Source organism: Micropruina sp., from assembly GCF_047606665.1.
Classification (GTDB): domain Bacteria; phylum Actinomycetota; class Actinomycetes; order Propionibacteriales; family Propionibacteriaceae; genus Micropruina.
Genome location: NZ_JASGEF010000062.1, coordinates 1 through 55,609, shown reverse-complemented (window position 1 = coordinate 55,609; position 55,609 = coordinate 1). Strand labels below are relative to the sequence as shown.

Genomic DNA, 55,609 nt, shown 5'->3' with positions numbered 1-55,609 from the left:
GTGGCTCGGAAGGCCTCGTTGGCCGGCGTCAGCTGGAACACCATCCTGCTGCGCGGCTACGCCCTGATGCTGCGCGAGTATCCCGCACTGAACGGCAGCTGGGCCGGCGACGGCGTCCGCACCAATCCCCAGATCGGGGTGGCGCTGGCGATCGACACCCCGTCCGGCCTGCTCGCACCGGTGTTGCGCGACCCGCACACCATGGGCGTCCGGGCGCTGGACGCGGCGATCAAAGACCTCGCCGCGGCCGTGAAGGCGGGCAAGGTCGACCTGAATGCGATGGGCGGCGGCACCGGCACGGTGTCCAACCTCGGATCGTTCGGGATTCAGCGGTTCAACGCACTGCTCACCCCACCCCAGGCGACGGCGCTGTCCCTGGGTGCGGTCGAGGTGCGTCCGGTCTTCGACGCCGACGGGTCCATCCGGCCCCGGACGGTGTGCGAGGCCGGCCTGACCGTCGACCACCGGGTGGCCGACGGCGCGGACGCGGCCAGGGCGTTCGCCACTCTGCAGGCGATTCTGGACGATCCCTTCCTGCTGCTCGGCTGAGCGACGGGGAAGGGGACCGGCGCCGAGAACGGACTCGGTGCCGGGAATCACCACAACGCAAATTCTGAAAGGAGGGGATCACATGGAGGGCAACTGGTTCATGATCGCCATCACCTGGGCCGCGGAGAACTTCATCGGGCTGTTCAAAGCTGCGGCCGAGACGTTCACCGGTCTGGTCACCGGCATTCTGCCGCTGCTGATGGTGCTGTTGACGGCCATGTATGCGATCACCACATGGATCGGCGAAGAGCGGGTCACGCGTGCCGTGCAATGGGCCGGAAAATACCAGGTCACCCGCTACACGATCATGCCGATCATCGCCGTTCTGATGCTGACGAACCCGATGTGCTATTCGTTCGGGCGGTTCCTGCCGGAGCGATACAAGCCGGCGTTCTACGACTCGGCGGTGTCGTTCGTGCACCCGGTGACGGCGTTCTTCCCGCACGCCAATGCCGGTGAGATCTTCGTCTGGACGGGCGTCGCGGCCGGTGTGCAGGCGATCAACCAGGGCGCGTATGCCCGGCTGGCCGCCATGTACTTCCTGGTCGGCATCGTGGTCATCCTGATTCGCGGCATCACCACCCAGTGGATCACCCAGCTGCTGATCAAGCGCGGCGGCCACCAGGCTCGTTTCGAGGAGTTCGACGCGGCGTACGCGTCCGGTCACATCCAGGGAGGTCTGTCATGACCTACCAGTCGGTGAAGGTGGTCAAGGGACGCGGTGGCTGGGGTGCCGGCCTGACGCTGACCCCGACCGATACCAAGAAGGTCGTGCTGTCGGTGACCAGCGGCGGCATCCATCCGGTCGCCGCCAAGATCGCCGAGCTATCGGGCGGCGAAGCGGTGGACGGCTTCACCAACCACGTCCCGGACGACCAGGTGATGTGCGCGGTGATCAACTGCGGCGGCACGGCCCGGATAGGGGTCTACCCGCGCAAGCGGATCCCGACTGTGGACGTCTATCCCGGTGAGCCGGGCGGACCGCTGGCCCAGTTCATCACCGAGGACATCTTCGTCTCGGCGGTGACGCCGACCGAGGTGACCCTGGCCGACCAGGCGGCGGTCGCCGCGGCGTCAGCGACCGCGGCGGCTGCCGAAGCGGCGTCCGACCAGTCCGACGAGCAACGGGCCGCCTACGAGGCGACCAAGGCCGCGGCGAAGGCGGCGGCCAAATCGGGCGGCGGCTTCTCGGGTTTCGTGGTCACCTTCGGCGAGGCGATCGGCAAATTCATCAACACCCTGCTGGCCTCCGGGCGGCAGTCGTTGAAACTGGTGATCAACACGATCATCCCGTTCATGGCCTATGTGTCGCTGCTGATCGGCATCGTCCAGTACACGGGCATCTCGAGGGGGATCGCGAACGGCGTCCGTCCGCTGGCCGACAATCCGATCGGGCTGATCCTGCTCGGCGTGATCACCGCGATTCCGGTGCTGTCGCCGATTCTCGGACCGGGTGCCGCGATCGCGCAGGTGGTCGGCGTCCTGATGGGCCAGCAGATCGCCGCCGGATCGCTGCCGGTGCAATACGCGCTGCCCACCCTGTTCGCCATCAATGGCCAAGTCGGCGCCGACTTCGTTCCGGTCGGCCTGTCGTTGGCCGAGGCGGAACCCGAAACGGTGTCGGTCGGCGTGCCGGCGATGCTGTTCTCCCGGCTGATCACCTCGCCGATCGCGGTGGTGCTCGCCTACGTGGCGTCGTTCGCCATCTAGCAAAATGGCTGCTGGCGGAGTCAGCCACCCGCAGGCGTCGACACGCTCAACCAGTGGCCAACGTCAACGAAGACAAAAGGAAGAACCCATGACCAACCAACTGTGGTCGGCGACCGTCGACCGGATCGGCGAATTCACCGCCGAGATGTTCGAGGGCGGCTGCTACATCCTGTTCGGCGAGCCGCTGCCGGACGCCTTGGCCGAGGTGAGCATCGTGCACCGGACGCGGCAGGCGCCGAGCCGTCCGATCCAGGCCGGCGACACGCTCGAACTGGGCGGCGTCGCGCTGCGGCTCGACGAGGTCGGCGAACTGGCGAACCTCAACCTCACCGACCTCGGCCACATCGTGGTCTACGTGAACAGCCCCGATCAGGAACTGCTGCCCGGCGCGGTCAAGGCCAGCGGCTCGTCCCGGCCGCAGCCCGCGGCCGGTTCGCCGATCGTGATCCTGGGGGACTGAGCAATGGGCTGGGAGTTCGCCGCCCTGCTGGTCGGCGCGTTGCTGCTCTCGGTGCTGCTCGGCATCTGGCAGCAGGGACGCTACGCCCGCTCGGTCAACGCGATGGTCAGCGAGCATCGGGGGGACGGCCGGCTGCTGGTCACCGGCCGGGGCCTCGGCAAGCTCCGCGGCACCATCGTGATGCTGGTGGTGGACGACCCGGCCGATGAGGTGGTGGCGGCGCGGGTGCTGCGCGGATCGACGATCTTCGCGACGGCGAAACCCGCGTCGGCGCTGCTCGGGCCGCTCAGCACTCTTCCCGAGCGCGCCGACGACAAGCAGACCGGAAAGGCCATCGAGATGGCGTTGAACCAGCTCAAGGCGACCCGAGCCCGGGTCAGGGACAACAAGGTGAGCGTCCCGTCGAGGCCGGCGGGCAGTGTGAAGAGGAAGGTGCAACGATGAGCTACAGCCAACGGCTGCTCGAGCGCGAGCGGGCCACCGGCCGTCCGGTCCGGGTGGGGGTGGTCGGCGCCGGACAGATGGGGTCCGGCCTGGTCGCCCAGATCAACCGGGTACCCGGCCTGTTCATGTCGGCCGTCGCCGACATCGACGTCACCCGTGCCGAGCGGGCGCTCGCCGGAGCCGGCTGCGCGCAGGTCACCTCCACCGATGATCTGACCGCTGCTGCCGCCGCCATCGAGGCGGGTGGCTCGGTCGCGGTGAACAGCGGCTTGGCGCTCACCCGGCTGCCGGTGGACGTGATCGTCGAGGTCTCCGGCGTCCCGGACGTCGCGGCCGAGGTCGCCTACGCCAGCCTGCTGGCCGGCAAGGACACCCTGCTGATGACGGTCGAGGCGGACGTCACCGTCGGCCTGCTGTTGGCCGCGATGGCCAACGCCGGCGGCGCGATCTACAGCGTCTGCCGCGGCGACGAACCGGTCGAATGCCTCAAGCTGATCGAATACGCCCAGGACATCGGGCTCGAGGTGGTGGTGGTCGGCAAGGGCAAGAACAACCCGATGCGGCCCACCGACACCCCGGACGACGTGACCGAAGAGGCGCTGGCGAAGGGGATGAACCCCAAGATGCTGTGCTCGTTCACCGACGGCACCAAGACGCAGGTGGAGATGTGCGCGCTGTCCAACGCCACCGGCTACCCGCTCGACGTGCCCGGCATGCACGGGGTGCCCTGCTCGATCGACGAGTTGGCCACGATGCTGGTGCCGGCCGCCGACGGCGGCATCGTGACGCATGACGGCCCGGTGGTCGAATACGTCACCGGCAACGTGGCGCCCGGCGTCTTCGTGATCGCCAAGTCGACCAACGACGTGGTCACCCATGAGCTCGACTACCTCCATCTCGGCAGCGGGCCCTACTACTCGCTTTACCGGCCGTACCACCTGGCCTCGATCGAGGCGAACCTGTCGATCGGCGAGGCGGTCGTCGACCGCCGGCCCAGCTTCCAGCCCACCACCTGGACCTCCGAGGTGATCGCAGTCGCGAAGAGCGATCTGAAAGCCGGCCTGAGGATCGAGGGCATCGGCGGACACCACGTCTACGGGTTCGCGGTGCCCGCCGAGGACGCCCGCAGCCAGGGCGCGCTGCCGGTCGGCCTCGCCGCGGGGTGCGTGCTGACCCGCGACATCGCGGCCGGCGAGACCCTCGGCTACGCCGACGTCGTGCTGGACGAGTCCCGTCCGATCGTGGCGATGCGGCGGCTGCAGGACGCCATGCTCGCCAACGGCGCCCTCGGCGGCGGCCGGGTCGGGTAACGTCCGGCATCGAAGGGAGGCGGGATGGCAGCCACGCGGTCGGTCGAGACCCTGGTCAACGCCGCCCGCCTCTACTACGAGGAGGGCCTTTCCCAGGGTGAGGTGGCGCGCCGGATGGGACTGTCGAGTGCCACCGTGTCGCGGGTGCTGGCGGCGGCCCGCGAGCAGGGCATCGTCGAGGTGCGCATCCACGATCCGCGTTCCCCGGTCCGCCGGGTCGCCGAGGTCGAGCACCGGCTGGTAGAACGGTTCGGGCTGACCGAAGCACGGGTCGGGACGCCGAACGGCGGTTCCGCCGACGCGCTGCCCCTGGTCGGACGCCTCGCCGCCGACCTGTTCGGCGAACGGCTGCCCCAGATGCGCCAGGTCGGGCTGAGCTGGGGCAGCACTCTGGAGGCCTTCGTTGCCGAGGTGCCGGAACGGGTCGCGTCGGTGCAGGTGCTGCCGTTGGCCGGCGGCAATCCGGGCTTGGACATGGCCGGCGCCGGCGGCACCCTGGTGCAGGCGCTGGCCCGGCGTTGCGGCGTCCAGCCCAGCCGGTTCCTGGCCCCGGCGATCGTCGAATCGCCGCAGACCAAGGCGGCGATCGCCGCCGAGACGGCGATCCGGACGGCGCTGGAGCGGGCCGCGCAGGTCGACCACGCCTTCGTCGGGATCGGCACGTTCGGCGTCCGCTCGTCGGTGACCATCGTCGAGGACATGTTGCTCTCCGAGGCCGAGCTGGCCACCTTCCTAGCCCAGAAGCCGGCCGGCGACATCTCCGGCCGGTTCTTCGACGACGCCGGCGCCGAACTCGGCCCGCCCACCTCCGACCGGGTCATCGCGGTCTCCCTGGACGACCTGCGCCGGGTGCCCTGCGTGATCGGGTTGGCGGCCGGCGCCGAGAAGGCGCGGGGCGTGCTGGCCGCGCTGCACACCGGCGTCCTGGACGTCGTGGTGCTCGATCTGGCCCTGGCCCGGGCCGTCCTGGCGCGGGCCGGCGACGACGTCGCCGACCAGGGCTGACTGGGCCGTCCGGGGGCGTCCACAGACCTATACTGCCGCTTGTGCCTGAGCCCGTGCCCGCCGTCATCGTCGCCGCCGGACGCGGCGTCCGCTTCGGCGGCCCCGTCCCGAAACCCGTCACCACACTGGCCGGCAAGGCGGTAGTGGCGATGTCGGTGGAGGCCATGGCGGCCGGTGGCTGCAGCCACGCGATCGTGGTCATTCCGCGCAACGGCGAGCACCATTTCCAGCCGGCGCTGGCCGCGTCGCCGATCCCGGTGACCCTGGTCGAGGGCGACGAGACCCGGCAGGCGTCGGTGCGGCGCGGGATCGCCGCGATCCGCGACCGGGCCGACCTCGCCGACGCACGGGTGGTGCTGGTGCACGACGCCGTCCGGCCGCTGGTGCCGGCCACCGTGGTGGCCCGGGTGATCCGCAGCATCCGCGAGGGCGCGGTGGCGGTGGCGCCGGCGATTCCGGTGGCGGACTCGATCCGCGCCGAGGGGCCGGACGGCCGGCTGACCATCGTCGACCGCGACCCGCTGCGCGCCATCCAGACCCCGCAGGGCTTCGACCTGGACGTCCTGGAGGCCAGCCACGCCTACGCTGCCGAGCAGGGCATCGACTGCACCGACGACCTGTCGGTCTGCGAGGCCGCCGGCCACCAGGTGGCGATCGTGAAGGGCGCGATGACGTCGCTGAAGATCACCTCGGCGACCGACCTCGACCTGGCCCACGCCTTTCTCAAGCTGCGCGCCGGCATCGGTCGGCACTCCTTCCGGCGGGTGCTGCGGCACCGGCCGTTCGCCTGGTTCGTCACCACCGAGCAACCGGCCCACGAGGTGATCCGGAGCCCGCGATGACGCCGTTGCCGCGGGTCGGGGTCGGCAGCGACGTGCATGCCTTCGCCGACGGGGTGCCGCTGTGGGTGGCCGGGCTGCATTTCCCGGACGAGCCGCGCGGCCTGGCCGGGCATTCCGACGGCGACGTCGCCTGCCACGCGCTGTGCGACGCGCTGCTGTCGGCGGCCGGTCTGGGCGATCTGGGCAGCACCGTCGGGGTCGATCGTCCGGAATGGGCGGGGGCGTCCGGGGTGCGGCTGTTGACCGAGGTGGCCGGGCTGGTGCGTGGGGCCGGCTACCAGATCGGCAACGCCGCCGTCCAGGTGATCGGCAACCGTCCCCGGCTGCTGCCGCGCCGAGAGGAGGCCGAACGCGTCCTCAGCGAAGCCCTCGGGGCGCCGGTGTCGGTGGCCGGCAAGAGCACCGACGGACTCGGGCTGACCGGACGCGACGAGGGCGTGGCGGCGATCGCCACCGCCCTGATCGTGTCTCGCTGACCTCTCGATGACTGCCGATCCGGTCGCGCTCTGCGCCCAGGGCGAAGCCGCCTGGCATGCCGCCGCCTACGCCGGACTGGGTGCCCGGTGGGACGACGACGACGTCCTGGCCCGCGGCTACGCGGTGCCGCATGCCATGCTGCTCGGCGCGGTGACCCTGGCACCGGACGCCGAGGTGCCCGCCGACGTCCCTGGCATCGTCTGCGACAGCTTCGCCCGGTTGCGGCTGCCCGGCCGCGAGGCGGAGCCGGCCGGCTGGTGGATGATCCGCGAGCCGGGGCGTTCGGCCGAGACCGCCGCGGTGCCCGGCCTGGTGATCCACCGGGCCGTGACGGACGCCGACGTGGCCTGGTTCGAACAGCTGTCCTTCCTGGCCGCCGACGGCCACCCGCCGCAGCGTCCGGGCGAATTGCATCCGCCGGGCAGCCAGCGGTTGCCCGGCGTGACCCTGTTGTTCGCCGAACTGGACGGCGCCGGCGTCGGCACGGCGGCGTCGATTGCCACCGCGCGGGTCAACAACATCGGTGCGGTCGCGGTGCTGCCCGCCTTCCGGCGGCGCGGCATCGGGTCGGCGCTGACCGAGGCGGCTGTCGCGGTCGCGCCCGGCGTCCCGGCCACCCTGGCGGCCACTCCGGTCGGACGCGGCGTCTACCGCCGGCTGGGCTTCCGCGACGTGGGTCGGGCGGTGCACCACCACCCAACCGAACGCCGCTGAGGGTCAGCGCACCTGGGAATCGGGCGAGGTGTAGGTGTTGCACTGGGAGAGCGACGGGCCGCCGTTCAGGCCGACGTCGAACCAGCGCTTTCGGGTCATGCCCAGGCCATGGCCGCCGTCCACGTTCGGCTTCCCGCTGAGCACGTCGTCGCCCAGGTTGTAGGTGATGGTGCGCAACCGGTCCAGGTCGGCGGCGGTCAGGCCTTGGGACTGCGCGACAGCATGCGTCCACATCCCCGCGAAGCAGTCGGCCTGCATCTCCAGCCGGCGCGAGAACACGTTCGCCGCCGCCTTCGACCCCACCTTCTGCTCCCAGGCCGCGCCCGAGATCGAGATTCCGGTGCGGGCCTGGATGGTGTGGCCGAACTCGTGGCCGATGATCATCTCCATTAGGAACTTCGTGTTCTGCAGGTCCTTGGGAAAGATCGTCGGCAGCGGTTTGGCGTAGTAGATCCGCTGATCGCCGCCGCAATAGGAGGCGTTGACGCTGTCCAGCTTGCCGCAGGCGGTCTGGATAGGCTGGCTGTAGACGGTCGCCGGCGGGCGTGGCAGCACGAAGCCGGCCGCCTCGACCGGACCGTGCCACACCTTCAGCAGGCAGGCGGTGAGATCTTGCAGATGCGCGTTGAGCTCGGCCTCGGTGGCGTTCAACGCGTCGATCGGCTTCAGGTTGTTGCAGTCGGTCGGAATGGTCGTCGACTGCTGGTAGACGGCGTTGTTCTGCAGCCATTCGGTGGCCTCGCCGTAGGTTGTCGGCACCGGCGGCTCGGGCGGGTTCATGTCCGGTGGCGGTGGGGTGTAGGTCTCTGCCGGACGCGGCGAGGTGCCGTCGGAGCCGGTGACCAGGTTGGCCACCACGATGCCGGCCAGCAGCAGGCCGCACGCCATCGCCACCAGCAGCACCACCTTGCCGAGCGGGCTGCGTCCGCGTTGCGGGGCCGGCTGGAAGCCGCCCGGCTGCGGCGGGTAGCCGGGCTGGACGCCGGTCGGGCGCTGGAATCCGCCGGGCGGGGGATAACCGCGCTGTTGCGCGCCCGGCTGCTGGAAACCAGGGGGCAGGAAGCCGGATTGCTGGCGTCCGCCGGGCTGTTGATAACCGGGCGGGGCGAAGACGCCCGGCTGCTGGTAGCCGGGCTGCTGTGGCCAGGAGGGCTGCCCGAAACCCGGCTGGGGACGGTTCCAGCCCGGTTGGGAAGCCTGCGCGGGCCAGCCCTGCGGCTGCCCCCACTGCTGCGGGTAGGGCTGCTGGCGCGGAGGGAAGGGCTGCGTCACCCGAACACTGTAACCGTCGGGGTGGCGGCAGCCACCCCCAGGGAACTGGGGTTCCTCGGTCTGGCCAGGGTTGGCATGATCGTCGATGCGATAGCTTTCGGGACGCACACCCGCGCTCCCGTGTCGCCCGACTCCGAAGGACCCGAACGTGTCGAGATTGCCCATCAAACCGGCCTGGCTGCTAGCCGGCTTCCTCGTCCTCGTCGCCGTCCTGGTCGGATCGGCCGCACCCCGCGCCTACGCCGCCGACGCGGTGGCCAGCTATGCGGTGGAGGGCTCGCTCGCGCTGGACGGGACGCTGAACGTCCAGGCCACGATCTCCTTCGACGGCGCGGCACCGACCAGCCTGGTGCAGCGCTTCGCCACCACCCGGCAGGTGCTCGGCGACCGCGAGTACGTCTACCGGCTGAGCGACGTCAAGGCCACCGTCGACGGGCAGCCGATCGCCGCCACCTCGTCCGACACCGCTGGCTCCACCTTGGTCACCCTGCCCACCCAGGGCGTCACCGCACCGGTCGTGTTGAGCTATGTGGTGCACGGCGCTGCGATTGCCGAGCCGTCCGGCGAGACCACCGTCGCCTGGCGGCTGCTGCAGGGGCTCAGCCTTCCGGTGAAAGAGTTCACCGCGTCCGTTCAGGTGCCGAGCATGATCCAGTCGGTGCAATGCGAGGCGGGGCCGCCGTCCTCGCCCGGCGTGTGCACCTTCTGGGGCGGAGGCACCCACGACTACCCCGACCCCACCTTCAACGACGGTCCGCGTGGAGTCGGCGAGGTCGTCGAGGTGATCATGCGGTTCCCGGCCGGCGCGGTGACTCCGAACGAGCAGGTGCGCGAGCTGTGGAGCCTCGATCGGGCGTTCTCGACCGCGCCGCTGCAGCTCGGCTTGGCGCTGGCCCTGCTGGTCGTCGGCGGGCTCGGCTTCTGGGCCTTGCACCGCCGGATCGGCCGGGACGCCGCGGCCGCCGAGCCGAAGCTGGTCGCCGAGTTCCGTCCGGTCGGCGACGGCGAATCCGAGTTCCGGGTGCGGGACGGCATCCGTCCGGGCCAGGTCGGCACCCTGGTCGACGAGCGGGTCGACCCGGTCGACGTGACCGCGACCCTGCTCGACCTGGCGGTCCGCGGGCACCTGCGGATCGAGGAACTGCCCAAGTCGTCGAAGTACGCCGAAGGCGAGTGGACCTTCACCCGGCGGACGGGCGGCGACGAGTTGCGTCCCTACGAGCGCACCCTGCTCGACGCGGTGGCGCCGGCCGACGGGCAGCCGGTGGCGATCTCGGAGCTGCCGGCGGCGATCGGCGCGGTGATCCACACCGTGCAGGATCAGCTCTACGACGACGTGGTGGCGCTGGGCTGGTTCGCCCGGCGTCCCGACCAGACCCGGAACTCCTGGTTCCGGCTCGGCTTCGGACTATTCGTGGTGGCCATCCTGGCCACCATCGTGCTGGCCGCGTTCACCTCCTTCGGCCTGGTCGGCCTGGCGTTGATCGCGGTCTCCCTGCTGGCGGTCTTCCTCGGCCAGGAGATGCCGGCCCGGACGTCGGAGGGCGTCGCGCTGCTGAACGGACTCGGCCTGCTGCGGGCACAACTGCTGGGCAACCCCACCGACCAGATGCCGAAGGGACGCGAACTCGCCGAACTGTCCGAGGTGCTGCCCTACGCGGTGGTGCTCGGCGGCCACGAACGGTGGCTGAAGGCGCTGGTGGACGCCGACGATGAAGAGCATGCCGACTCGACAGACCTGGACTGGTACCACGCCCCGGACGACTGGCATCTCTGCGACCTGCCCGCCTCGCTGAGCCGCCTGGTCACCACCATTCAGGGCAAGCTGTTCGCCCGCTGAACCGGTGTGGTCAGGTCATCCGGGAAGCGGCCAGTCCATGGCGCGATCGGGCAGCTCGGTGGGCCAGCAGCGCCGGCTTGGCCGCTACGTGGTCGGCTTCATGTGGCGAACGAGCCGCAGGCGTGTCTGGCCGCAGCGTCCAGCAGCACCAGGGCCTCCGGTGCCGCGAGCCCACGCACCGGGTCGATCGCGGTTCGAGCACCGTGGTGACCGGATACCCGCTCGGATCACGGGTCACCTGGGCCGGCGGCAGTGGGCCGAGGTGCCGGGTGTGACCGGACCCGGTTGCGAGCGGTACCGGCCGTCGCTGGGCAGGGCGATGGTGACGCAGGTGTCGGTCCAGGCATCGAACGACGGACTCGGGAGGTCCCACGTCAAACGCCGCCGGCCAATCTGTGGATAACTCGGATCGTCTGTTACAGCTGCAGGTCGGGGTAGAGCGGGTTGGCGTCCAGCAGTTCAGCGGACGCCGCCTTGGTCGCCTCGGCGACCCCGTCTGCCAGGGTGTACTTGGCCTTGCCCGGCCTGCCGGCGGCGGTTGCCACGGCGGTGGTATTGCGCAGCACGTTCACGATCAGTTCGGCGACCCGGTCGAACTCGGAGGCCCCGAAGCCGCGCGAGGTCAACGCAGGCGTTCCGATCCGGACGCCGGTGGTGTACCAGGCGCCGTTCGGGTCGTTCGGCACCGAGTTGCGGTTGGTGACGATGCCGGCGTCCAGCAGGGCCGACTCGGCCTGGCGTCCGGTGATGCCGAACGAGCGGGTGTCGATCAGCACCAGGTGATTGTCGGTGCCGCCGGTCACCAGGGTGGCGCCGCGCGTCAGCAGCCCCTCAGCCAGCACCTTGGCATTGTCGGCGACCTGCTGCGCGTAGTCGCGGAAGGCGTCCGTGCGGGCCTCGGCGAACGCGATCGCCTTGGCCGCCATGATGTGCGACAGCGGTCCGCCGAGCACCATCGGGCAGCCCCGGTCGACGCTCGGTGCGTACTCCTCGGTGGCCAGCACGAAGCCACCGCGCGGGCCGCGCAACGACTTGTGCGTCGTCGAGGCCACCACATGCGCGTAGGGGACCGGGTTCTCTTCGCCGGTGAACACCTTGCCGGCCACCAGTCCGGCGAAATGCGCCATGTCGACGAAAAGGGTGGCGCCCACCTCGTCGGCGATCTCACGCATCGTCGCGAAATTCACCCGCCGGGGATATGCGGAATAGCCGGCCACCAGGATCAGCGGCTTGAATTCGCGGGCATCGGCGAGCAGTTTGTCGTAGTCGATCAGCTGGGTGTCCGGGTGCGTACCGTAGGAGCGCTGGTGGAACATCTTGCCCGAGATGTTCGGCCGGAAACCGTGGGTCAGGTGGCCGCCGACGTCCAGGCTCATTCCCATCACGCGCTGCTCGGCGAAGGACTTCCGCAGCGTCTCCCAGTCGTCCTCGGAAAGCTCGTTGACGTTCCTCGCGCCCAGCCGCTGCAGCGCCGGCGATTCCACCCGGTGCGCCAGGATCGACCAGTAGGCGACCAGGTTGGCGTCGATGCCCGAGTGCGGTTGCACGTAGGCGTATTCGGCGCCGAACAGCGCACGGGCGTGCTCGGCGGCCACCGACTCGACGGTGTCGACGTTGCGGCAGCCCGCGTAGAAGCGATGCCCGACGGTGCCCTCGGCGTACTTGTCCGAGAACCAGCTGCCCATCGTCATCAGCACCGGCAGCGAGGCGTAGTTCTCGCTGGCGATCAGCTTCAGTGAAGCCCGCTGGTCGGCCAGTTCGGCGCGGGTGGCGTCCGCGATGCGCGGCTCCACCGTTTCGATGACGGACAGGACGTTGCGGTAGACGTCGGACGCGGTGGCTCCGAGATCACTCACCGAGGGGCTCCTTCATGGCATGGGCTGAAAGGGTCACTCTAGGCCCTCGCTCGCCTGTGGCCGGACGCCGGTAGAGTCCCCGGAATGCAACTGGACGCCGTCGAGACCGTCACCGCGCTGGCCCGCGCCGCCGCTCCGCGCTGCGGTGGGACCGTGGTGATCGGCATCGACGGCCCCAGCGGGGCCGGCAAGACCACGCTCGCCGAGGCGGTCGGACGCCGGTTGCGCTGCCCGGCCGTGCACATCGACGACCTGATTCCCGGCTGGGACGGACTGGCGCAGGCCGCCGGACTGCTCGCCGACCAGGTGCTGCGTCCGCTGGCTGCCGGGCGAGCGGCCGGCTATCGTCGCTGGGACTGGGACGCCTCAGGCTGGGCTGAGTGGGTCGCCGTCCCGTCGGGGCCGCAGCTGATCGTGGAGGGCTGCGCCAGCACGGCGCACCCGGCCGCCGGCTTCGTCGCCGTCCGGGTCTGGGTGGAGGCCGACGAGGGGGTCCGGATGGTCCGCGGCATCGAACGGGACGGCGAGGCCTACCGGCCGAACTGGGAGCGCTGGGCGGCGCAGGAGCGAGCTTTGTTCGGCGCTGACCGCACCCGGGAGCGGGCCGACCTGGTCCTCCGCACCTAGCACTGCCCGGAATCCCGGCCCCCTTGTCGTCCCGGCCCCTTGTCGTCCCGGCGAATGCCGGGATCTCCGTGAGGCGGGCCGGCGACCTTTGGAGGAGAAGGGCATCACCGCGGGGTCGTCCGGCGACTCAGACGGCTGGGCCGGGGACGCCCGGCTTTTTGCCGGCCCGACCCCGCCACCAGGCGACGGCGACGATGCCGACCAGCATGGCCAGCGAGATGTACCAGAGCACGTTGCCGTAGTTGTTGATCAGCTCCACCGCGGGCTCGCCGATCGACCAGCCCAGGTACATGTACAGCGCCGTGCTGAGCAGCGAGGCGAGGAAGCTCACCCCGAGGAACTTCTTGATCCCGGTGCCAGCCGCGCCGAGGGCGGCGTAGACCACCGCCGCCGGAATGGGGATCGGCAGATAGGTGACGAAGATCGCCCAGGTCTCGTACTTCTGGGTGAATGCGATCGCCCGCTGGTTGCGTTTCTTGGCGCGCTCGGAGCGGCCCGACCACACCTCGATCAGGCCATGACCCCACAGCTTCCCGGCCCACCAGTAGATCCAGTCGAATTTCATCGCCATCAGGCTGCCGAGCACCGCCACCAGCGGCCACCACGGGTCGCCGACCGAGCCCAGCGCGCCGGTCATCACCAGCCCCGTCCGATAGCCCAGCGAGCCCAGCACGTGCGGCGCCAGGCCGAGCATCACTGGACGCAGCGGCAGCAGGATCAACCCATACAGCGAGGCCACGCCCATCCAGCTCAGGCAAGCGATATCGGAGCGGGCCGGCTTGTGCTTCCAGGGCAGCCCCGGCTCTTGCCACCACTCGCGCGGCTGCTCGCCGTCCGGGTCCGGGCTCGGCGGCGGCTGGTTGGGGTTGGTCACGCTCCGGGAGAATACCCGGCCCACCTGAGGGTGCATCGTCATGAGAAATTCTCCAAAACGTTTGAGTAGTGCTGAATTCCATGCGACGATGGCGCGAGCCGCACAGCCGCGGTGTTACTTCCACTACGGATCGTCGGGCACGTACCTGCCCGTGGAAAGGATTGTTGGCATGGCCACAGTTAGTTTCAGGGACGCGACGCGCGTCTACCCCGGTGCCGATCATCCCTCGGTTGACAAGCTCAACCTCGAGATCGGCGACGGCGAGTTCATGGTTCTGGTCGGCCCGTCGGGTTGTGGCAAGTCCACCTCGCTGCGCATGCTCGCCGGTCTGGAAGAGGTGAACTCGGGCGCCATCTGGATCGGCGATCGCAATGTCACCGATCTTCCGCCCAAAGACCGCGACATCGCGATGGTGTTCCAGAACTACGCGCTGTACCCGCACATGACCGTCGGCGACAACATGGGCTTCGCCCTGAAGATGGCTGGCGTCGCCAAGGCCGAGCGCGACGCGCGCGTGATGGAGGCAGCTCGCCTGCTGGGCCTGGAGAGCTTCCTCAACCGCAAGCCGAAGGCGCTCTCCGGCGGCCAGCGGCAGCGTGTCGCGATGGGTCGCGCGATCGTCCGTTCGCCGCAGGTGTTCCTGATGGACGAGCCGCTGTCCAACCTGGACGCCAAGCTGCGCGTCTCCACCCGCACCCAGATCGCCGCGCTGCAGACCCGGCTCGGCGTCACCACCGTCTACGTCACCCACGACCAGGTCGAGGCCATGACGATGGGCGACCGGGTGGCCGTGATGAAAGACGGCATCCTGCAGCAGTGCGACAGCCCGCTGACCCTCTACGACAAGCCGACAAACATCTTCGTGGCGGGCTTCATCGGCTCGCCCGCGATGAACCTGATCAGTGGCAAGGTCAACGATAACGGCGTCCAGGTCGGTGACTACACCGTCCCGGTGCCGCGCGAGACCCTGGCCAAGGCGAAGGGCGAGGACACCCTCACCATCGGCATCCGGCCCGAGGACTTCGACCTCGGCGACCACGGCATCGCCATCGAGGTGGCCGTGGTCGAAGAGTTGGGCGCCGACGCCTTCACCTACGGCATCCTGGCCGGTCTGAAGGACGACGAGAAGCTCACCGCGCAGCAGATCGTCGCCCGGTTGAGCGGCCGGACGCCTCCGCAGCGGGGCGCCACCGTCCGGTTCATCGCCGGTGAGGGCCACACCCTGCATGTGTTCAGCAACAAGACCGGCGAGCGGCTCTCCAACTAGTCCCCGACCTCTCTGCCGCGATGCCCCGGACGCAGGTCCGGGGCATCGTTGCGTCCACTCAGGTCGACCGATCCGGGCGGGTTGTGGGTGCCGGCTGGCAGAATGTCCGGCATGCCACGCATCCTGTCGGCGAAGCCAGACTCGCGGCTGATCCCGTTGCCCTGGGACACCCCTTTGGCCGATTGGCCGACCGACCATCTGGTCGCCCTGCCACGGGGCATCTCGCGCCATGTCGTCCGGTTCATCAAGGTCGGCAACAACGTGTACGCGGCCAAAGAGGTGATCGAGGCCGCCGCCGTCCACGAATACCGGATGCTGCAGGAACTCACCCGCGAGAACACCCCGTCGGTCGAGCCGCTCGCCGTGATCACCGGACGCCGCGACGCCGCCGGCGAGCCGCTGATGCCGGTGCTGATCACCCGGCACCTCGATTTCTCGCTGCCGTACCGGTCGCTGTTCTCACAAGGCGTCCGGCCCGAGACGGTGAGCCGGCTGCTCGACGCCATGGTTGTGCTGCTGGCCAGGCTGCACCTGATCGGCTTCCTCTGGCTCGACGTTTCGCTGTCGAACATCCTGTTCCGGCGCGATGCCGGTGAGTTCGCCGCCTACCTGGTGGACGCCGAGACCGCCGAATTGCACGACACCCTCAGCGACGGCCAGCGCGAGCACGACCTGCAGATCGCCACCGTCAACCTGTTCGGCGAGTTCAGCGATCTGGAGGCCGGCCAACTGCTCGACGAGTCGCTCGACCCGATCGAGCTGGTCGAGACGATCACCGCCCGGTATCGCGAGCTGTGGGCTGAGCTGACCGGGGTGGAGGAGTTCCCGGGCACCGAGCTCGACCGGATCGAGAGCCGGGTGCGCCGGCTCAACGCGCTCGGCTTCGACGTCGCCGAACTCGACATCATCACCTCGCCGGACGGCTCCCGTGTCACTATTCAGCCCAAGGTGGTGGATGCCGGTCACCACACTCGGCGACTGCTCCGGCTCACCGGTCTGGACGTCGAAGAGAACCAGGCCCGGCGACTGCTCAACGACCTGGACACCTTCCGGTTCCGCACCAACCAGCAGCATGTCGATGAGGCGCTGGTGGCGCACCAATGGCTGACCCAGTCGTTCGAGCCGGTCACCCAGGCCGTCCCGCCGCACCTACGCGGCAAGCGTGACGCCGCCCAGATCTTCCACGAGGTGCTCGACTACCGCTGGTATGCCTCGCAGCGCGAGCATCGCGACGTCCCGCTGCTGGACGCCGCCTGGGGCTACATCCGCGACGTCCTCGAAGGCCTGCCCGATGAGGCCATGGACAGCCGTCCGCTGGCCGAGGGGACGCGGCAGCTGGCGAATCCGTACGACCCCTCGCAGGGGTTCGTCGACGACGAGGGCGAGATGCCGGAGGATCCGTGGGAGGCCGCGGCTGAGGAGGATCCGGAGCCGACCGGTCTGCTCGACATCTTCGAACTCCGGCGGCGCCTCGCCCTGGACTGAGCGGATCGAGACTGGGCCGGCGGCAGACCCCGATAGAATCGGCCGGTGACTTTGCACCTGTACGACAGCGCGCGCCGCGAGATCGTCGAGTTCCAGCCGCTGGAGCCAGGGCAGGTGTCGATCTACCTGTGTGGGCCCACCGTGCAGTCCGCCCCGCATCTGGGACATATGCGCAGCAGGGTCAACTTCGACGTGCTGCGGCGCTGGCTGGAGTTCACCGGTCACCAGGTGCGGCTGGTGGTGAACGTCACCGACATCGATGACAAGATCCTGGTGAAGTCGGCCGAGGCGGGACGTCCCTGGTGGGCGCACGCCTACCTGTTCGAGTCGGCGTTCCGGGTGGCTTTCGAGGCGCTCGGCGTCCAGGCCCCGACCTACGAACCGCGGGCCACCGGGCACATCCCCGAGATGATCGAACTGATCGAGGCGCTGATCGAGCGCGGTCACGCCTATGCGGCGGCCGACGAGTCGGGCGACGTCTACTTCGACGTGCGGTCCTGGGCCGAGTACGGGGCGCTGACCGGGCAGCGGGTGGCCGATATGGCACCGGCCGAGGACGCCGATCCGCGCGGCAAGCGCGATCCGCGTGATTTCGCCTTGTGGAAGGGCTATAAGCCGGGGGAGCCGGTGACGGCGTCCTGGCCCAGCCCGTGGGGACGGGGGCGTCCCGGCTGGCACATCGAGTGCTCGGCTATGGCCGGCAAGTACCTGGGCGAGACCTTCGACATCCACGGCGGCGGGCTCGACCTGCGCTTCCCGCACCACGAGAACGAGCTGGCCCAGTCCCGGGCGGCCGGACGCGGGTTCGCCCGGTACTGGATGCACAACGCCTGGGTCACCATGGCCGGCGAGAAGATGTCCAAGTCGCTGGGCAATACCGCCGATGTCGCCGCGGCCGTGGCGAAGTACGGCGGCCGGGCCGTCCGGCTCTGGCTGGCCGGCCCGCACTACCGCTCGGCGATCGAGCTCAGCGACGCATCGCTGGCGGAGGCGGCCGCTCAGCTGGCCCGGATCGACAGCTTCCTGGAACGGGCCGCAGGCTTGAATGCCGGCTGGGTCGCCTACTCGCCGGCGGAGGCGATTCCGGCCGAGTTCTCCGCTGCGATGGACGACGACCTGGCCACCCCGACCGCGATGGCGGTGCTGTTCCGGGCCGTGAAGGACGGCAACGTGGCGTTGGACGCCGGCGATCACGAGACTGCGATTCGGGCACGCATCTCGGTGCTGCTGATGCTCGGCGTCTTCGGCCTCGACCCGGCGGCTCCCGAATGGGCGGACGCCTCCGCCGGCGACGACCTGAAACCCGTGGTGGACGGCCTGGTCGGTGCCCTGCTGGAGCAGCGCGCCCAGGCGCGGGCCCGGAAAGACTGGCCCGCCGCCGACGCGGTCCGCGACACCCTGAAGAACCTGGGCCTCAAGGTGGAGGACACCCCCGCCGGCCCGCGCTGGAGCTTGGAGAACTGATGCCCGGAAATTCGTCCCGCAAGGGTGCCGTCCGCAAGCGCGGCAAGGGCGTCGGCAGCGGCAACACCGCCGGCTCCGGTGGCCGCGTCCGGCGCGGCCTGGAAGGCAAAGGTCCTACCCCGAAGGCCGAGGATCGCCCGTACCACAAGGCCTATCGCAGGCGTGGCCCGAACGAGCCGGGCAAAACCCAGCCTGGCCAGGGGCACGCCGGTCAAGCCCGATCCGGCGGACGCCCGCGCACCGAGGTGAAGCGCTCCGGCGACGACTGGGTGATCGGCCGCAACCCAGTGCTGGAGGCGCTGCAGGCCGGGCTGCCGGTGCGACGCGCCTACGTCGCCGACGGCGTGGAGCGTGATGACCGGCTGCGGGAGATCCTGCGCTACGCCGCCGACCATGGCATCGCGCTGCTGCAGGCGACCCGTGCCGAACTCGACCGGCTCACCCACGGTGCCGCGCACCAGGGCGTCGCGCTGCAGCTGCCGCCATACGAATACCTGCATCCGGACGACCTGCTCGCCGAGGCCCTGGACGCTGCCGAGCCAGCCCTGGTGGTGGCCTGCGATTCGATCACCGACCCGCGCAACCTCGGCGCCATCATCCGGTCGGCGGCCGCCTTCGGCGCGGCCGGCGTGATCATCCCCGAACGGCGCTCTGCGCAAGTCACCGCCGCGGCCTGGAAGACGTCCGCCGGAGCTGCGGCCCGCGTCCCGGTGGCCCGCGCCACCAACCTGAACCGGACGCTGCGGCAGTACGCCGACGCCGGCTTCGTGGTCGCCGGACTCGCCGGCGAGGCCGACCTGGACGTCGCCGGCATCCCCGGCGTCGACGGCCCGGTGCTCCTGGTGGTCGGCTCCGAAGGCGACGGGCTGGCCCGGCTGGTGCGCGAGAACTGCGACGTGTTGGTCTCCATCCCGATCAACTCCGAGGTGGAATCGCTGAACGCGTCCGTGGCGGCCAGCATCGCGCTCTACGAAGTCACCCGCTGCCGCGGTTGACTTTCCGTGGTGAGCGGTCGCCGATCTCAGCATCGGTGACTGCTTTCGGGTTGTGTGACTGCTTTCGGGCTATTTCACGAAAGCAGTCACACAAGGTGAAACTCGTCACCGATCGCGCGATCGGTGACCTGTGATCGGTGACCGGCGTGGGCCGCGACCAGCGGAACTTTTAGCCGCAGATCGTCGACATCGGACCGTGCCAGGCCAGCGGCCGCGGGGCGCCGGTGCACATCGCGCTGGTCGCCTTGGTGCCGGACGGGGCCGCCGCCTGGTAGCCGTAGATCCGGGACGAGGCACCGAGCAGCTGCTCCAGGGCCGAGGGTGCCGTCCGCCTCGCCACCCGCGCGGTCGCGGCGTCCAGGCCCATCAGCTGCACCGCGTCGCGGAATGCCTCGTCTGGGCCCATCTGGGCATCGATCAGCTTCTTCGCGATCGCCGTCTTGCCGTCGTAGATGAAGGCGCCCAGGTCGTCCTTGATGGTGGACGCCGGAATGCCGCGGTGCGTGGAGACCCAGTCGACGAAGCCGTCGTACTCGTTGGCGAGGCCGTCCATCAGCACTTTGCGCTCCTGCGCGGTCATGTCCCGGAACGGGTCGCCGAAGTCCTTGCCGGTGCCCTGGGTGAGGTACTCCTCGGTGATGCCGCCGGTCGTGGTGACGCCCGATTCGAGAATCGTGCCTGAGGTGGAGACCACGTCCTTGTAGCGGGAGAACGGGCCCATGATGATGCCGATGCTGCCGACCAGCGAGCCGTAGTCGGCGATGATCTTGTCGGCGCCGGCCATCGCGTACATGCCGCCGGATGCCGACAGCCCGCGGACGTAGGCGACCACCTTCTTGCCGGTGCGGCTCTGGTACCGCTCCACGGCGTCCGCGATCGCTCGCGCGCCGTTGACGCTGCCGCCAGGGGTGTTCATCAGCAGCACCAGACCGGCCGCGTCGGCCGCTTTCAGCTCGTCCAGGGTGCGGGCCAACTCGTAGCCGTAGGTGGAGGAGGTCAGCGTCAGCCCGTCGCCGCTGTCGCCCTCGATGGCGCCTTCGACCGGGATGGCCAGGACGGTCTGGGCGGTGGTCGCGGTCGGCGATCCCCAGATGGTCTCCAGGCCGGAGATGCGCGGTCCGTTGGCGTTGCTGGCGACCGAGGCCAGGACGCTGCCGTAGATCAGCGCGGTGATCAGCGACCCGACGATGCCGAGGATCAGCAGCACCCCACCGGCACCCAGGCTGGCCCCGGCACCGAGGCCGAAGCCGCGCCGGAAGGAGCGCTCGCGGGGCGGCTGGGGGACGAAGACGGGTGCCGGCGCCATCATCGGCATCGGCTGGGCCTGCGGCAGTGCGGACGCGGGGCTGCCTTCGCCTGTCGGGCTCGGGTGCTGGTCGGGGGTGCTGGTCATGGCTGGGCTCCTGGTCGGGGTCGTGGAGTTCCGTTCTCTGTGGACCCTACGTGACGCGAGTCCGGCCGACAGGCCCCGGCGAGACGTCCGGCCCCGACATCGGCGGGTCAGTCACCCGGCCACCCTGCGACACACCGCAAGCCCGCCACCTGGACCGCGGAAATCGTCTGTCTGCTCGGACGAATGGTCAGCCGCGGCCGAGCACCGCGACCACGAAGCCCGCCTCGGGCGTGAACGGACGCAGATCCCAGGTCGCGAAGGTCTGCTCGCGGCCCAGGCCGGACGCCTCGACGTCCGCGAAGAAGTCGTCGAACAGGTAGCCGCGGCCCGCGCCGAAACCGACCACGGCACGGCCGCCGTCGGCGAGCCGGTCGGCGAAACCGGCCAGCACCGGACGTCTTGCCTCGGGGTGCAGAAAGCCGAGCACGTTCCCGGCGCACAGAATCGCGTCGAAACGTTGCAGAGCATCGCTCGGCAGCTGGTAGGAGGTGAGGTCGCCGACCACATAGGTCGGTCCGGGCTCGGCCCGCTCGGCCTCCGCGATCAGCGCCGGGTCGAGGTCGACGCCGACCACCCGGTGCCCGGCCCGATGCAGGTAGCCGCTGTGCCGGCCGGCGCCGCAGCCGGCGTCCAGAATGGTGGCGCCGCGTCCGACCATGGCGTCGATCAACCGGGCCTCGCCGACCAGATCCTGACCCTGGGCGGCGAGCATCGCGAACCGGTCGATGTAGCGCTGGGAATGACCGGGGTCGCGGGCGACGATCTCGGCCCACTGGCTGCGGGGAAACACGAGCCTCCGACAGGATTCGAACCCGCGACCATCCGCTTACAAGGCGGGAGCTCTGCCAACTGAGCTACGGAGGCATCGACCGGACGCCGACGGCCGGCCGGGCACCATTGTGCCGTACCCGTCGCCAGGGTTCTCCGTCATCCCGCCTCCGTCACCCACCTTCGTCATCCCGGCGGACGCCGGGATCTCCGGAGCGCGAGGGGGTCTCGGATCGAGTCCGGGATGACGGGTGTCGGGGCTCAGCGGATGCCGGACGACGTCCCGTACAGCTCGGCGGTGCCAGTGGCGAACACGTCGCGCTCCTCGGCCGACAGGAACGCCGCCCGGCCGCTCGGCAGGTCGAGCCGGGACTCGCCGTCGTGCAGCACGCAGTGCCCCTTGGTGACCAGCAGAATGCGGGCCGAGCCGCGTCCGGGCACCCGGACCGCCGCGGTGCTGTCGTCGATCGACATCCGCCAGGCCTCGAACTCGCTGCACGGCGTCTGGTACTTGAAGACGCCGCGGCGGGTGCGCCGGGGTTCCAGCACCTCGGGCAGCCACGGGTTGAAGTCGACCACCGCGACCAGCTCGGAGACGTCGATGTGCTTGGTGGTCAGCCCGCCGCGGATCACGTTGTCGGAGTTCGCCATGATCTCGACGCCGGTGCCGCGCAGGTGGGCGTGCATCATGCCGGGCGGGACGAACAGCCCCTGCCCCGGACGGAGCAGCAGCCGGTTCATCAGCAGCGCGGCGAGAATGCCCGGGTCGGCCGGGAAGACGGCGTCCAGTTCCAGGGCGGTCCGGGCGAACTCGCCGAGTTCGCCGTCGTCGTCGCGGTGGTGCATGGCTGCCGCCACGGTCTCGTTCACCAGATGGTGGCGGGCGTCGTCGAGGCTGAGCACGTCGAGGAAGACCTCGGCCATCGCCGCCGGGCCCTTGCGCTCGGTGAGCGGTCCGATCACCGACTCCAGCTGATCGGCCACCCCGAGACCGGCGAACAGTTCGGCGGTCTGATGCGGATCGCGGAAGCCGGCCAGGCTGTGGAAATCCTCCAGCGCGATCAGGATCTCGGGCTTGGGCCAGCTGTCCTTGTAGGTGCGTTCCGGCGAGTCCAGCGGGATGCCGGCACGGGATTCGCGGGCGAAGCCGTCGATGGCCTGGTCGCGAGAGGGATGCGCCTGAATCGACAGCGCGTGCCGCGCCGACAGCAGCTTCATCAGGTAGGGCAGCTGCTCGCCGAACGCCTCACGGCTGCGTTTGCCGAGCACCCGCGGGCCGGACGCAATGTGCTCGACCAGGGTGCCGCCCTCCAGCAGCGAGGGGGACGAGGTGTGCGCGCCAAGCCAGTATTCGGCGATCGGCGAGCCATCGGACGGGCGTCCGAGAATCGCTGGAATGGCGTCGTGGGTGCCCCATGCGTACCGCTGCACGGTGCCGCTGAGTGGCTGCATCTTTCGTCCTTCGGGATGGCCTGGCAGGGACGCCGTCGTGGCGGCCGGAGCAGCCTCACTTTAGCCGACCGCCTTCCGCGGCCCGTTGCGTCCGGGTAACCCGTGGGAGTGACAGGGTCACGGGCGACGAATGACACAGGTGTGATTTCGACCTAGAATCGGCTCATGTCCGAACTCGTCGCCCGGCCGGTGGGACCGCTCAGTGAGCGGTCGGCCGCCATTCTCGACTTCGAGAAGCGGTGGTGGTCGTTCCACGGCACCAAAGAGGCCGAGATCCGCGCACGGTTCGACCTCTCGGCCCCGCGCTACTACCAGCTGCTCAACGACCTGATCGATACCGAAGAGGCGTTGGCCCACGACCCGCTGCTGGTCAAGCGGCTGCGCCGGCAGCGTGCCACCCGCCAGCGGGAGCGCTCGGCGAAGCGGCTGGGGTACACCGTCAAGGTCTGAGTACCAACCCACCGCGTCTGAGTGCCGATCGCCGGTCTGCGCCTACCGCGGTCACAGGTGCGCGCCCGGCATTGCCGACTGCCGTCCTCTCCGTCCCGTCCGATCCCTGACGTCTGGTCGCGGCACGGCCGCCTGAGGTGGCCAGATCCACCCGGCTTCTTTGCACTCGGCACCCTCGAGTGCTAAACATGTGTTAGCACTCTCCCCGTGAGAGTGCCACCCAGGTCAGATCGGTGAGGCCCCTCCGGGCCGTCCGTCGCGGGCATCGACGCTGACCGACCACCCTGACTAACCGTGGGGCCGAGCGCCCCACCGATGCAGAAGGATTGCCTGCACCCATGGCAAAACTGATCGAATTCAACGTTGAGGCGCGCCGTGGCCTCGAGCGGGGCATGAACATCCTCGCCGACGCGGTGAAGGTGACGCTGGGCCCCAAGGGTCGCAACGTCGTCCTGGAGAAGAAGTGGGGCGCCCCCACGATCACCAATGACGGCGTCTCCATCGCCAAGGAGATCGAACTGGAGGACCCCTACGAGAAGATCGGCGCCGAGCTGGTCAAGGAGGTCGCCAAGAAGACCGACGACGTCGCCGGTGACGGCACCACCACCGCGACCGTGCTGGCTCAGGCCATGGTCCGCGAGGGTCTGCGCAACGTGACCGCCGGCGCCAACCCGATGAGCCTGAAGAAGGGCATCGAGAAGGCTGTCGCCGCCATCGTCGAGCAGCTGGCCGCGCAGGCCACCGACATCGAGACCAAGGAGCAGATCGCGGCCACCGCGTCCATCTCCGCCGCCGACACCTCCGTCGGCGAGATCATCGCCGAGGCGATGGACAAGGTCGGCAAAGAGGGCGTCATCACCGTCGAGGAGTCGAACACCTTCGGCCTCGACCTGGAGCTGACCGAGGGCATGCGGTTCGACAAGGGCTACATCTCGCCCTACTTCGTCACCGATCCCGAGCGCATGGAGGCCGTCCTGGACGACCCCTACGTGCTGATCGCGAACAGCAAGGTGTCCTCGCTGAAGGACCTGCTGCCGGTGCTGGAGAAGGTCATGCAGTCGGGCAAGCCGCTGCTGGTCATCGCCGAGGACGTCGACGGCGAGGCCCTGGCCGGCCTGATCGTCAACAAGATCCGCGGCACCTTCAAGTCGGTCGCCGTCAAGGCTCCCGGCTTCGGCGACCGCCGCAAGGCCATGCTGACCGACATCGCCATCCTGACCGGTGGCCAGGTGATCTCCGAAGAGGTCGGCCTGAAGCTGGACGCCGTCACCCTGGAGCTGCTGGGCCGGGCCCGGTCCGTGCTGGTCACCAAGGACGAGACCACCATCATCGAAGGCGCCGGCGACTCCGAGCAGATCGCCGGCCGGGTCAACCAGATCCGCAAGGAGATCGAGAACAGCGACTCCGACTACGACCGCGAGAAGCTGCAGGAGCGGCTGGCCAAGCTGGCCGGCGGCGTCGCCGTGATCAAGGTCGGCGCGGCCACCGAGGTCGAGCTGAAGGAGCGCAAGCACCGCATCGAGGACGCCGTCCGCAACGCCAAGGCGGCCGTCGAGGAGGGCATCGTCGCCGGTGGCGGCGTGGCCCTGCTGCAGGCCGCCAAGAAGGTCGAGCTGAGCGAGCTGTCTGGTGACGAGGCCGTCGGTGCGCAGATCGTGCTCGGCGCCTGCTCCGCTCCGCTGCGGCAGATCGCCGGCAACGCCGGCCTCGAGGGCGGCGTCGTGGTCGAGAAGGTCGCCGGCCTGCCGTCCGGCCAGGGCCTGAACGCGGCCACCGGCGAGTACGTCGACATGCTGGCCAACGGCATCATCGACCCGGCCAAGGTGACCCGTTCCGCGCTGCAGAACGCGGCGTCCATCGCGGCGCTGTTCCTGACCACCGAAGCGGTCATCGCCGACAAGCCGGAGAAGGCTCCGGCCATGCCGGCCGGCGGCGACGGCGGCATGGGTGGCATGGACTTCTGAGCCACCCGCCGCACTGGCAACCAAGGGGGTCGGACGCTTCGGCGTCCGGCCCCTTCGGCGTCCCCGGCCCGCCCGTCCGCCAACCCCCTCCCTAACTACTTCTGCCCTCCCACATGTGGCAGGGCAGAAGTAGTTAGGGAGGGGGTTGGCGGGTGAGGCCGCCCACTGGGGAATATCGGCGGGGTGGATCGGGCTGGAACAGGGGTGAGTGAAACGGGGAGTGCCGCGGCGACACGGGGCAGCGTCGGGTTCCGGTCCGATCGCGGACGGGTGCTGCTGGCCCTGATGCTGACCACCGGGTTGATCGCGATCGATTCGACGATCCTGGCCACGGCGGTGCCGTCGGTGGTGAAGGATCTGGGCGAATTCGAGCAGTTCCCGTGGCTGTTCTCGGTCTACCTGCTGGCGCAGGCGGTGTCGGTGCCGATCTACTCCAAGCTGGCCGACACGGTGGGACGCAAACCGATCATCCTGGTCGGCGTCGGACTGTTCCTGCTCGGCTCGGTGCTCGCCGTGCTGGCCTGGAATATGACCTCGCTGATCGTCTTCCGGGTGATCCAGGGCCTGGGTGCGGGCGCCAGCGCACCGATGGCGATGACCATCGTCGGCGACCTCTACAGTGTCGCCGAGCGGGCCGTCGTCCAGGGCTACATCGCCAGCGTCTGGGCGATCGCCTCGGTGGTCGGGCCGGCGCTCGGCGGCGTCTTCTCCCAGTTCGTCTCGTGGCGGTGGATCTTCGGCGTCAACATTCCGCTCTGCCTGGTCGCCGGCTGGGCGCTGATCCGCTTCTACCAGGAGCGGGTGGAGCCTCGCCGGCACCGCATCGACTACGCCGGGGCCGCCCTGCTCACGGTCGGGCTGACCGCGTTCATCCTGGCCCTGCTGGAGGGCGGCAACGTCTGGGCCTGGTTGTCGCTGCCCAGCCTGATCAGCTTCGGCATCGGGGTGGCCGCGCTGGTCGGCTTCGGATTCGTCGAGCGCCGGGCCGCCGAACCGGTGCTCGATCTGGCGATTCTGCGGCGTCCGCTGATCCTCACCACCACCGCCCTGTCGCTGGGCGTCGGTGCGCTGCTGATCGGCATCACCAGCTTCGTCCCGACCTACCTGGAGAACGCCCTCGGCGCCGTCCCGCTGATCTCCGGCGCCGCGGTCGCCGCGCTCACCCTGGGCTGGCCGCTGTCGGCGTCCATCGCCGGCCGGCTCTATCTGGCCCACGGGTACCGGACCACGGTGCTCCGCGGCTGCTCGATCGCCCTGGTCGGGACGATCGGCCTGGCGATCAGCGGCCCGTGGCCGAACCCGTGGACGGTGGGCGCGGTCTCGTTCGTCACCGGCTTCGGACTGGGCTGGATCGCGGCCCCGTCGCTGGTCGCCGCGCAGGCGTCCGTGGACTGGAGCGAACGCGGCGTGGTGACCGGCATCAACGTGTTCGCCCGGTCGGCCGGCAGCGCGGTCGGAGTGGCGATCTTCGGCGCCATCGCCACCAACGTGATCGCCGCCGGACGCAGTGAGCAGGACTACGCGACCATAGTCTCCGCCGGCACCTGGGTGTTCGTCGCGGTTGCGATCGCCGCGCTCGGGACTCTGCTGGCCGCCTTGACGATGCCGCGCGGCGGCGTCGACTCCACGGCATACTTGCCGGCAGCAGTGAGAGGGGCCGAGTGATGATCGCCGAACTGGTCGACGAGCGGGACGCCATGGTCGAGGATGACCAGCCGGTCTTCCGCGCCATCTTCACGAAGAACTACACCGTGGCCTCATATCGCCTGACCGGAGGGCACCTGCCGGACGCCTTGGCGTGGGTGGCGGCCAACGTCGCAGACCGCGCCCATGCGCTCTACATCGAGCGCCCGCTAGCGGAATCGGACGGCGTCGAACTGGTCCTGCTGGAGAAGACCGCCGGATTCACTTGGTGAAACCCGTCGCCGGCCTGCGTGTCCGGCGTACCCAGCCGGGCCGCCGCCGTCCATGATGGGGGCCATGAGCGGGCTGCTCGAAGTGATCGCGCTCCATGCGGCGGACGCCAAGCGCGCGGAAGCGGGCGGCGCCGACCGGATCGAGTTGTGCGGAACCCTGGACGAGGGCGGACTGTCGCCCGAGCCTGCCCTGGTCGAGAAGGTGCGGGCCGCCACCTCCATCCAGCTGCGGGTGATGGTGCGGCTGCGGCCCGGTTTCGGCACGGACGGCGCCGAGGCCGTCCGGCTGAAGGGCCTGATGGCCAGCTACGCGGACGCCGGCGCCGACGGCATGGTGCTCGGCTACCTCAACGGCATGGGCGAGGTGGACGCCCAGGTCGTCGGCGAGTTGGTCGCCGACGGAGACTGGCCGTGGACCTTCCACCGGGCCATCGACTGGTGCCTTTACCCCGACCGCGGCTGGGCGCTGCTGCACCGGCTGCCGCGGCTCGACCAGGTGCTCACCGCCGGTTCCTCACGTGGGCTCGAGCACGGCCTGGACGAGCTGCTGCAGCGAGCCAGTGCCAATCCGTGGCAGGCCGGGGTGATCATGGCCGGGGGCGGGCTGCATCCCGACCATGTGCCCTGGCTGGCCCGTGCCGGGGTGCGCGCCTTCCACATCGGCACGCCGGCGCGTCCGCAGGGCTCGCTCAAGGCCTACGTGGACGCCGATCTGGTGCATTCCTGGCGTCGGTTGATCGACACCGAGATCCGGCACGCCCTCGGCTGACCCGGAGAATCCGCTCAGTCGGTAGGCTCGACGTGGACGAAGGTGACGGTGCCGGGCAGCGCCCGGCCGACCTCCTCCTCGACTCGATCGGCCAGGTCGTGGCTGCGGCTCACCGTCCATTCCCCAGGCACCGTGAGGGTGGCCTGGACGAAGCGCTGCCGGCCCGACTCGCGGGTGCGCAGATCGGTCAGATGCACCCGCGGATCGTCGGTCAGCGGCACCAGCGCCTGCTGAATGATGGCGACCTCCTCGGGTGGCAGGGTGGCGTCCAGCAGCCCCACGACCGAACGCCGGATCAGCCCGACTCCGGTGAACACGATGTTCACGCCGACCGCTAGCGCGATCAGCGGATCGAGCCAGATCAGATGGGTCAGGCCGACCACGGCGATCCCGGCCAGGACGCCGACCGACGTCCAGACGTCGGTCATCAGGTGCTTGCCGTCCGCCTCCAGCGTGATCGAACGGTGCCGGCGTCCGGCCCGGATCAGGATCAGACCGGTGACCAGGTTGCCCACGGACGCCAGCGCGGCCAGCAGGGCGCCGATGCCGATGCTCTCCAGCGGCACCGGGTGGATGAACCGGTTCACGGCGCCCGTGATGATCGCCACCGCGGCCACCACGATCAGGGTTCCCTCGACCGCTGCCGACAGGTATTCGGCCTTGCCATGGCCGAAATCGTGGTTGTGGTCAGCGGGTTTCGCAGAGAGCCGCATGGCCCACAGCGCGACGCCGGCCGCCAGCAGGTTGACCGTCGATTCCAGGGCGTCCGACCACAGGCCGACCGAGTTGGTGAGCACGGCCGCGATCGCCTTCAGTACCACGGTCGCGACGGCGGTGGCCAGGGAGAGCCACAGGAACCGCTCCAGGAAGCGGTGGTCGGCCGGTTCGGCCGGAGCGGGTGTCGTCGACATCATCTTTCCGGGTCGGGCAGGCCCGCCCAGTCCGCCGGCGAGCCGGCCCAGGCTAGCGCGACCTGCCGGCCGAGTTCCCCCGCATCCACCGTGGACTCCTCGACCATTCCGTGGTCCACCGGCCAGCGTTCCGGCCGCCGGTCGAGGGCCACCAGCTCGCCGAGGGTGACCGGCCAGACCTGTTCGGGCAGCTCGGCCAGGGCGTCCACGGGCAGCCAGTCCCAGGCCGCGATGGTCACCTTCTCGTCGTCGGTGAAACCCGAGGTGTCGACCTCGAACGGCTCGTCCACCCGCAGCAGATAGAACAGCTCGGACTGGCCGAGCACCTGGTCGCTGTAGCCATGAATGACGAAACGCCGCATCAGCGGGCCGCGCAGGGCGTCCGGATCGACCCGCAGCCCGGTCTCCTCGGCCAGCTCGCGCACCGCGGTCTGCAAGGGTCCCTCACCCGGATCGACCCCGCCGCCGGGAGTGATCCACCAGTGCAGTCCGGGCACGCCCGGATCGCTGTCGCGCAGCAGCAGCACCCGCGAGCCGTCGGTGACGATCACCCGGACGGCGCGGCGGCTGCGCACCGGTCGCGCCTCGGGAGCGACGCTGACAAAGGTGCGGGAACGGAACGGTTGCGTCATCAGCCTGGTATCTCCACGGTCGCAATGGGTTCGAGCAGCTCGTCGAGCACCTCGAAGGTGACCGGTCCGCGGGCCACCTCGAAGGCGACCTGGCCGGTGTTCTCGTCGCCGGCCCGGACGATGCGCATCGCCAGCTGGCGGTCGAGCTGGGCGCCGACCGTCATCAGGTGCCCAGTGCCGCCGGGTTCGCGCACCGCGGTGAAGAACGGACCGGTGGTGACAGCGCCGGAGACGCCTTCGAACCGGACGTCGACGACCAGGTAGGCGAGGCCCTCGTCCGGTTCCAGGACGCCGTTGTCGACCCAGCTGGCCCCGGTCACGGTGACCTCGGCGTCCCCACCCTGGGCGCGGAAGCGGATCTGCTGCCCGATGGTGCCCCCGGTCACCGGGGCGCTGACGGTCGGCCCCGGGCTGTCCGGTGTGCGCACCACGCTCGGCGGCGGGCTGGCCGGCGCCGGCGCGGGAGGGACGCTCGGCTGCACCGAGGACGCCGACGGCGCGACCGGGGTGGGCGGCAGCACCAGCCAAGCGAGCAGGCCGAGCGCGACGGCGATCACCAGCGTCCCGACGACCAGCATGGCCCGGACGCTCCGGCGGCCCGGTCCGGTACGTCGAGACGGCGGAGGCGGCCCCGTAGGTGCAGGGGGTGCAACGGGCACAGCGGGCGAGGCCCACTGCGTGGGGTCGGGAGGAGGGGAGACTGGCGTGGGCGGCGGGTTGACCGACCACGGGCCGTCGGCCGGCCGGTCGAATTCGGGCTGTCCGGGGCCTGGCCGGCCCAGCCCCGAGGAAGAATCCATCGCGGCCCGCTCAGTACCGCCGCGTCGGCGGCTCGTTGGCGCGGACGCCGGCACCCACCTGGAGCGGGACGACGATCACCAGCGCCCAGCAGGCCATCTGTGCCCAGCCGGCCAGCACGTCCCAGGCGTAGCCGAGGTCGAAGTCGGAGCCGAACAGGCTGAACGCCACCGTGACCAGCAGGACGCCCCAAGCGATCAGGTAGCTGCGGCGCACCTGCGCCGTCCGGTAGCGCACCCGTGCGGCCAGCGCCCCCGACAGCGCGATCATCGCCACCGACAGCGGGCTGACCAGGGCACCGATCAGCAGCGAGATCAGGACGCCGGGCGTGGTGCTCTGCCACAGCTGGCCGATCGAGACGGTCCGGTTCGGCGGCTGCCAGCGGGCCTGCGGCGGCGGGGCGAACCAGTCCGGCGTCCCCGGCTGCGGGAAGGACGGCGCCGGCTGCTGCGGCGGCGGGAAGTTGGGCGTCGGCGGCGCCGTGGCCGCCGGGACCTCGGGTGTCACGGGATTGCCGAGCGGCTGGTCCGGCGTCCAGACCGGCGGGGTCGCCCCGCCGACGGTCCGCGCCGAGCCCCACCCGGACGCCGCGGTCACCGCCGAACTGATCGTGGTGAACTCGGTCCGCGGGTCACGCGGCGGCAGGCTGGTCGCGGGCACCAAGGTCTCCAACGGGGCGACGGACGCCTGCGGCGGCTGCCAGGCGGGCGGCACGAGCGGCGCGCCGGCGGCGGGGTTGGGCACCGCGGGCGGAGTCTCCAAGGGTGCCACCGCGGGTGTCTGGAAGGCGGCCGGACGGTCCAGTGGGGCGTATTCGGGCCCGTCCGTCCAGTTCGCCATGCGGCTCATGATAGTCATCGGACCCGGTTCGGGTGCCGGGCGGGGGACCCGTTCGATAGGCTGACGACGCGGTCCGAAACGCCGCCCTAGTGGCGTGTCCGCATTCGGTTGGAACAGGAGAAGGTCATGCCCACAGGCAGGGTTCGGTACTACGACGCGGAGAAGGGTTTCGGCTTCCTCTCCAAGGACACCGGCGGCGACGACGTGTACGTCCGCGCGTCGGCGTTACCGGCCGGCACGACCAGCCTGAAGCGCGGCCAGAAGGTCGAGTTCGGCATCGTCGACGGCAAGCGCGGCGAGCAGGCGCTCAGCGTGCACCTGCTCGAGGCGCCGCCGTCGCTGTCCAAGGCGTCGCGCAAGTCGCCGGACGCCATGGCGGTGATTGTCGAAGACCTGATCAAGATGCTGGACGGCATCGGCAACGGCTACCGCCGCGGCCGCCACCCCGATCCGAAGGTGGCCAGCAAGGTGGCCTCGGTGTTGCGCGCCGTCGCCGACGAGTTGGAACTCTGAGAATGGCGGCGTTCCTGACGCTTGACCGCGCCTGTGCCGAGGCGGTCGACCTGGCCAGGACGGCGGCGGTCAACCGCGCCGGGGCGATGGGTGTCGGTGCCCACTGCGGAATGTTCGTCGAGGACACCCGTGTGGTGACCCACCTGTTCGAGTGCCCGCATCCGGGCTACCCGGGGTGGAATTGGCAGGTCACCGTGGCGCGTGCCTCGCGTGCCAGGGCGGTCACCGTCAACGAGGTGACGCTGATGCCGGCGACGGACGCGCTGCTGGCCCCGGCCTGGGTGCCCTGGTCAGAGCGGGTCGGCGCCGGCGATCTGTCGCCGGGCGTGATCATGCCGACCCCGGACAACGATCCGCGGGTCGAGCCGGGCTTCACGTCCGCCGACATGCCGCCCGACATGGAGCCGGCCGACTGGGCCGCCACCCGCGCCGTTGTCGCCGAGCGGGGGCTGGGTCGTGAGCGCGTGCTGTCGCCGTTCGGACGCGACGAGGCCGCCGAGCGCTGGTTGGCCGGCGACGGTGGCCCCGACAACCCGATGACCGCGCAGGCGTCCGGGGTGTGCGAGACCTGCGCCTACTTCATCAGCCTGTCCGGGTCGCTGGGGCGGGTCTTCGGCGTCTGCGCCAACGAATACACGCCGAGCGACGGTCACGTGGTCAGCCGCGATCACGGCTGCGGCGCGCACTCCGACATCGCCGAGCCCGGCCGCAGCGAACAGCCGCCACCGCCGGCCTGGGACACCATGAGCATCGACACCAGCATCTTCTGACTCTGGGCGGACCGCCTGGTGGACGCTTCCGGGTCGGGACCCGTTATCGTGTGCCCCAGCGGCACCCTGAGACGAAGGAGCGCATATGTCCGGAACTGCCCGGCTCGAAATTGACGGCACTGTTTACGAACTCGACACCGTGGTCGGTTCCGAGGGCGAACGCGCCATCGACATCTCCAAGCTCCGGGCGACCACCGGGTACATCACTCTGGACGACGGCTACGGCAATACTGGGTCGTGTCGGTCGGCGATCACCTACATCGACGGCGACGCGGGCATCCTGCGCTACCGCGGCATCCCGATCGAGAACCTGGCCGGACGGTCGTCCTTCGTCGAGACCGCCTGGCTGGTGATCTTCGGCTCGCTGCCCACCGTCGAGGAGCGGGACCGGTTCTCGGCGCTGCTGGGCGAGTCGGCGATGATCGACGAGGTGATGCGCAAGCACTTCCACGCCTTCCCGCAGACCGCGCCCCCGATGGCGATCCTGTCGGCGATGATCAACACCCTCAGCGCCCACGACCACGGCGTGATCCAGATCGACGACGACTCCGACATGGAGCGGGCCGCCGCAGTGCTGATGTCCAAAGTCCGCACCATCGCCGCGGCCGCCTACAAGGCGTCCGTCGGCGAGCCGCTGGTGTACCCGCGCTACGACCTCAAATATGCCGAGAACTTTCTGCACATGATGTTCTCAGTGCCGTACCGGAACTATGAGCCGACCCCCGAGGTGGCGGCGGCGCTGAACCTGTTCCTGATGCTGCACGCCGACCACGAACAGAACTGCTCGACCTCGACGGTGCGCATGGTCGGGTCCTCGAAGGCCAATCTGTTCGCCAGTTGCGCCGCCGGCGTCTGCGCGCTGTGGGGTCCGCTGCATGGTGGCGCGAACGTGGCCGCGGTGCAGATGCTGCAGCAGATCTACGACTCGGGCATGCCGGTGTCGGAGTTCGTCACACGGGTGAAGAACCGGGACGCCGGCGTGAAGCTGATGGGCTTCGGGCACCGGGTCTACAAGAATTTCGACCCGCGCAGCCGGATTCTGAAGAAGTCCGTGGACGAGGTGCTGGCCCAGCAGGACAAGACCGACTCGCTGCTCGACATCGCCCGCGAGCTGGAGGCGGCGGCGCTGGAGGACGACTACTTCATCGAGCGCAAGCTGTACCCGAACGTGGACTTCTACTCGGGCATCCTGCTGCGCGCCATCGGCATTCCGTCGGAGATGTTCACGGTGATGTTCGCCATCGGCCGGATGCCGGGCTGGATCGCGAACTGGAAAGAACTCAACGACGATCCCAAGGGCCGGATCTACCGTCCGCGGCAGATCTACACCGGCCCGACCGACCAGGACTGGGCGCCGCGCGGCGAGCGCTGACCGTCGCTGGTAGAGACCCGTTCTCGCCGGTCGAGACCCGTCCGACTCAGTGCAGCCGGCGGTGGCGCAGGATCAGCAGCACGATCAGGGCGAGCACGCCGAGACCGGTGCCGACCAGGGCCGTCGACAGCCACCAGCCCTTGTCGGCGGCGACCAGCGCGGGCAGCTGCCACCAGCAGACCAGCGTCCCGATCGCGAACAGCGCCGTGCCGAGGCCGACGATCTGCACCCCGTGCGGATCCAGTGCTTTCACTGGAGCCTGCAGGGTCGGCAGCTGGTGATCGTGGTCGGGGGTCACGGTTCAACTGTAGGACGTCCCAACCAGGCTTCTGAGACGCGCAAACGCCGGCTCGGCAACGACCCTAGGTTTTCGCCATGGTCAACAGCTCCTCGACGCCGGTGCGGACGCCGTCCCGGCTGGACGCCTTCTTCGAGATCACCAAGCGGGGCTCCACACCCGGCCGTGAGGTCCGCGGCGGGCTGGTCACCTTCTTCACGATGGCCTACATCCTGGCGCTCAACCCGCTGATCATCGGCACGGCCGCCGACGTCAACGGCATGTTGCTGTGCGGGCTGCCCAAGCTGGACGCCGCCGGCGAGGTCATCGGCGCCAACATGGCCACCTCGATCGCGATGGTGGCAGCGGCGACCGCACTGGTGGCGGGCCTGATGACCATCCTGATGGGTGTCTACGGCCGGTTCCCGATCGGCCTGGCCACCGGGCTGGGGCTGAACGCGGTGCTGGCTTATGTGCTGGCGCCGCAGATGACCTGGGCGCAGGCGATGGGCCTGGTGGTCTGGGAGGGCGTGATCATCACCATCCTGGTGCTGACCGGCTTCCGGCAGGCGGTGTTCCGGGCGGTGCCGCGGTCGCTGCGCGCCGGCATCTCGGTCGGCATCGGCCTGTTCATCGCGTTCATCGGCCTGGTGGACGCCGGGGTGGTGCGCAAGGCGTCCGGGACGCCGGTCGAACTCGGCATCGGCGGCTCGCTGCAGGGCTGGCCGATCGCGATCTTCGTGATCACCCTGGGCATCCTGGTGCTGCTCTTCGTCCGCCGGGTCAAGGGCGCCATGCTGATCGCGATCCTGTCCGGCACGGTGCTGTCGGTGATCGTCGAGGCGGTGGCCCATGTCGGCGCGCATGACGCCACCGACAATCCGGCCGGCTGGATGCTGAACGTGCCCCAGTTCACCGCGTTCAGCGCCCCCGACCTGGGCCTGATCGGACGCGTCGACCTGTTCGGCGGTTTCACCGCGGCCGGCAGCGTGGGAGCCGGCGTGGGCCTGGTGCTGATCGTCTTCTCGCTGCTGCTGGCCGACTTCTTCGACACCATGGGCACCGTGGTCGCGGTCGGCGCCGAGGGCGACCTGCTGGACGAGAGCGGCAACCCGCCGCGGACACAGGAGATCCTGCTGGTCGACTCGATCGCCGCGATGGTCGGCGGTGTCGGGTCGGTGTCGTCGAACACCTCCTACATCGAGTCGGCGGCCGGTGTCGGCGAGGGTGCCCGGACCGGTCTGGCCTCGGTGGTGACCGGTGCCGCATTCCTGCTCAGCCTGTTCCTCGCCCCGTTGGTCAAGATGGTGCCGTCCGAGGCGGCGGCGCCAGCGTTGTTCTTCGTCGGTTTCCTGATGATGTCGCAGGTCGCCCATGTGGACTGGGACGACCCCGAAGAGGGCATTCCCGCGTTCCTCACCCTCGCGCTGATGCCGTTCACCTACTCGATCACCGCCGGCATCGGTGCCGGTTTCATCAGCTACCCGGTGATCAAGCTGGTGCGCGGCAAGGCGCGCGAGGTGCACCCGCTGATGTACTTGGTGGCGGCGCTGTTCGTGATCTACTTCGCGCAGGGCGCGATCATGGGCCTGCTGGGCTGAAACTCAGGCCCGGTACACCACGATCAGGTCGGGTATCGGGCGGTTCTTCGCCGGGGCTGCTTGCGCGTAATGGTGGAACTGGGCCAGCCAGGCCGCATACGGCTCGGCCACGGCATGATTGGGCGGCGAGAGCTGCGGTAGCACGTTGCGCCAGGCGGCCGCTGCGTCCAGCGCGACAGCGTGCGGGGTATAGCCGGTGGACAGCCCCGGGTAGGTCTGCAGCGGGACGCCGAGTTCCCGGTTGACGAGCTTGCCGAGCCCGAACCGGGGGTCGAGCCCACTACGGGCCAGGTCGAATTCCAGATCGTTGAATCTTGTCACGTCGAGTTCGATGCGATGCCGGCTCCAGGCTGTGGCGGCCAGATAGGCCTCCAGCAGCGTCCAGGCGACCGGCTGCCGGTCGGGTTGGATGAAGCGCCCGGCGAGCAGATTCGCGACATCGGATTCCAGCGGGGTGTCCGGCCCGACCACCACGGCGCCCGGCGGTCGCCGAAACAGCGGGCCGAGCTTGCTCAGCATGCCCGGAGGCTTCGGCAGGGTCCGCGGTGGGAACTCCTCGGCCACGATCCGGCGGAACTCGGCGGCCAGTTCGGGCGGGGCGCAGAACACGTCGCGAACCTCGTCCACGCCGATCGCGTAGAGCCGCAACTCGCCCATAGCCACAAGGTACCCGTCACCCCTGGCCGGCGACATAGATTTGGCCTGGTGAACCCCCGAACGCGGCGCGTGATCGTCTCTGGAGTGCTGATTGTCCTGGTGCTGCTGACCCTGCTCGGCGCCCTGTGGAGCTGACCGGCAATCAGCTGTGCGAACACCACTTGGGCCGGGCACTAGGCTGTGCGTCGGCGTCCGCGGAAGGAGTCAGATGTCGGGGCGAGTATGGGTCGGTCGGATGCTGGCTGCCGCGGCGACGCTGCTGGTGCTGGTAGCCGGGTGGAGTGCGGCCACCACCGGCCAGGCGGCAGTGCCGTTGCCGCAGGCGACCACCGCCACGCCGACCGCCAGAACCTCCCCGACCCCGGCCAGTCCGACACCGGACGCCTCGCCGACGCCGTCGTCCAGCCAGTCCGAGGTCGATGTCGATCCCGCTGACGAGCCGACCGACGACGGCAGCAATCCGACGCCGGTTCAGAACGGCACCTGGCTGGCGCTGGGCGGAGCCGCCGCGATCGCTCTGCTGGCCGGTCTGATCGTCGCGATCCGCAAGCGTTAGCGCGATTCCGGCGCCGGCCCGCGGGCCTCGGCGTTGAGGCCGATCGTCACCGCCAGGAAGCGCGGCAGGGCGTCCCGCAACACCTGCAGATTCGGGTCGGCTACCGGAATCAGCGGACGCCGCTGGCGCTCGTGCAGCGAACGCAGGGCAGCCAGCGCCGGATCAGCGAGCACGCTCCGGACGGCCTGTGCGTCGCCGCCGAGCAGCACGGCGTCCAGCGTGTCGACCTCCGGGAGCAGCAGCTCGGAGGCGTCCTGCGCGGCCCGGTCGAAGGCTTGGTCGGCCTGGTTTCCGCGCCGCCGGGCGTAGCGCTGTTGCGACCAGCCGCCCGCTTTCGTCCGGCCCTGGACGTAGTGGCGTCCGACCCGGTGCCGCACCAGCTTGGAGCCGTCGAAGATGCCGACCGCGTGCGAGTTGCGCCGCACCAGCAGCGCGCCGACCCGGCGGGGACGGCAGGCCTCGGCCACCAGCGCGGCAAGCGGGTCCTCGGCGGACGGCCTCCCCCACGGCGACTCCAGCCAGGCGCGGGCGCCGTCCGGGCTGACGAGTTCGACGGCGTCCGGGGTCACGGTGACCTGCGGTTCGGGGTGACGCTGGGCGAAACCGGCCAGCCAGCGTTCCAGCCGCTCGGGTGCGACGCGGACGTGGTGAACCTCGGTCATGAAGGCAGCGTAGTGTTCGGGTACCCTCATCAACCGATGGCGATATGCCCTAGTCTGGCAGCGGAAACGGAGGTGCCCGGTGAGCGATCTCATTGACACGACGGAGATGTACCTCCGCACCATCTACGAACTTGGCGAAGAGGGCGTCCCACCCCTGCGGGCGCGGATCGCCGAGCGTTTGAAGCAGAGCGGTCCGACGGTGTCGCAGACGGTCGCCCGGATGGAGCGCGACGGTCTGCTGACCGTCGACACCGACCGGCAGCTGCGGCTCAGCCCGGCCGGGCTGAAGCTGGCCACACGGGTGATGCGGCGGCACCGTTTGGCCGAGCGGCTGCTGGTGGACGTCATTGGCCTGGACTGGGTGCATACCCACGACGAGGCCTGCCGCTGGGAGCACGTCATCTCGACAGATGTGGAGCGCCGGCTGGTGCACCTGCTGCACGAACCCGTGGAATCGCCCTACGGCAACCCGATTCCGGCGCTGGCCGAATTGGGCGCGCCGCCGGCGCCGGAGGCGTTCCTGGATGGTGCCGTGCCGCTGTCGGAGGTGCTGGCCCATCGCGGGACGGCAGAGGTCACCGTCCGCCGGCTGAGCGAGTTCCTGCAGACCGATCAGCAGTTGCTGAGCATGTTCGCCGCTGCCGGCGTGTTTCCGCGGGCCGTGCTCACCGCGAGCATGGACGGCCACACCCTGACGCTGAAGGCCGAAGGCCGTGAGGCCGGCCGGTTCGAGGGCCAGGTCGCCGACCACCTGTTCGTGGCAGCGGAATAGCCCACCTGTGGCCGGTGTTGGAACCGGTGAACTCAGAGAGGAAACATCCATGGCTACGCGCGCCCTTGATCAGCAGACCTTCGCCGAGGCGATCCAAGAGAACGACACCGTGATCGTCGACTTCTGGGCCGAATGGTGCGGCCCGTGCAAGCGGTTCGCCCCGGTCTTCGACAAGGTCTCCGAGCAGCACCCCGATGTGGTGTTCGGCAAGATCGACACCGAAGAGCAGCGCGCGCTGGCCGGCGGTCTCGGCATCCAGTCGATCCCGACGTTGATGGCTTTCCGCGGCGGTTACCTGGTGTACCGCGAAGCGGGAGCGATGAGCGCCCCGCAGTTCGAGCAGCTCGTCGACGCCGTCAAAGGTCTCGATATCGAGAAGTTGAAGGAGCAAGCATCTTCCGCCACCGGTTCGGATGAGTCGTGACACGCGGGAACGATGTCACCCGCGCGGGTGACATCGTTCCTTGAGTCTGCCTATACTGGACGAGGTCCCTGTCCCATCCCCCCGGGCAGGGACCTTTCCATGCCCAGCGGCTCCGGTGCGATCCGAGTGGCGGCCCCAGCAAGATTCGAACTTGCGACACAAGGTTTAGGAAACCTCTGCTCTATCCCCTGAGCTATGGGGCCCGGCTGTGACGGGTGAGGCCAGCATACGGGTACCGCGCCGAGCGTGCGCTGTCGGGTCACAGTGGCGGTGGCCGGCCGTGCCGGGGGCTCCGAGTGCTGAGATGGTTGAAAAGTTGTCGATCCAGAAAAGATCACCAATCCGACGTGCATTTGGCTGACGTATCGTCTAAGCTCGTCTTAGAGAGCGACGCCAGCTCGTTGATGTCTCCTGGGGGTGGGTAGACGGCTTTGGCCCTTCGATAGGCGTCGCTCTCGTCTTGTCCGCTCACGGCTGGGCACCACATCGGGCAAGGCAAATTCCCTAGACTTTGCGCTCATGAGTGAAAGCGGACTTGCCGCGGCCGTTGCGAAGATGCGCGCCGCCGGTGCCAACGAACCTGCCGTCGAAGTGTTCTCCCACTACTACCGCCAGGCCAGCGCCGGCGTCTCCGGGGTGATCGCCGAAGACAGCATCCGCCCGCTGACCGACCCGCCCCAGCTCAGTGCCGTCGCGGTGGACGAGCAGACCGCGCGCGACGCGATCGCGCGCACCGTGATCATCAAGCTCAACGGGGGCCTCGGCACGTCGATGGGGTTGGACCGGGCGAAGACCCTGTTGCCCGTCCGCGAGGGGCTCACCTTCCTCGACCTGATCGTCCGGCAGATCATGGCGGCCCGCGCGACCTACGACGCTCCGCTGCCGCTGCTGTTCATGAATTCCTTCCGGACCAGGCAGGACACTCTGGCCCACCTCGAGCGGTACCCCGACTTGCCGGTCGCCGGGCTGCCGCTGGACTTTCTGCAGAACGCCGAGCCGAAGATCACCGTCGACACCCTGGAACCGGTGGAGTGGCCCGCCGACCCGACGCTGGAGTGGTGCCCGCCCGGCCACGGCGACGTCTACACCGCTCTGGTCGGCTCCGGCGTCCTGGACGCCCTGCTGGCCGCCGGCATGAAGTACGCCAGCATCGCCAACGGCGACAACCTGGGTGCCGGCCCGGACGCCCAACTGGCTGGCTGGTTCGCCAGCAGCGGCGCCCCCTACGCCGCGGAGATCTGCCCGCGGACGGTGAACGACCGCAAGGGCGGCCACCTGGCGATCCGAAAGGCCGACGGTCAACTCATCCTGCGTGACACCGCGCAGACCGCGGCCGACGAGATGGACTATTTCACCGACGAGCACCGGCATCCCTATTTCCACACCAACAATCTGTGGATCGACCTCGAACAGCTGCGGGACGCCCTACGCGGACGCGGTGCGGTGCTCGGCCTGCCGCTGATCTACAACGTGAAGAACGTCGATCCGTCGGATGCCTCGTCCCCGAAGGTGATCCAGTTGGAGACGGCGATGGGTGCCGCCATCGAGGTGTTCCAGGGCGCCACCGCGATCGCGGTGCCCCGATCGCGCTTCCAGCCGGTGAAGACCACCAACGAACTGCTGCTGCTGCGTTCGGACGTCTTCGACCTCGGCACCGACGGGCGGCTCACCCAGACCGTGGCCGAGCTGCCGCGGGTGACGCTGGACAGCCGGTACTACGCGCTGGTCGACGACTTCCAGGACCGGATGCGGGTCGCGCCCTCGCTGCGGAACGTCCGGTCACTGGTGGTGCAGGGCAACTGGACGTTCGACCGCCCGGTGGAGGCGACCGGAGAGACGGCGTATCCCGATCTGGGCCGGCCCGCGGTGGCGGGCGTCGACGAGCCACGGTGAACGACTCGGCATTGGCCGAGGCGATCGGGCTGGCGCTGACCGGTCGTCCCGATCTGGTGCTCGCGGTCGAGCCCGATCCGCTCGCGGCCCTGACTGAGCAGGGCTGGGGCCGGGACCGGATCATCGCGCATGCGCAGCAGACCCTGGCGGCCGGTGGCGTCTGGCCGCATCCGGTGCCGGACGAACTGCGGGTACGGGTGGGCAGCGCCCGGCTGTTCGCCGCGTTGCAGCGATTGCAGGTGGAGCTCGGACTGTTCGGGCGGACGGCCGCGCCGGCGCCGCCGCGGCGTCCCACAGCGGACGAACGACGGTTGCTGGACGAGGTGCCGCCGCATCACGGCAGCTGAAATGGGCGATTCCCCGCGCCGATGGCCGGCGGGGGGAACCTGGGGTGAAGGTCAGGCCTTCTTGAGCAGATCGCGGATCTCGGTGAGCAGTTCCTCGGTGGTCGGTGCGCCCGGCTCGGTCTCGGTGGGCTTCTCGGTCAGCTTCTTGAGCCGCTCGTAAGGCACCACGATGCCGAAGTAGACGACGAAGGCCATGATGAGGAACGCCGCCAAGGCGGTCAGGAACGGGCCGACGGACTGCATGCCGAACGGCTGCCACTGGTCGAAATTGGGGGCACCGCCGAATTTGGCCAACAACTCGACGACGATCTTGGTGAAGGCGGTGGTCACGGTGGCGAAGGCGCCGCCGATCACGAAGGCAACCGCGATGTCGATCAGGTTGCCCCGCATCAGGAAGTCTTTGAAACCCTTAACCATTGGGTCATCCCTTTCTGTCACGGCTGCCCCTCGTGCGGGGCTGGTGAGCCGCGTCTATCGCGAATCTAGCGCGCTGCGCCGCCGTGCCGATGTCAAGGGGATGACAGTCGCCAGGCGAGCAGGCGAGGTTGGTGACGGGAAGCCGCCAGGAGGCTACGGCCGGCTCATCGCAACCCGAAACCCAGCGGCCCGCGGGACGCCGCCGCCGCGATCGCCGGGAGAGCAGCCGGCCGGACCTCCACCAGCACGACCGGGCCGGAGGTCGACACCGGCGAGAGCGGAGACGAATCCTTCGAACCGGTCAGCACCGCGACGACCCGTGCGGCGGAGGCCACCAGGGCGGTGTCGGTGTCCGAATCGGAACCCAGCAGGTCGATGCGGTCGCCCACCTCGACCAGGCCGACCGCGGTGGCGGTCAGCGTCACCGGCAGCACCGCGAGGCCCGGTGCGGCAAGCGCCGCTTTGGTCACCACCGAGGTCGGCAGCAGCACCGCACCGGGTGGCAGCGAGACGGTGAGGGGGCGTCCGACGGCCTGATCAGGTTCATCCAGGTACTCAGCGGGCAGTGCATCCGTGGGGATCTGCCGAACCGCGATGTCGCCCGCGGCGATCGTCTGCCCACCGACGAGCGCCCGCTCGGCCACCAGCACCGCTGTCGTCGGGGGCCCCGCCGGTCGCAACACGCTCAGCGCCGCCCAGACCGCCACGCCGGCCATTAGGGCGGCGGCCACCCGCCGATAGCGGCGGGCCAGGCGCCGCAGCCGGGGTCGAAAGGATCTCACGCCCTCATTGCACGCCCAGGACGCCGAAACTGGTCAAAATCGCCGAGCGATCGCCGGCGGAGAGTGTTGGGACCGTGACAGCTCAGGCCGCAGGTGCTCCGCTGCTGGAGGAACTGGCGGCCGGGGCAGGCTTGCTGTCGCCGCTCGGCTTGCTGTCGCTGGTGCTCGGCTTGTTCTCCGAGTCGGGCTTCGACGTGCCGGAGGACTTCTTCTTCGCCGCGCGGCTGTCGGTGGCGTAGAAACCGGAGCCCTTGAACACCACGCCTACCGCGCTGTACACCTTGCGCAGCGGGCCCTCACAGGTCGGGCACTGGGTGAGGGCCTCGTCGGTGAACTTCTGCACGACCTCGAGCTGCGACGAGCAGTCCTGGCAACGGTATTGATAGGTAGGCATCGGCACACTTCCCACGGTCGACGGGCGGACGAACCGCACGCATTCTAACGCCCCGGCATCGACTCGCCATTCCGCGCCGTCCATAGGACGCGTGCCTCGGTGACGACGACTCCGACCGGCCGGTCGAACGACTCGACCGGCAGCGCAGGCAGCACCTCGGCGTCTCGGAGCAGCACCCCGATCAGGGCGTCCGGTGCCGCGAACCGCAATGCCCGGTCGTACCAGCCCCCTCCGGTGCCGAGCCGGTCGCCGGACGGGGTGGCGGCGAGCCCGGCGCACCAGATCAGCGAGGCGCGGGACAGCGCCTGCGCACCGAGGCTGGGGCCGGCGGGCTCCGGGATGTCGGCGTAGCCGATGCGGAGCCGGTCCCGTCCGGTGAACGTCGCCCAGTCCGGTTCGCGCCGGACGGTGCCGTCGGGGCGGCGTCCGAGCATGGGCAGCAGCACGGTGTGCCCGGCGGCATGCAGCTCGTCCAGCAGCCCCCAGGTGTCCGGCTCGTGGTCGGCGGACGCGTAGAGCGCGATCACCTGGTTTCCGGCGCAGAGTTGCAGCGCACGGGCCAGCCGCGCAGCGGTCGCCGACTCCGGCTCGGCGACGGTGCGGGCGGCCCGCAACTGGGCCCGGAGAACGCCCTTGGCGGCTCGGACCGCATCGGTGTCGGCACCAAACGGAGGGTTCGACGGGTCGGCCGCGGGCATTGTCCTATGGTAAGAGGCATGGCACCCCTCGGACGGAAGAAGCGGGCCGAGCCCGTGGTCGAGCATCCAGCTGCGGCCGTCCCCGACGGGGGGTCACCGGTGCCTTCGGAGCCGATCGGACTGGCCGAATACCGGGCGGAACTTCTCGCGGTGATCGAGCCGTTGGCGCCGATCGGTCTGGGCGTCCTGGACGCTTTCGGACGCCGGCTGTGCGAAGACATCGTCTCCGACATCGACCTGCCCACGTTCACCAGCGCCGCCGTCGCCGGCTACGCCGTCCGGGCGGCCGACGTGGCGAGCGCGTCGGCGTCCGCCCCGGTCCGGTTGCCGGTGCTGGACACCCTCGACTCCCCGGTCTACCGTGGTGCCCCGCTGCTGCCGGGCACCACGATCCGGGTGGCGCTCGGCGCCCCGATGCCCGATGGCGCGGACGCCGTCGTCCCGGCAGAGCAGACCGATCAGGGTGAGCTCGAGGTGCGGGTCCTCGCGCCGGTCGCGGCGGGGGAGCACCTGCGGCTGGCCGGCTCCGACCTCGCCGACGGCACCCGGCTGCTGGAAAGGGGACGCCTGCTGGACGCTGGCGCGATCGGCCTGCTCGCCGAGATCGGCCTGGACAAGGTGCTGGTCCGGCAGTCGCCGCGGGTCGCCGTGCTGACCATCGGGGCTGACCTGGTGCCGCCGGGGTTGCCGCTGGCGTCCCGTGCCCATCGCTACGACGCGACCACCAGCCTGATCGCGGCCGCGGCCCGCACCGATGGCGCCCAGGTCTTCGCTGCGGGGACTTTCGCCGACGACGCGGCGGTGATCGCCGAGGCACTCACCGATCAACTGATCCGGGCCGACCTGATCGTGACCGTCGGCGGCCTGAACGGCGCGCTGCCGGGAGTGCTCGCCCGGCTTGGCGACGCCACGCTGCGGCGGGTGACGATAAACCCTGGCGATGTCCACGGGTTCGCCGTCCTCGGTGACGACCGGACGCCGGTGGTGGCGCTGCCCGGCGGCGTGGCGGCGGCCTTCGTCGGGTACCACGCGTTCGTCCGGCCGGCGCTGAACAGGCTGCAGGGCGAGCCGGAGGAACTGCCGCACAGCCAGGTGCTGCCCGCGCGGGTGGCCCTGCACGGACGCCGAGGCGCCACCGAGTTCATCCCGGCGATCGTCAGCGAGCGCGGGGTGGAGCCGGCCGGCGCCGCCGGAGCCGATCTCGCCTACGACGTGGCACAGGCGGACGCCCTGATCGTCCTGCCGCCCGGTACGCACCTGGTGCCCGCCAACTCCGATGTCGAGGTGTGGCTGCTGACCCGGCCGTGCACATGAGCGGCGGTTCCGGCTGGCCGGTGACGTTGACCCATGGGCCGGTCACCTTGCGGCCGTGGCGGCTGTCCGACCGGTCGGCGTGGGACGAGATGCGCCGCCGCAACGCCTCGTGGACCGGTCCTTGGGATTCGACGCGGCCGCACGACTCGATCGACGCGCCGTTGACCTTCGCCGGCATGGTGCGCCAGTTCAACCGGCGGGCACGGCAGGGCACCATGCTGCCGTTCGCCGTCGAATACCTGTCGCCCGGCCAGCGGCGCGGCGTCCTGGCCGGGCAGCTGACCATCTCCGGTATCGCCCACGGGTCGGCCAGCTGGGCGCAGGCCGGCTACTGGGTCGATGAGCGCTGGGCCGGCCGCGGGATCATTCCGCTGGCCCTCGCGATGGCGTCCGACTACTGCTTCTTCACGCTCCGGCTGCATCGCATCGAGGTGGCGATCAGGCCCGAGAACGACCGCAGCCTGCGCGTCGTGGAGAAGCTGGGTTTTCGCTACGAGGGCGTCCGGGCTCGCTACATGCATGTGGCCGGCGACTGGCGCGACCACTCGATGTTCGCCCTGCACGCCGAGGAGGTTGGGCCCGGACTGGTCGCCCGGCTGGACGATCGGGTCTGATCACAGCGCGATTCCACAAGGATCGGCCGACACTCCGCGCTTGCTCCAGCGACGCACCGAAGGCGCCCCGTAGCGTTCGGGTTGTGGGTTTGACGGGCGTGATTTTCGGCGTGATCGCCGCGGCATGGTTGGTCTACCTCGTTCCCCATTTCCTGGGGCAACACGCTGACCCGGCATTGGACGAGGTCGATCCGGCGGCGCCGTTCTCGGCGACAGTCACGATCGTGCGCCGTGGCGTGTCGTTGGCGACCGCCGAAGACGGTGCCGCGGTCGTGTCGACGCCGATGACCCGGCAGGCCGAATTGCACGAGCTCACCGAGATCGACCGGCAGGCCGCCGCTCGCCGGCGGCGGGTGCTGTTGTTTCTGGTGCTGGCGTTGCTGGCCGTCAGCGTGGCGTCAGTGATGGGACTGCTGTTCTGGTGGACGCCGATCGTCCCCGCCGTTCTGCTGATGGTTTTCCTGGTGGTGGCGCGATACAGCGTCCGTGCGATGCGGCGAGATCTGGACGCCCGCGCGCGCCGCATCCGGGCGGCCAGCGAGGAACAGACCATCGCCATCGCCGTGCTGCCCGAGGCCGCCGGTGCCGCCGAGGCGTCCGTCGAGCTGTCGGCGCCGATCACCCGGCCCGGTTCGTTGTGGGACCCGATTCCGATCACCGCGCCGACCTATGTGTCGAAGCCGTTGGCGCCGCGCACCGTCCGCACCATCGACTTGTCGGCACCGGTGGCTCCGGTCAGCGGCGTCCCGGTGATCGCCGATCCGCCACCGCGACGAGCCGACCCGACTCCGCGGCGACTGATCCTGGATGACGACGACCGCCGCGCGGTCGGCGAGTGAGGCGTCCGGCCCGAGATGAACCATCGGCGTCGGAGTGCTAAAGTCGTCCGTGCTCGTTGAGCACCTGGGGCTATGGCGCAGTTGGTAGCGCGTCTCGTTCGCAATGAGAAGGTCAGGGGTTCGAATCCCCTTAGCTCCACAATTTCAGACGTACTAGAACCGCTGACATCGGTGGATTCGGGTGTTGGTGCGAGGGCGGCGAACGGCTCGGCGAGTCGGATCGTCGCTTTTTCGTCTTCGCTGATGTCGATGCCGTCGGTGAGTGCTTGGTTCGCGAGTCGTCTGCCTTGGTCGTCGGTGCGGGCGTAGAGGGTGGCGCAGTCAACGAGCAGGCTGAGCGCGGTGCTGAGTTGCTTGCGTGATCCCTCGTGGTAGTCGTGCTCGGTGGCGAGCTTGCGGTCGATGTCCGCGAGTCCGGTGCGGATGCGGTCTTGGTGCCGCTTGAGGGTTTCCAGGTCGATCGCGTCGGCGAAGTGCGCGGCGAGCAGCTTGTCGCTCTCGTTCGCCAGGCGCTTGCGGTTCGCGGTCAGTTCGGCCAGTTCCTCGGAGCGCGAAGCGCGGCGCTCATCGAACGCCGCATCGACCTGCGCCGCGAGTGCCGCGTACCGTGCTTCGGTGATGGCGATCTCTTGGTAGCAGTCGGCGACGAGTTGCTCGGCGATGCCGACCGGCACGGCCCGACGGGTGCAGTTCTTGCGCTTGGAGGCGCGGCCGGAGCAGACGCAATAGGCGTAGCGGATGCCTTGCCGGTTGGCTGGGTAGTCCAGCTGCATCCGCGACCCGCAGCACCCGCAGTACAGGCTGCCTTTGAGATAGTGGTCGTGGGTGCGACGGCGTTCGGAGGCCTTCTTGCGCGAGTCGAGCAGCCGCTGCACCTGCTCCCAGGTCTCGACATCGACCAGTGCTTCGTGGGTGCCGGTCTGCTCCGCACCTTTGTAGCGGACGATGCCGATGTAGTACGGGTTGCGCAGCAGATCGAAGAACGTCGAGCGCCCGACCGGCCCGGCCGGGCGCTTCGGGGTGGGCACGGTGGTCAGGCCGCGCGCAGTGACCTCGGTCAGCAAGTCCACGACGGTGCGTTCCCCGGCGGCGTACTGCTCGAACACCCAGCGCACCAGCGGGGCGCGTTCGGGGTCGATCTCGACGGTGCGGTACTCACGGCCCTGGTCGTCGCGCTTGCGGACGTTGAGGTAGCCGATCGGTGCGCGCATGGGAGTGCCGCCGGTCTCGAACTTCTGGGTCAGGCCCTTGGTGACCTCGGTGGCGAGGTTCTTGGAGTAGAACTCCGCGATCGAGGACATGATGCCGTGCAGCAGCATCCCCGAGGGAGTCTCGTCGATGTTCTCGGTCGCGGACACCAACGTGACGCCCGCCTCGACGAGTCGACGGTGGATCTCCACATCGTCAAGCCGGTTCCGGGCCAGCCGGTCAACCTTGTGCACGATGCAGTACGTGACCTGATGGGTGGTGATGTACTCCAGCATCCGCTGCAGGTCGGGCCGGTCGGCTGACCGTGCGGACTCTCCGGCGTCCACGAACTCGGCGACGATCCGCGCGCCGAGGTCGTCGGCCTTGCGGGCGTTGGCCTGACGTTGGGCGGGGATGGAGAACCCCTCCTCACGTCCGCCTTTGGAGGCTTGCTCCTTGGTCGAGACCCGCTGATAGGTCACCGCCGTCAGCATCGGCGTGGTGTCGGTCTCCGGGAGGGGCATCGTCAGAGTCATCGTGGTCTCCTTGCTCGTCCGCCGATGTGCAGGCGGACGTCGGGTTCTCATGGGTGTGTTGATCACCGATACGACGCTGCTGCTCATCAAGCTCGTGGGCGTGGAGTTCGTCTGCGAGGTGCAGAACCAGCGCGATCAGTTGCTTGGTGTCAGGCTCCGGGCGCAGCCGAGGTTCGGCCGAGATGCGTCGACCCGTGTTCGTCACCCGGTAGTGCCTCATGGCCGGTAGGTGAGCTACCGCGCTCCTGGCGGCGAACCTTGATGAGTCGGGCGAGGCTGATCGGCCCGTAGAAGAGGAACTTGAATGCGTTGTAGACGCACAGCAGGAAGATCAGGTACAGCCCGCCGGGGGCGCCGCCCGCGACAAGCTGGGTACACCAGTAGGCGAGGGCGAAGTAGCCGACGGCCAGCAGCATCGCGGGTGCGCCCCACTTGAGACCGCGCCGCGTGCGGAGCGCGTCGAGCAGGATGTTGGTGGGCATCCAGACGCGCATGAACCTGCGGACGCGGATGCTGGTGTTCAAGATGAACCGGAACATGGTCAAGTCCTCCCAAGCAGCGACGCTTCTACGGGATGGACTTACCTGGGCTGATTCCCCGGTTCGTCTGCCACCTGCCGAGGCGGGTGACGGCTTGCTGACTTGATGTCGCTTGTGCCTCGATTCTACCGGCTCCACTGGATCGTGGGAAGAGCAGCTGCCCCGGGGGCGTACCTGCCAGCGGGAGGTGTCTCATGGAAGACGCGGTTCAGCTGGCGTTCGACTTCGAGGAGTTCGAGCGCGAGGACGCACGCGCGAGACTGTACGAGTGGGCGGGCGCGCCGCTGCACTTCACCACGGACTACTACCCTCCGGCGATGCTGGACGAGGCGTTTGGGCACTGGAAGTTCCTCAACGGCGACTTCGGCTCGTTCGCGCGCAGCCACATGTGGCACCGGAGTCTCGCGCACGGCTCCGTGGAGTTCGCGGAGCATCGTGCGGAGTCGTTCACCGCCGATCTGCGCCCCGAGCGCGGCGTCGAGGGGCCGGGTGATCTGCTGACGATGCTGGTGTGCGAGCCGTGCGACTGGCACTCGGTCGCCGGCAACGAGAACGCGGTGGTCGAGGCGTGGCACGACCACGCGATGCCGGGCTGGCGCGACCTGCCCGTGATTCCTCAAGCAGTGCGCGTCCGCTCGGAGACAGGGCTGACGAAGGTCGCGTTGCGGTGGATCGAACAGCGGTATCCCGTAGCCATGCAGGTGCCGGGCGCGCCGATCATCACCGAACGCGGAAGCGGTGGAACGCGGCATGTTCCCGGCTACTCGCCGTGGGGCGGTTACGACCTGTCCGCCACGGCGCTGGGTCGCCCCGCCGCGAAGCCTGCCCGCTCTGCCGTCAAGCGACCGCCTGCCGAGTTCGCGCCGCCGGACGAGCCGGGCCGTTCGACGACGCGCCCGGGTCTGACCCTTGGCGGCTGACAGCCGACAAGACGAGAAGCGGGGCCGCCCCTCCCGGTGAGGTGGGTCGGCCCCGCAGTTGGTGGCGGAGTGTTCAGGTGAGTTCGCCGGTCTCGGGGTTGAGGGTGGCGTAGAAGTCCTGTTCGAGCTGGCGGCGTCGTTCGACGTCAGCGATGACGAACGCCACGAAGTCCTCGTCGCGGTTGGTGATCGGCGTGTCTTCGATCGGATCGGCATCGTCTTCGCCGGGCCAGACGGTCTGGCGAGTGGGCCGGTCTCGGTCGAGCCGCGTGCCGCAGGCGGCTACCCAGTCGCGCAGCCGCTGCCGGGCGTCCGCGAAGTCGCGGTGCCAGCCGATCGGCGCGCTGCCGTTCTGCTGCGGGTCGAATGCGCACAGCCAATGGGTGTGCAGCGCGGAGAGTTCCCAGTGCAGCTCGGGGTGTCGGTGCCACATCGGCGGGATCACCGACGACGGCAGCCCGTAGGTCATGCGAAGCCAGTTCACCCATTGGTTCAGCTCCAGCCATGCGGCCTCTGCGTCGTCGGCGGTCAGCAGGTTCCAGTTGATCGGGCCGGGCGGCTCATCGAGCATCGGCCCCACTGCTCCGCCTCGGTCCGCTCTGCCGTGGTCAGGGTCGGGCTCTGGCTCGTCCTGCTCGGGCACGAAGTCCTCATCGTCGCTCATGATCTCGCCCTACTGCGCCATGACGGCAGGTTCGCGCTGCTGCGCGGGCCGGTCGTCGCGCTCGAATGCCTGGCTGCGGTCGAGGCCGGGTGCCTGCCGTTGCACGGCTGCCTGCTGCTGCGCGTCGCGGTCGACCGTGTAGGGCGTCCACATGCCGTCGTGGCCGATCTTCTTGGCGACGAACTCCTCGCGCTCGTTGCCGTGCTGGTCGACGTACTCGCGCACGTACCCCTGAGCGATGAAGTGGTCGCCGGGCTGGAACGTCTCCTTGGCGCGTTCGGCGGTCTTGCGGAAGATCACCATGTCGTGGAACGTCGTGCCGGTCTTGGTGAACGAGTCCTCACCGTCCGCCCGGTAGTGCTCCACGCCGACGCGAGCGTAGAAGCGCGCGATGCCGCTCTGCCCGTACTTCAGGATGGGGTCGGAGTCGATGTAGCCCACCAGGGCCTCGCGCGGCCGGAGCTCCGCCCCCGACTGCCGCTGCTCGTTCTGCTCGTCCATCAGCTTGCCTCCTGCCTTGCGGTGCGCCGCACGTTGACGGCGCGCTTGTGTGGCAGGAAGGTGCACGCTCTCGCCCGCGAGCCTCAGAACCCTCGGCCGGGCGACCCTCGCGCCCACCCAGGGCCGGACGAACTCGCCCCGCTGGTCACCGGCGTGCGCTCGGGATCGGGCCGTACGCCGAGTGCTGGCCGATGTGCGCGCACCGCCTCCACGCTCAACCCCGACGGCTCGGTCTCCGGTGCCGCCTCGGGCGATGTGGTCTGGTCGATGTCCTCTTGCATCGCGGCGAGTTGGGTCTCGATCCTGGCGAGGTCTTTCTCCGCGTCGGCGAGAGCTTGGGCGTAGCGGAACGGCTGGTCGATGCGCTGCTCGGCTTCGGCGCGCTCGTGCTCGGCGCCGGTGAGGTCGGTGCGGGCCTGTTCAAGAAGCGCGGGGATGCCCGACGCGCGGTTCTCGATGCGCTGGATGAGCCCGACGCCGCCGTCGAGGAACGACTGACGGGTCATGACGAAGCCGCTGCGCGGCACTCCGTCGAGCCGGATATGCACCATCGGCTCACCACCGAGTGCGGGGCTGGTCGAGACGGTGACGTCGAAGCCGCTGATCTGGCCGACGATGCCGTAGTCGCGGGAGGCGTAGCGCGGTGCCCATTTCAGATCGGAGTTGTGCGCCCATCCCGCGAGCGCGTGGGCGGCGTCGGCACGGGAAGTGTATGCGCGGCCGTGCAGCTCGATGCGGAACTTGTCACCGGAGGTATCGGTCACGCGCGGTAGCACCGCCTCAAGCGTTTCCGCGTCGGCGGCGGCACGGCGGGCATCATCGCCTGCACGGTCGCGCGCGTGGGCGAGCATCGACTCGTTGCGGTGGTAGGCGCGTTCGAGGCGGCGGAGCCGGCTGACTTCGGTGTGCACGGTGGAGTGCTCCAGCAGCAGCGGGTTGCCGCTGGAGATGGCTTTGGCCTCGGCCGCCGACAGCGCCGATGAGTCGATCTCTTCGATCTCGCGGGAGTCGAGGCTGCCGCGCATGAGTTGGGCAATGAACGTGGCTTTGCGTTCCACTCCTTGCCACATGTAGGAGTCGAACGACCGCTCGGTGACGAACCGGACGATGGCGACCTCGGGATTCTGGTTGCCTTGGCGCAGGATGCGGCCCTCGCGCTGGGCGATGTCGCTGGGCCGCCACGGGCAGTCCAGGTGATAGAGCGCGACGGCTCGGGCTTGGACGTTCGTGCCCACGCCCATCTTCTCCGTGGAGCCCATCAGCACCGCGACGTGCCCGGCGCGGGCGGCGGCGAACAGGCGCGCCTTGTCCACGTCGGTCTTGGCCTCGTGCATGTAGCGGATGGACTCGGGCGGCATCCCGCGCGCGATGAGCCCGGCCCGCAGTTCGTCGTAGGCGTTCCACCGGGTCGGGTTCGGGGTGCCTATGTCGGAGAACACCAGCTGCAACGCCCCGAGCACCGACGACTCTCGCCCGGTCACGGGGTCGATGTAGGTGTTGTCCTTGGTCTGCTCCCACACCCGATGGATGCTGTCAGCGGCAAGATCGACCTTGGTCGGCCCGGACGGGGTGCGCGGCACGATCATGCGAATGTCGAGCGCGGCCTTGCGCCCATCGGTGGAGATGGTGAGCATGTTGTCCTCGCTCGGCGACACCGCCTTGGCCGCCACCTTCTCGGCGCGCGCACCGAGGGTCTCGATGAACTGCTCCAGCTCGACCGTGGGCTGGATCGCGACCGTGGCCGGTGCCCGGCGGCCGTCGTCACGCTCGGCGATCTCGGGGATGGGCAGTTGCAGATCCTCGGCGGTCTTCACGTCGGCGAAGATCGACCAGAGTTTGAGCATCTCGGGCACGTTCTGGAACTTGGCGAACCTCGTCTTCATGCGGAACGTGTTGTTCGCGGTCGGGGCCATCTCCATCTGCGTGACCGTCTGCCCGAACGTGGCCGCCCACGCATCGAACGCGCCGATCCCGGCCGCCTCCAGCAAGTCCGGGCGCAGGTACTTCTGCATCACGTACGCCTCGGTCACGCTGTTCGAGATCGGGGTCGCCGTCGCCCCGGTGACGACCCGTTCGCGGCCCTGGGATCGCAGGTATTCGAGCTTCATGTGCAGATCGCTGGCCCGGTTGGAACCCTCGATCGCGGCGTCCTGGATGTTGGAGTCGGTGGCGAGGTTCTTGTACATGTGCATCTCGTCGACGACCACGTAGTCGATGCCGGTGTCCTCGAAGCACACCCCGGCATCCCGGTCGGTATCGACGCGCGCCTTGACCTTGTTCTCCAGCTGGAGCAGCTTGCGCTGGATGCGCTTAACGCTCATCGCGTTCTCGCCCGTCGCGGTGTCCAGCACCTGCCGCATCTCGTCCACCTGGGCTTGGATGTAGGTCTGCTGGGTCTCGGCGCGCAGCGGGATCTTCTCGAACGCGCCTTGGGTGACCAAGACGCCATCCCACTCGTTCGCTGAGGCCCGCGCGACGAACAGGCGGCGCTTGTCGGCGGTGAGGTCTTTGCTGGACGCGGCGAGAATCCTCGCCTGCGGATAGATTTGCAGCCACTCGCGGCTGAACTGCTCCAACATGTGATTCGGGATCACCAGCACGGGCTTGTCGATCAACCCCATGCGGCGCATCTCCATCACGCCCATGATCATCTCGGCGGTCTTCCCGGCCCCGACCTCGTGATACAGCCCGGCCGAGGGCTCGGCGATCATCCGCGCGACGGCGGAGCGCTGGTGCGGGCGCGGGGTGAAGTTCTCCGCCAGCCCCGGCAGGCTCAGGTACTCGCCCGCGCCGCTGTAATCCCTGAGCACGATGGAGTTGAAGCGCCGGTTGTACTCGGCCACGAGCGTGCGGGCGCGTTCAGGGTCTTCGAACACCCACTCGGCGAACCGCTCCTGCAGGGCGTCGGCTTTCTCCTGCGCGGCGGTGGTCTCCACCGGGTTGAGCGCGCGGCGCGTCTTCCCGCCGATCTCCTCGATCTCGTCGTAGACGAGCAGGGTGCGCTGTTCCATGACCGCCTGCGCGATGTCGGGGGCGGGGCGGCGTTCGGTGCCCCATTCGCTCGTCGCCAGCAGCCCTTGGCGGCCGCCACGCACTTCCCACATCCCCGGCAGCGGGTTCTCGACCTTGACCTCACGGGTGCGCAGCAGCTCGTTCAAGAACTGCGCGTGCACCTCGGCGCTGATCCATACCGCACCCATGCGGGCGCTGATCTCCTGCACTCCGAGCGCTTCGGGCATGACGTCGGTGAGCGCGTCCACGTTCGGCTGAAACGCCGGGTCATCGGCTGCGCGGGCGGTGGCGTGCTCCAGCTTCACTCGCACGTCGCCGGAGAGATACGCGGGCGCGTGGATGAGTTCGTCGGTGGCCGGGTCGGTGAACACCAGCCCGCCCAACGACTGCCGGGCTTCGGTCTCGTCCATGCCGAGCATGTCCGCGACCAGCGGCAGATCAATCCTGCCGGTGCGGTCGAGGCTGACCGCGATCGCATCCGCCGGGGAATCCACGCCTTGGGGTTCGGTGCGCGGGGAGACGACGCGGCGGGTCATGATCGCCGCCGGGGTCGCGGTCTGGTCGGTGTCGTCGAACTGCTCCAAGGCGAGGACGAGCGCGCCGAACGGGTCGGAGCGCAGCAGCCGGATCGGGGTCGGCACCGTGCGGGCGTAGGTGTCCTCCCCGGCATCGTTGGTGCGTCCGGTGCGGCGCAGCGTGTACCGGTTCAGCGGCCCGTATCTGCCGACGTAGCGGCGGTAGTCGCGGTGCAGGTCCTCGCGGGCCGTGTTGATCTCGTCGGTGTCATCGACGGTCGCGGCCTCCAGTTCGAGCAGCCGGTGCGCGCCGTCGCGCAACCCCAGCAAGGCGCGCAGCTCCGCCCCCGCCGACTTCGGCACGTCCAACGGTTCGACGGAGCCTTGGATGACAGTGCCGAACCCGGTGTCGGTGGCGACGATGCTGCCATCCCACAACTGCGGCGGCGACGGCACACGGGCGGCCTGCCGCGCCTGATACTCCGCCGTCGGCGCGGTGAACGTCATGCCGTTGCGGCGGGCCGTGAACGTGATCTGGTCGAGCACATCAGCCAGGTCGGTTTCGAGTCGGTCGAGGTCACCGTCGACGGTGAGCGTCGGGGTACCATACATGCCGGGTCGGAGGCTCAACTTCCCGAGCACATGCTCGGGCCGGTGGTCGAAATAGGCGTTGATCTTCGCTGCCTGCCCGTCCAGGCTGATCGGCGTCACCGTCTCCCACAGATCATCCGCCGGGGGCTGGCCGTCCTCGCGGCGGCGCAGGATCAGCAGATCGGTCACGACGTCGGTGCCCGCCGTGCGCCGGTGCGCCCCGGCCGGGAGCCGGATCGCGCCCACGAGGTCGGCGAGCATCGCCATCTCGCGCCGCGCGCCGGGGTTCTGCGCGTCCATCGTGTACTGCGAGGTCAGCACCGCGACCATCCCGCCGGGCCGGGTGAGCCGCAAGCTCTTGAGGATGAAGTGGTTGTGCATCGACTGCCGGGTCGGGTTGTGCACCGGGTCGTGCAGGGTCACGTCGGAGAACGGCACGTTCCCGATCGCCGCATCGAACGATCCCTCGGGCAGTCGGGTGTCGGCGAACGACTCGCCGCGCACCTCGGCGTGCGGGTACAGGGCGCGGCTGATCGCCGCAGTCACCGGGTCGAGCTCCACCCCGGTCATGCGCGCCTGCTCGGGGGCCATGCCGAGGAACGTTCCCAGCCCGGAGCCGGGTTCCAGCACCCTGCCGCCGTCGAAGCCGAGCGCGGTCATCGCCCGCCACATCTGCCTGACGATCAACGGGTCGGTGTAGTGCGCGTTGATCGTGGTGCGCGCGGCGGCATCCCACTCGTCCGGGGCGAGCAGCCCCCGCAGCTGCTCACGCTCATCCGTCCAGTCGGTCTTGGACTCGTCGAACACGTCGGGCACCGCACCCCAGCTCGACCAGCGCGCGAGCATCTGCTGCTCCTCAGCGGTCGCCGGGCGTTCCTGCGCCGCCAGCAGGCGTGAGGTCTCGATGGCGGCGACGTTCGCGCGGAAGCGGGATTTCGCGCCCGAGGGAGCGAGATCGTCGTGCGTCACCGGCACGAACCGCGCCGCTTGCGTGGCAGATTCCGGCTCGGGGCCGGTAGCGGCCTCGGGGGTTAGAGCCTGTCAGCTATTTAGTTGGCGTGTTGTGGGTGTCGAGTTCGGTTCTGCCCTGGTTGACGGTGTTGTGGTCGACTCCGGCGGCACGGGCGATGATGTCGATGCCGTCGGGGAATCCGTGT

Annotated in this window: 56 protein-coding genes, 3 tRNA genes and 1 pseudogene (1 of these 60 cut by a window edge); 36 read left to right on the top strand and 24 right to left on the bottom strand. The window is 69.5% G+C overall.

The annotated features are described in order from the left end of the window. The 10 genes from QM619_RS14630 to QM619_RS14585 all read left to right on the top strand — a co-directional run. A protein-coding gene (locus tag QM619_RS14630) for a dihydrolipoamide acetyltransferase family protein (protein ID WP_415110216.1) crosses the window boundary here: on the top strand, positions 1-549 show its final stretch. The gene continues 738 nt to the left of window position 1, outside the view; the window shows 549 of its 1,287 coding nt (coding positions 739-1,287); the start codon falls outside the window, past its left edge; the stop codon is at positions 547-549. Positions 550-631: 82 nt separating this feature from the next. Continuing rightward, on the top strand, positions 632-1,237 hold the full coding sequence (locus QM619_RS14625) for a PTS glucitol/sorbitol transporter subunit IIC (protein ID WP_415110214.1): 606 nt from the start codon (positions 632-634) through the stop codon (positions 1,235-1,237). Continuing rightward, entirely contained in the window at positions 1,234-2,259 is a 1,026-nt protein-coding gene (locus QM619_RS14620; RefSeq protein ID WP_415110211.1) for a PTS glucitol/sorbitol transporter subunit IIB, read from the top strand. Before QM619_RS14625 ends, QM619_RS14620 begins: the two co-directional genes overlap by 4 nt. 88 nt (positions 2,260-2,347) lie before the next feature. Continuing rightward, complete coding sequence (locus QM619_RS14615; protein ID WP_415110208.1) at positions 2,348-2,719, top strand: PTS glucitol/sorbitol transporter subunit IIA; 372 nt, start codon at positions 2,348-2,350, stop codon at positions 2,717-2,719. Between the two features lie 3 nt (positions 2,720-2,722). After that, the gene (locus QM619_RS14610; protein WP_415110205.1) at positions 2,723-3,163 is read left to right on the top strand and encodes a transcriptional regulator GutM; all 441 of its coding nucleotides are present in this window, start codon (positions 2,723-2,725) and stop codon (positions 3,161-3,163) included. Further along, positions 3,160-4,473 (top strand): NAD(P)H-dependent oxidoreductase, encoded by a 1,314-nt coding sequence (locus QM619_RS14605; RefSeq protein ID WP_415110203.1) that lies wholly within the window; start codon positions 3,160-3,162, stop codon positions 4,471-4,473. Before QM619_RS14610 ends, QM619_RS14605 begins: the two co-directional genes overlap by 4 nt. A gap of 24 nt (positions 4,474-4,497) precedes the next feature. Next, positions 4,498-5,478 (top strand): sugar-binding transcriptional regulator, encoded by a 981-nt coding sequence (locus QM619_RS14600; RefSeq protein ID WP_415110200.1) that lies wholly within the window; start codon positions 4,498-4,500, stop codon positions 5,476-5,478. Between the two features lie 41 nt (positions 5,479-5,519). After that, positions 5,520-6,320 (top strand): 2-C-methyl-D-erythritol 4-phosphate cytidylyltransferase, encoded by an 801-nt coding sequence (gene ispD, locus QM619_RS14595; protein WP_415110197.1) that lies wholly within the window; start codon positions 5,520-5,522, stop codon positions 6,318-6,320. After that, positions 6,317-6,796 carry a 2-C-methyl-D-erythritol 2,4-cyclodiphosphate synthase gene (gene ispF / locus QM619_RS14590; RefSeq protein ID WP_415110194.1) on the top strand — a complete coding sequence of 160 codons (480 nt, stop codon included), beginning with the start codon at positions 6,317-6,319 and terminating at the stop codon, positions 6,794-6,796. Before ispD ends, ispF begins: the two co-directional genes overlap by 4 nt. Positions 6,797-6,803: 7 nt before the next feature. After that, positions 6,804-7,511 (top strand): GNAT family N-acetyltransferase, encoded by a 708-nt coding sequence (locus QM619_RS14585; protein WP_415110191.1) that lies wholly within the window; start codon positions 6,804-6,806, stop codon positions 7,509-7,511. Between the two features lie 3 nt (positions 7,512-7,514). Here the strand turns inward: QM619_RS14585 and QM619_RS14580 are convergent, their stop codons facing one another. Next, entirely contained in the window at positions 7,515-8,783 is a 1,269-nt protein-coding gene (locus QM619_RS14580; RefSeq protein ID WP_415110188.1) for a neutral zinc metallopeptidase, read from the bottom strand. Between the two features lie 148 nt (positions 8,784-8,931). Between QM619_RS14580 and QM619_RS14575 the strand changes: the two genes are divergently transcribed. After that, positions 8,932-10,623, top strand: coding sequence for a DUF2207 family protein (locus QM619_RS14575; protein ID WP_415110185.1), 1,692 nt, complete (start codon positions 8,932-8,934; stop codon positions 10,621-10,623). 416 nt (positions 10,624-11,039) lie between these two features. On the opposite strand, the gene QM619_RS14570 is transcribed toward QM619_RS14575, so the two are convergent. Beyond that, entirely contained in the window at positions 11,040-12,479 is a 1,440-nt protein-coding gene (locus QM619_RS14570) for a glycine hydroxymethyltransferase (protein WP_415110182.1), read from the bottom strand. 84 nt (positions 12,480-12,563) lie between these two features. On the opposite strand from QM619_RS14570, the gene QM619_RS14565 reads away from it, so the two are divergent. Then, entirely contained in the window at positions 12,564-13,106 is a 543-nt protein-coding gene (locus QM619_RS14565) for a 4-amino-4-deoxy-L-arabinose transferase (protein WP_415110179.1), read from the top strand. A gap of 127 nt (positions 13,107-13,233) precedes the next feature. Here QM619_RS14565 and QM619_RS14560 read toward each other — a convergent pair whose 3' ends face one another. Beyond that, a complete protein-coding gene (locus QM619_RS14560; protein WP_415110176.1) occupies positions 13,234-14,022 on the bottom strand; it encodes a DedA family protein in 789 nt (262 codons plus the stop codon). A gap of 127 nt (positions 14,023-14,149) precedes the next feature. Here QM619_RS14560 and QM619_RS14555 point away from each other — a divergent pair, with 127 nt between their 5' ends. The 4 genes from QM619_RS14555 to rlmB all read left to right on the top strand — a co-directional run bounded on the left by QM619_RS14555 (position 14,150) and on the right by rlmB (position 19,191). Continuing rightward, on the top strand, positions 14,150-15,247 hold the full coding sequence (locus QM619_RS14555; RefSeq protein WP_415110173.1) for an ABC transporter ATP-binding protein: 1,098 nt from the start codon (positions 14,150-14,152) through the stop codon (positions 15,245-15,247). A gap of 111 nt (positions 15,248-15,358) precedes the next feature. Next, positions 15,359-16,732: a DUF4032 domain-containing protein gene (locus QM619_RS14550; protein ID WP_415110170.1), complete on the top strand. Its 1,374-nt coding sequence runs from the start codon at positions 15,359-15,361 to the stop codon at positions 16,730-16,732. A 45-nt stretch (positions 16,733-16,777) separates the two neighbouring features. Next, entirely contained in the window at positions 16,778-18,196 is a 1,419-nt protein-coding gene (cysS, locus tag QM619_RS14545; protein ID WP_415110167.1) for a cysteine--tRNA ligase, read from the top strand. After that, positions 18,196-19,191 carry a 23S rRNA (guanosine(2251)-2'-O)-methyltransferase RlmB gene (rlmB, locus tag QM619_RS14540; RefSeq protein ID WP_415110164.1) on the top strand — a complete coding sequence of 332 codons (996 nt, stop codon included), beginning with the start codon at positions 18,196-18,198 and terminating at the stop codon, positions 19,189-19,191. The genes cysS and rlmB overlap by 1 nt, the downstream gene beginning before the upstream one ends. A 169-nt stretch (positions 19,192-19,360) precedes the next feature. On the opposite strand, the gene QM619_RS14535 is transcribed toward rlmB, so the two are convergent. From QM619_RS14535 to manA, 4 genes are all read right to left on the bottom strand, one after another. Beyond that, positions 19,361-20,584: a S49 family peptidase gene (locus QM619_RS14535; protein WP_415110161.1), complete on the bottom strand. Its 1,224-nt coding sequence runs from the start codon at positions 20,582-20,584 to the stop codon at positions 19,361-19,363. Positions 20,585-20,771: 187 nt separating this feature from the next. Continuing rightward, a complete protein-coding gene (locus tag QM619_RS14530) occupies positions 20,772-21,374 on the bottom strand; it encodes a class I SAM-dependent methyltransferase (RefSeq protein ID WP_415110159.1) in 603 nt (200 codons plus the stop codon). 1 nt (position 21,375) lies between these two features. Next, a tRNA-Thr gene (locus tag QM619_RS14525) sits at positions 21,376-21,448 on the bottom strand. A gap of 165 nt (positions 21,449-21,613) precedes the next feature. Then, positions 21,614-22,804 (bottom strand): mannose-6-phosphate isomerase, class I, encoded by a 1,191-nt coding sequence (manA, locus tag QM619_RS14520; RefSeq protein WP_415110156.1) that lies wholly within the window; start codon positions 22,802-22,804, stop codon positions 21,614-21,616. 165 nt (positions 22,805-22,969) lie between these two features. Between manA and QM619_RS14515 the strand changes: the two genes are divergently transcribed. The 5 genes from QM619_RS14515 (at position 22,970) to QM619_RS14495 (ending at position 27,903) form a co-directional block, all read left to right on the top strand. Then, positions 22,970-23,254, top strand: coding sequence for a DUF3263 domain-containing protein (locus QM619_RS14515; RefSeq protein ID WP_415110153.1), 285 nt, complete (start codon positions 22,970-22,972; stop codon positions 23,252-23,254). Positions 23,255-23,592: 338 nt separating this feature from the next. After that, on the top strand, positions 23,593-25,218 hold the full coding sequence (gene groL / locus QM619_RS14510) for a chaperonin GroEL (RefSeq protein WP_415110150.1): 1,626 nt from the start codon (positions 23,593-23,595) through the stop codon (positions 25,216-25,218). Between the two features lie 204 nt (positions 25,219-25,422). Beyond that, positions 25,423-26,883: an MFS transporter gene (locus QM619_RS14505; protein ID WP_415110148.1), complete on the top strand. Its 1,461-nt coding sequence runs from the start codon at positions 25,423-25,425 to the stop codon at positions 26,881-26,883. Then, positions 26,883-27,134 (top strand): hypothetical protein, encoded by a 252-nt coding sequence (locus QM619_RS14500; RefSeq protein ID WP_415110145.1) that lies wholly within the window; start codon positions 26,883-26,885, stop codon positions 27,132-27,134. Before QM619_RS14505 ends, QM619_RS14500 begins: the two co-directional genes overlap by 1 nt. 64 nt (positions 27,135-27,198) lie before the next feature. After that, positions 27,199-27,903 carry a copper homeostasis protein CutC gene (locus tag QM619_RS14495; protein ID WP_415110142.1) on the top strand — a complete coding sequence of 235 codons (705 nt, stop codon included), beginning with the start codon at positions 27,199-27,201 and terminating at the stop codon, positions 27,901-27,903. 14 nt (positions 27,904-27,917) lie between these two features. On the opposite strand, the gene QM619_RS14490 is transcribed toward QM619_RS14495, so the two are convergent. The 4 genes from QM619_RS14490 to QM619_RS14475 all read right to left on the bottom strand — a co-directional run bounded on the left by QM619_RS14490 (position 27,918) and on the right by QM619_RS14475 (position 31,084). Continuing rightward, entirely contained in the window at positions 27,918-28,814 is an 897-nt protein-coding gene (locus QM619_RS14490; protein WP_415110139.1) for a cation diffusion facilitator family transporter, read from the bottom strand. Continuing rightward, on the bottom strand, positions 28,814-29,446 hold the full coding sequence (locus QM619_RS14485) for an NUDIX hydrolase (RefSeq protein WP_415110136.1): 633 nt from the start codon (positions 29,444-29,446) through the stop codon (positions 28,814-28,816). The genes QM619_RS14490 and QM619_RS14485 overlap by 1 nt, the downstream gene beginning before the upstream one ends. After that, entirely contained in the window at positions 29,446-30,024 is a 579-nt protein-coding gene (locus tag QM619_RS14480) for a hypothetical protein (RefSeq protein ID WP_415110134.1), read from the bottom strand. The genes QM619_RS14485 and QM619_RS14480 overlap by 1 nt, the downstream gene beginning before the upstream one ends. Before the next feature lie 232 nt (positions 30,025-30,256). Further along, complete coding sequence (locus tag QM619_RS14475) at positions 30,257-31,084, bottom strand: hypothetical protein (RefSeq protein ID WP_415110131.1); 828 nt, start codon at positions 31,082-31,084, stop codon at positions 30,257-30,259. 126 nt (positions 31,085-31,210) lie between these two features. On the opposite strand from QM619_RS14475, the gene QM619_RS14470 reads away from it, so the two are divergent. The 3 genes from QM619_RS14470 to QM619_RS14460 all read left to right on the top strand — a co-directional run bounded on the left by QM619_RS14470 (position 31,211) and on the right by QM619_RS14460 (position 33,739). Further along, a complete protein-coding gene (locus QM619_RS14470; RefSeq protein WP_415110128.1) occupies positions 31,211-31,597 on the top strand; it encodes a cold-shock protein in 387 nt (128 codons plus the stop codon). A gap of 2 nt (positions 31,598-31,599) precedes the next feature. Further along, the gene (locus tag QM619_RS14465; protein ID WP_415110126.1) at positions 31,600-32,367 is read left to right on the top strand and encodes a DUF3027 domain-containing protein; all 768 of its coding nucleotides are present in this window, start codon (positions 31,600-31,602) and stop codon (positions 32,365-32,367) included. An 85-nt stretch (positions 32,368-32,452) separates the two neighbouring features. Continuing rightward, positions 32,453-33,739, top strand: coding sequence for a citrate synthase (locus tag QM619_RS14460; protein ID WP_415110123.1), 1,287 nt, complete (start codon positions 32,453-32,455; stop codon positions 33,737-33,739). 46 nt (positions 33,740-33,785) lie between these two features. On the opposite strand, the gene QM619_RS14455 is transcribed toward QM619_RS14460, so the two are convergent. Continuing rightward, positions 33,786-34,037: a DUF2530 domain-containing protein gene (locus tag QM619_RS14455; protein WP_415110120.1), complete on the bottom strand. Its 252-nt coding sequence runs from the start codon at positions 34,035-34,037 to the stop codon at positions 33,786-33,788. A 77-nt stretch (positions 34,038-34,114) separates the two neighbouring features. On the opposite strand from QM619_RS14455, the gene QM619_RS14450 reads away from it, so the two are divergent. Then, complete coding sequence (locus QM619_RS14450) at positions 34,115-35,617, top strand: NCS2 family permease (RefSeq protein WP_415110117.1); 1,503 nt, start codon at positions 34,115-34,117, stop codon at positions 35,615-35,617. A gap of 3 nt (positions 35,618-35,620) precedes the next feature. Here the strand turns inward: QM619_RS14450 and QM619_RS14445 are convergent, their stop codons facing one another. Beyond that, positions 35,621-36,274 carry a hypothetical protein gene (locus QM619_RS14445; RefSeq protein ID WP_415110114.1) on the bottom strand — a complete coding sequence of 218 codons (654 nt, stop codon included), beginning with the start codon at positions 36,272-36,274 and terminating at the stop codon, positions 35,621-35,623. Positions 36,275-36,482: 208 nt separating this feature from the next. On the opposite strand from QM619_RS14445, the gene QM619_RS14440 reads away from it, so the two are divergent. Further along, positions 36,483-36,830: a hypothetical protein gene (locus QM619_RS14440; RefSeq protein ID WP_415110111.1), complete on the top strand. Its 348-nt coding sequence runs from the start codon at positions 36,483-36,485 to the stop codon at positions 36,828-36,830. Here QM619_RS14440 and QM619_RS14435 read toward each other — a convergent pair. Next, the gene (locus tag QM619_RS14435; protein ID WP_415110108.1) at positions 36,827-37,492 is read right to left on the bottom strand and encodes an acVLRF1 family peptidyl-tRNA hydrolase; all 666 of its coding nucleotides are present in this window, start codon (positions 37,490-37,492) and stop codon (positions 36,827-36,829) included. The genes QM619_RS14440 and QM619_RS14435 overlap by 4 nt on opposite strands. A gap of 79 nt (positions 37,493-37,571) precedes the next feature. Here QM619_RS14435 and QM619_RS14430 point away from each other — a divergent pair, with 79 nt between their 5' ends. Next, on the top strand, positions 37,572-38,264 hold the full coding sequence (locus QM619_RS14430; RefSeq protein ID WP_415110105.1) for a metal-dependent transcriptional regulator: 693 nt from the start codon (positions 37,572-37,574) through the stop codon (positions 38,262-38,264). A gap of 49 nt (positions 38,265-38,313) precedes the next feature. Continuing rightward, on the top strand, positions 38,314-38,688 hold the full coding sequence (gene trxA, locus QM619_RS14425; RefSeq protein ID WP_415110102.1) for a thioredoxin: 375 nt from the start codon (positions 38,314-38,316) through the stop codon (positions 38,686-38,688). A gap of 127 nt (positions 38,689-38,815) precedes the next feature. Here trxA and QM619_RS14420 read toward each other — a convergent pair. Next, a tRNA-Arg gene (locus tag QM619_RS14420) sits at positions 38,816-38,891 on the bottom strand. Positions 38,892-39,207: 316 nt separating this feature from the next. On the opposite strand from QM619_RS14420, the gene QM619_RS14415 reads away from it, so the two are divergent. Further along, positions 39,208-40,581 (top strand): UTP--glucose-1-phosphate uridylyltransferase, encoded by a 1,374-nt coding sequence (locus QM619_RS14415; RefSeq protein ID WP_415110099.1) that lies wholly within the window; start codon positions 39,208-39,210, stop codon positions 40,579-40,581. Next, positions 40,578-40,928, top strand: a complete 351-nt coding sequence (locus tag QM619_RS14410; RefSeq protein WP_415110096.1) for a hypothetical protein — start codon at positions 40,578-40,580, stop codon at positions 40,926-40,928. The genes QM619_RS14415 and QM619_RS14410 overlap by 4 nt, the downstream gene beginning before the upstream one ends. A 51-nt stretch (positions 40,929-40,979) precedes the next feature. On the opposite strand, the gene mscL is transcribed toward QM619_RS14410, so the two are convergent. The 4 genes from mscL to QM619_RS14390 form a co-directional block, all read right to left on the bottom strand. After that, positions 40,980-41,345 (bottom strand): large conductance mechanosensitive channel protein MscL, encoded by a 366-nt coding sequence (gene mscL / locus QM619_RS14405; RefSeq protein WP_415110093.1) that lies wholly within the window; start codon positions 41,343-41,345, stop codon positions 40,980-40,982. 164 nt (positions 41,346-41,509) lie between these two features. Then, complete coding sequence (locus tag QM619_RS14400; RefSeq protein ID WP_415110090.1) at positions 41,510-42,127, bottom strand: SAF domain-containing protein; 618 nt, start codon at positions 42,125-42,127, stop codon at positions 41,510-41,512. 82 nt (positions 42,128-42,209) lie between these two features. Then, positions 42,210-42,521, bottom strand: coding sequence for an FmdB family zinc ribbon protein (locus QM619_RS14395; RefSeq protein ID WP_415110087.1), 312 nt, complete (start codon positions 42,519-42,521; stop codon positions 42,210-42,212). A gap of 44 nt (positions 42,522-42,565) precedes the next feature. Next, positions 42,566-43,219 (bottom strand): 5-formyltetrahydrofolate cyclo-ligase, encoded by a 654-nt coding sequence (locus QM619_RS14390; protein WP_415110084.1) that lies wholly within the window; start codon positions 43,217-43,219, stop codon positions 42,566-42,568. Positions 43,220-43,237: 18 nt separating this feature from the next. On the opposite strand from QM619_RS14390, the gene glp reads away from it, so the two are divergent. The 4 genes from glp (at position 43,238) to QM619_RS14370 (ending at position 46,125) form a co-directional block, all read left to right on the top strand. Beyond that, on the top strand, positions 43,238-44,533 hold the full coding sequence (gene glp, locus QM619_RS14385; RefSeq protein WP_415110081.1) for a gephyrin-like molybdotransferase Glp: 1,296 nt from the start codon (positions 43,238-43,240) through the stop codon (positions 44,531-44,533). After that, a complete protein-coding gene (locus QM619_RS14380) occupies positions 44,506-45,147 on the top strand; it encodes a GNAT family N-acetyltransferase (protein ID WP_415110078.1) in 642 nt (213 codons plus the stop codon). The genes glp and QM619_RS14380 overlap by 28 nt, the downstream gene beginning before the upstream one ends. A gap of 89 nt (positions 45,148-45,236) precedes the next feature. Beyond that, a complete protein-coding gene (locus tag QM619_RS14375) occupies positions 45,237-45,986 on the top strand; it encodes a hypothetical protein (RefSeq protein ID WP_415110075.1) in 750 nt (249 codons plus the stop codon). 66 nt (positions 45,987-46,052) lie between these two features. After that, a tRNA-Ala gene (locus QM619_RS14370) sits at positions 46,053-46,125 on the top strand. Positions 46,126-46,684: 559 nt separating this feature from the next. Here QM619_RS14370 and QM619_RS14365 read toward each other — a convergent pair. Then, positions 46,685-47,668, bottom strand: a pseudogene (locus QM619_RS14365) (recombinase family protein); the annotation flags it as partial. A gap of 191 nt (positions 47,669-47,859) precedes the next feature. Beyond that, positions 47,860-48,249, bottom strand: a complete 390-nt coding sequence (locus QM619_RS14360) for a sulfate permease (protein ID WP_415110072.1) — start codon at positions 48,247-48,249, stop codon at positions 47,860-47,862. Between the two features lie 194 nt (positions 48,250-48,443). Between QM619_RS14360 and QM619_RS14355 the strand changes: the two genes are divergently transcribed. Beyond that, entirely contained in the window at positions 48,444-49,169 is a 726-nt protein-coding gene (locus tag QM619_RS14355) for a DUF6349 family protein (protein WP_415110069.1), read from the top strand. Positions 49,170-49,242: 73 nt separating this feature from the next. Here the strand turns inward: QM619_RS14355 and QM619_RS14350 are convergent, their stop codons facing one another. From QM619_RS14350 to QM619_RS14340, 3 genes are all read right to left on the bottom strand, one after another. Then, positions 49,243-49,833, bottom strand: a complete 591-nt coding sequence (locus tag QM619_RS14350; RefSeq protein ID WP_415110066.1) for a hypothetical protein — start codon at positions 49,831-49,833, stop codon at positions 49,243-49,245. Between the two features lie 9 nt (positions 49,834-49,842). Beyond that, positions 49,843-50,334 (bottom strand): single-stranded DNA-binding protein, encoded by a 492-nt coding sequence (locus QM619_RS14345; protein WP_415110064.1) that lies wholly within the window; start codon positions 50,332-50,334, stop codon positions 49,843-49,845. Between the two features lie 83 nt (positions 50,335-50,417). Further along, complete coding sequence (locus tag QM619_RS14340) at positions 50,418-54,806, bottom strand: helicase (RefSeq protein ID WP_415110061.1); 4,389 nt, start codon at positions 54,804-54,806, stop codon at positions 50,418-50,420. Here QM619_RS14340 and QM619_RS14335 point away from each other — a divergent pair. Next, positions 54,796-55,152 (top strand): hypothetical protein, encoded by a 357-nt coding sequence (locus tag QM619_RS14335; RefSeq protein WP_415110058.1) that lies wholly within the window; start codon positions 54,796-54,798, stop codon positions 55,150-55,152. The two genes, QM619_RS14340 and QM619_RS14335, sit on opposite strands and share 11 nt — an antisense overlap. The last annotated feature ends 457 nt before the right edge of the window (positions 55,153-55,609 follow it).

Excerpts from the sequence above, each read along its gene's own strand:
- QM619_RS14625 (WP_415110214.1), top strand. The coding sequence starts at position 632 with ATGGAGGGCAACTGGTTCATGATCGCCATCACCTGGGCCGCGGAGAAC.
- QM619_RS14620 (WP_415110211.1), top strand. The coding sequence starts at position 1,234 with ATGACCTACCAGTCGGTGAAGGTGGTCAAGGGACGCGGTGGCTGGGGT.
- QM619_RS14615 (WP_415110208.1), top strand. The coding sequence starts at position 2,348 with ATGACCAACCAACTGTGGTCGGCGACCGTCGACCGGATCGGCGAATTC.
- QM619_RS14610 (WP_415110205.1), top strand. The coding sequence starts at position 2,723 with ATGGGCTGGGAGTTCGCCGCCCTGCTGGTCGGCGCGTTGCTGCTCTCG.
- QM619_RS14605 (WP_415110203.1), top strand. The coding sequence starts at position 3,160 with ATGAGCTACAGCCAACGGCTGCTCGAGCGCGAGCGGGCCACCGGCCGT.
- QM619_RS14600 (WP_415110200.1), top strand. The coding sequence starts at position 4,498 with ATGGCAGCCACGCGGTCGGTCGAGACCCTGGTCAACGCCGCCCGCCTC.
- ispF (WP_415110194.1), top strand. The coding sequence starts at position 6,317 with ATGACGCCGTTGCCGCGGGTCGGGGTCGGCAGCGACGTGCATGCCTTC.
- QM619_RS14585 (WP_415110191.1), top strand. The coding sequence starts at position 6,804 with ATGACTGCCGATCCGGTCGCGCTCTGCGCCCAGGGCGAAGCCGCCTGG.
- QM619_RS14565 (WP_415110179.1), top strand. The coding sequence starts at position 12,564 with ATGCAACTGGACGCCGTCGAGACCGTCACCGCGCTGGCCCGCGCCGCC.
- QM619_RS14560 (WP_415110176.1), bottom strand. The coding sequence starts at position 14,022 with ATGACGATGCACCCTCAGGTGGGCCGGGTATTCTCCCGGAGCGTGACC.
- QM619_RS14555 (WP_415110173.1), top strand. The coding sequence starts at position 14,150 with ATGGCCACAGTTAGTTTCAGGGACGCGACGCGCGTCTACCCCGGTGCC.
- QM619_RS14550 (WP_415110170.1), top strand. The coding sequence starts at position 15,359 with ATGCCACGCATCCTGTCGGCGAAGCCAGACTCGCGGCTGATCCCGTTG.
- rlmB (WP_415110164.1), top strand. The coding sequence starts at position 18,196 with ATGCCCGGAAATTCGTCCCGCAAGGGTGCCGTCCGCAAGCGCGGCAAG.
- QM619_RS14535 (WP_415110161.1), bottom strand. The coding sequence starts at position 20,584 with ATGACCAGCACCCCCGACCAGCACCCGAGCCCGACAGGCGAAGGCAGC.
- manA (WP_415110156.1), bottom strand. The coding sequence starts at position 22,804 with ATGCAGCCACTCAGCGGCACCGTGCAGCGGTACGCATGGGGCACCCAC.
- QM619_RS14515 (WP_415110153.1), top strand. The coding sequence starts at position 22,970 with ATGTCCGAACTCGTCGCCCGGCCGGTGGGACCGCTCAGTGAGCGGTCG.
- groL (WP_415110150.1), top strand. The coding sequence starts at position 23,593 with ATGGCAAAACTGATCGAATTCAACGTTGAGGCGCGCCGTGGCCTCGAG.
- QM619_RS14500 (WP_415110145.1), top strand. The coding sequence starts at position 26,883 with ATGATCGCCGAACTGGTCGACGAGCGGGACGCCATGGTCGAGGATGAC.
- QM619_RS14495 (WP_415110142.1), top strand. The coding sequence starts at position 27,199 with ATGAGCGGGCTGCTCGAAGTGATCGCGCTCCATGCGGCGGACGCCAAG.
- QM619_RS14490 (WP_415110139.1), bottom strand. The coding sequence starts at position 28,814 with ATGTCGACGACACCCGCTCCGGCCGAACCGGCCGACCACCGCTTCCTG.
- QM619_RS14485 (WP_415110136.1), bottom strand. The coding sequence starts at position 29,446 with ATGACGCAACCGTTCCGTTCCCGCACCTTTGTCAGCGTCGCTCCCGAG.
- QM619_RS14480 (WP_415110134.1), bottom strand. The coding sequence starts at position 30,024 with ATGCTGGTCGTCGGGACGCTGGTGATCGCCGTCGCGCTCGGCCTGCTC.
- QM619_RS14475 (WP_415110131.1), bottom strand. The coding sequence starts at position 31,084 with ATGGCGAACTGGACGGACGGGCCCGAATACGCCCCACTGGACCGTCCG.
- QM619_RS14470 (WP_415110128.1), top strand. The coding sequence starts at position 31,211 with ATGCCCACAGGCAGGGTTCGGTACTACGACGCGGAGAAGGGTTTCGGC.
- QM619_RS14465 (WP_415110126.1), top strand. The coding sequence starts at position 31,600 with ATGGCGGCGTTCCTGACGCTTGACCGCGCCTGTGCCGAGGCGGTCGAC.
- QM619_RS14460 (WP_415110123.1), top strand. The coding sequence starts at position 32,453 with ATGTCCGGAACTGCCCGGCTCGAAATTGACGGCACTGTTTACGAACTC.
- QM619_RS14450 (WP_415110117.1), top strand. The coding sequence starts at position 34,115 with ATGGTCAACAGCTCCTCGACGCCGGTGCGGACGCCGTCCCGGCTGGAC.
- QM619_RS14445 (WP_415110114.1), bottom strand. The coding sequence starts at position 36,274 with ATGGGCGAGTTGCGGCTCTACGCGATCGGCGTGGACGAGGTTCGCGAC.
- QM619_RS14440 (WP_415110111.1), top strand. The coding sequence starts at position 36,483 with ATGTCGGGGCGAGTATGGGTCGGTCGGATGCTGGCTGCCGCGGCGACG.
- QM619_RS14435 (WP_415110108.1), bottom strand. The coding sequence starts at position 37,492 with ATGACCGAGGTTCACCACGTCCGCGTCGCACCCGAGCGGCTGGAACGC.
- trxA (WP_415110102.1), top strand. The coding sequence starts at position 38,314 with ATGGCTACGCGCGCCCTTGATCAGCAGACCTTCGCCGAGGCGATCCAA.
- QM619_RS14415 (WP_415110099.1), top strand. The coding sequence starts at position 39,208 with ATGAGTGAAAGCGGACTTGCCGCGGCCGTTGCGAAGATGCGCGCCGCC.
- mscL (WP_415110093.1), bottom strand. The coding sequence starts at position 41,345 with ATGGTTAAGGGTTTCAAAGACTTCCTGATGCGGGGCAACCTGATCGAC.
- QM619_RS14395 (WP_415110087.1), bottom strand. The coding sequence starts at position 42,521 with ATGCCTACCTATCAATACCGTTGCCAGGACTGCTCGTCGCAGCTCGAG.
- QM619_RS14390 (WP_415110084.1), bottom strand. The coding sequence starts at position 43,219 with ATGCCCGCGGCCGACCCGTCGAACCCTCCGTTTGGTGCCGACACCGAT.
- glp (WP_415110081.1), top strand. The coding sequence starts at position 43,238 with ATGGCACCCCTCGGACGGAAGAAGCGGGCCGAGCCCGTGGTCGAGCAT.
- QM619_RS14360 (WP_415110072.1), bottom strand. The coding sequence starts at position 48,249 with ATGTTCCGGTTCATCTTGAACACCAGCATCCGCGTCCGCAGGTTCATG.
- QM619_RS14355 (WP_415110069.1), top strand. The coding sequence starts at position 48,444 with ATGGAAGACGCGGTTCAGCTGGCGTTCGACTTCGAGGAGTTCGAGCGC.
- QM619_RS14350 (WP_415110066.1), bottom strand. The coding sequence starts at position 49,833 with ATGAGCGACGATGAGGACTTCGTGCCCGAGCAGGACGAGCCAGAGCCC.
- QM619_RS14345 (WP_415110064.1), bottom strand. The coding sequence starts at position 50,334 with ATGGACGAGCAGAACGAGCAGCGGCAGTCGGGGGCGGAGCTCCGGCCG.